Source organism: Microcoleus sp. MON1_C5, from assembly GCF_036701875.1.
GTDB lineage: Bacteria > Cyanobacteriota > Cyanobacteriia > Cyanobacteriales > Microcoleaceae > Microcoleus.
Genome location: NZ_JAUBRN010000008.1, coordinates 1 through 57,671, shown reverse-complemented (window position 1 = coordinate 57,671; position 57,671 = coordinate 1). Strand labels below are relative to the sequence as shown.

Sequence of the window (57,671 nt, the reverse complement as noted above, 5' to 3'; positions counted from 1 at the left end):
TCGGGCGTGTAGTAGCCGGCGGCTTTTTTGGCGACAATTTCGACTTGTGCGTCTGCGGGAATCCAATCTTCAGGAATGGGGATGCGATCGACCACCTGAATGCCAGAATTGATAATCGCATTGTATTTCATATCGCTCATAGAAACTAAACTGTCAATTCGAGAGATACCCAACCAGTGCAGCACGTCTGGCATTAGTTCTTGAAACCGCATATCTTGAACTCCCGCAACACATTCAGTGCGCGTAAAATAGGCATCAGCGCGATCGCCGCCTTCCTGCCGTTTTCTGGCATTGTACACCAAAAACTTAGTCACTTCCCCCAAAGCTCTCCCTTCCTTGCGGAAGTAAACTATTACCCCAGAACCGCCTGATTGTGCCGTTTGGATGCAAATTTCCATCCCGTGTACCAAATAAGGGCGACAAGTGCAGATATCGGAACTGAAGACATCAGAACCGTTGCATTCATCGTGTACCCGTACCGCCAACTGCTTATCCGGGTCAGAAATATTCGCGACATCGCCAATAATATAAACCGTAGTTCCGCCAATTGGCGGCAAGAAAACGTGCAAGTCCGGCCGCGTCACTAAATCCGAGAACATTCCGCCTGTTTGCTCAAACAGGACACGGCGGAGAACGCTTTCTTGGGCCCCAATCCGCCGAGCAATTCCCGGCAAATACCAAACCGGGTCGATCGCAATTTTAGTTACTGCTAAATTGCCACCTGCTTTGACTATTTTGCCATCAATTTGCACTCGCCCCTTAGCGATAGCATCTTGCAATTCCGGCATATTAATGTGAGCTTTAGTGACCGCAATTGTCGGTCGAATATCGTATCCCTGCTGGAGAAATGAAGTATAAACTTCGCTGACCAAACCCCCAAAGGGATCGAGAGAAACAATTAAATTGCGATCGCCCCAACTCGGGTGCGGCCCGATGTGTGCGGCCGGAGAGGTGTTGGTAAAATCGGGGCGGTGATCTGCTTGGAGTGCGCCGGAAGCAACTGCTAGCGCGCGATAAACAGAGTAGGAACCCGAATGAGTGCCGATAGCATTCCGGTGAGACGATTTGGTGAGGCTACCAATCACAGGCCCCCGTTTCAGCGGATCGATTTCTCCCCAGTAAATGGGATGAGGTTTTGCGCCGGATCTGTCGGGGTGGGATGTTAAAACTATATGCTTGGGTTTTGACACAGTTTTTTTTCTCTTGCTATAGATGCTGCTGTTGGTTGTAAGCCGAATCGCCATCTGAAACAGTGATCGATCATACCGACAGTACACACCTCCCTGGTTGAAACAATCGCGCTATCCACACACAACCCTTTCTCGGCTTGGGTTTCAGGATAACAGGAGGTTTTACTCGGATTTGATATAAGTCCAAAGTTTAATCTTTTCCAGTATAGCCAACACCAAAGACAGCACAACGGTCAAACGCCAATGTTGAAGTTTTAACAGATGCGAAAAAAAAAGATTTGAGATTCTCAGCAGCCAAGGTGCAGTCAATCTCAAATCTCAAATCTCAAATCTCAAATCGAATATTTTTGCTCGCAACGCCTTAATCTAGGCTTTGTGGGTGACAGAATTCCATTAAAATTGCCTCGCCTTCGTCGCGCGAGTCCAATTCCTGCGCTGCCCGCTTGAGATAGTTTTCTGACAGCAAGCGGCTGGAAATTTTGTGCGGTATAAACCAGCGATGACGCCATCGCAAACAAAGCGAAAAACCCACGGCTTCTGGGAAAGAATAAGTGGACTGTCGCCGAATTTCCAAACCAGCAACTTCTCCAGCTTTACTCAGAGTTTTGGGAGTGAATTGTATGATGTTGCGAGGGAAATAAGCGCTGTGCCATCGCCAGCCCAGCAGGCGCGCTGATTCGCAATCAGCATTCGGTACAGCCACCCAAATATAACCGTTTGGTGCCAGCAACTGCCTCATGCAGTTGAGTGTTTGCGTGGGCGAAGGTGTTGCCATCAAAACATGAGAACAGGTGATGACATCAAACTTTTCGTCCGTACCATGTTGTGCGATATATTCTTCCAAAGTGCCTGTAAAAACATCGAGTCCGCTATCACGGGCGGCCGCCGTAGCCGATACCCCAGGATCGACGCCTTTAACTTCAACTCCCAGCTTTTTTAAGACTTGCAGAAAAGAACCGCCACCGCATCCCACGTCCAACAACCGCTTGCCGACAGGGATAGGAATGTGCCGGTACTCGCCCCGTCGCTTTGCTTCTTCAACTACTTGTTCCTCATCCTCAACGCGAGTGTTGTAGCACAGATAATCTGGGGGATAATATGGAATCAATTCCTCCCATGTAGGTTGGGGGTTGAGAAATCCTAGCCCGCAATCGTCACAGCCAAAAAGCGACCATTTCAGTGGTTCTTTAGGGGCATCGGAAGTGCCAGCTTTGTTGCGGAAACGGATATTTTGTGAATTGCAAACAGGGCAATTTGTCAGTTCTTGCATGGTAACTTTTTCTAGTTGTTGGGCACTCTCATGAAGTATATGCACACAGACACATACAAGCAGGACTTACGCTCAGAAACCCGGTTTCTCCGAAAAATTGCGTGAAAAGTCACCAAATTTTCTGCTCAAAAACTTGGTGGTCAAGATTTCCGTCCTGATAAAAATTACGCACTGATATCAACAAAACCGGAGTTTTGAAGTTTGAGATCATCTCAAATCGAATATTCTCCAATCGAATATTCTTGCTCCAAACCTCTTAATCCCGGCTTTGAGGGTGACAGAATTCCATTAAAATTGCCTCGCCTTCGCCGCGCGAGTCCAATTGCTTCGCCATGCGCTCAACACGTTCGTCCGAAAGGAACAAGCGGCTAACTTTGTGCGGTACAAACCACCGATAGCGCTGCCACAAACAGATAGAGTAACGAAGGGCATCCGGCAAAGAGTAGGTGTAATTGCGCTGAATTGCCAAACCTGCCTTTTGGCCGGCTAGAGCTAATGTTTTTGGAGTGTAACCGATCAGATTGTAAGGATAATCGGTGCTGTGCCAGCGCCAGCCCAGTTGCCGCGCGTATGGGCTGTCTGCGTTCGGTACAGCGACCCAAATGTAACCGTTTGGAGCCAGCAATTGCCTCATGCAATCGAGTGTTTCAGCAGGCAAAGGCGTTGCTCCCAAAACGTGGGAACAGAGTATGACATCAAACTTTTCGTCAGTACCTTTTTCTGCAACGTATTCTTCTACAGTGCCGGTGAAAACATCGACACCGCATTCGCGGGCCGCTGCTGCTGCTGAGGAGCTAGGTTCAACTCCTGCTACCTCAACTCCGAGTTTTTTGAAGACTTGAAGAAAGGAACCTCCGCCGCATCCCACGTCTAACAACCGCTTGCCTACAGGGATAGGAATGTGTCGGAATTCATTAAGTTTTTTGGCTTGTTTTACTACATCTTCTTCGTCTGGTACGTATGTGTTGTAGCACTGCCAGCCCTCTGGGTAATAATCGCTCAGTTCATCCCATGTCGGGCGGGGATTTACGAATACTAAGCCACAATCTTCGCATCCGTAAACTGACCATTTAGGAGGCTCTTTTGGTTGGCGGGCTGTCCCCGCTGTGTACAGGAAGCTGATTTTTTGGGAGCTGCAAACTGGGCAATTTGTAAATTTTTGCATGGTTCAGTTTCACGATTTGTATAGTTGCTAATGGCAGTGGAACGACCACAATTTATTACCATTAGCTGGGCTGGTAGAGTGCACCACTGCAAACAGATCGAAAACTAGGTTTATTTGCAAATCAGTATTTGTAGATGCTCGGTTTGTTGGCGCTCGACCCCCGATCGATCGGCGCTGTACAATTTTATGTCTAAATGGTTAGACTAAGAAGGTAGCATTTGTTACCAATAATACAACCGACGCTTAACCGACAATGATTTTCGGTAGCGTTTTTGCGGTAGCGCTAAATTCTTAGGAAAATACTAACTCACAAAATTAATGTTGCCAAGTACATCTAATTATTTGCTCAAAAATGCTCGCGTGCCCGCGTCTCTTCTAGAGATGAAATCGATCGCCCCGTCAGCTTCTACTGTGGCGACAGCGGGGAGTGAGAACAATTTTTGTTTGGTGGATTTGGAAATTGCAGCAGGGGCGATCGCCCAAATTATCCCAGCAGGTACAAAACCTGTATCCCCCTGTGGAGATATCTCAGTTGTAGATTTGCAGGGCGGCTTAGTTTGGCCTTGTTTTGTGGATATGCACACCCATTTAGACAAAGGCCACATTTGGGAACGATCGCCCAATCCGGATGGAACTTTTGCCAGCGCGATCGAAGCGGTATGCGCTGATGCCGAAAAAAACTGGAATGCAGAGGATGTTTACCGGCGGATGCAGTTCGGCCTCAAGTGCAGCTACGCCCACGGAACCAAGGCTATCCGCACTCACATCGACAGCGCGGGCGAACAGGGAACCGTTAGTTTGGGAGTATTTGAAGCGCTGCAAGCCGAATGGGGCGATCGGCTGATCTTGCAAGCAGTTTCCCTGGTTTCCCTCGACTATTACCTGACACCCGCCGGCGAAAAATTAGCCGATCGCATTGCCCAAATTGGCGGCATTCTCGGCGGCGTCGCCTATATGAACCCCGACTTAGACAAACAACTCGATCGAGTTTTTGCGTTAGCCAAAGAACGAAATTTAAACCTCGACTTCCACACCGACGAAAACGACGATCCAGATTCAGTAACACTGCGGGAAGTCGCAAAAACCGCCATCCGCCATGAATTTGGGGGTCAAATAATCTGCGGACACTGCTGTAGTTTAGCCGTACAACCGTCTGATTTAGTAACAGAAACTCTGGAATTAGTCAAGGAAGCAAATATTGGCATTGTCAGCTTGCCGATGTGCAACCTTTACCTGCAAGACCGAGAATCTCAGCATACACCGCGCTGGCGGGGAGTGACACTGCTGCACGAACTCAAAGCAGCCGGAATTCCCGTTGCAGTTGCTAGCGATAATTGTCGCGATCCGTTTTACGGATTTGGCGACCATGATGTTTTGGAAGTTTTTAATATGGCAGTCCGCATCGCTCATTTAGATAGGCCTTATGGAGACTGGCCCTGTACTGTTACAAAGACTCCAGCCGATTTAATGGGATTGCCGAGTTTAGGACGAATTGCAGTGGGTTTACCTGCTGATTTGATTTTGTTTAAGGCGCGGAATTTCAGCGAATTGTTATCTAGAGCGCAGGGCGATCGCACAGTTTTGCGGCAGGGCATTAAAATTGATACAACTTTGCCCGATTACCGCGAACTCGATGATTTATTAGCAACTTAAATCTGACATCCTGCATCAATCTCAAGAACCGGCAAGATGCCTGTTCCACAAAAGATGAATTTTCTTTCTACTCGTTACTAGGCTCTGCCTGGTAACGTATATCTGGAGGCTCTGCCTCCAATTTCCCTGGCCGTAATGCGAGGCAGAGCCTCTAAATCTCGGTTCCCAGGCAGAGCCTAGGAACCAGTTAAACAGGCACTATAAATTATCAACAAACGTCCCTTCTCTTTTCTTCCTTCGCGTCCTTCGCGTCTTCGCGGTTCGTTCAAAAAAATATCTTTCACCAAGCATTTAGCATTGCTATCTTGTCAATTTGCCACTAATTTGATATAAATATAAAAGCTAATTTTATTGAGGAGGTTTTAAGTGAAAGCAGTTATTTTATTGTCGGGAGGGCTGGATTCCTCAACAGTTTTGTATCAAGCCAAAGCCGACGGCTGCGAGTGTTACGCTATTTCGTTTGACTACAAGCAAAGACATCGGCGGGAGTTGGAATCAGCAAGGGCGATCGCACTTTCGGCAGCGGTTAAGGCACATCAGATAGTAAACTTTGACTTAACACTGTGGGGCGGTTCCGCTTTGACGGATAATGAGATGGAATTACCGATCGATCGCAATCTTGCAGAAATGTCCCAAAACATCCCCAGTACCTACGTTCCTGCTAGAAATACGATCTTTCTCAGCTTTGCCCTCGCCTACGCAGAAACTCTCGAAGCCGATCGCATTTACATCGGTGTCAACGCTTTAGATTATTCTGGATATCCCGACTGCCGCCTCGATTACATCCAAGCCATGCAGGAAGTATTTCGGTTAGGAACAAAGCAGGGCCGAGAAGGAAATGCTATTAATATTATCACACCTTTAATCGAACTTAAAAAGACAGAAATTATTCAATTAGGCAACCAATTAGGAGTACCTTGGGATCAAACTTGGTCTTGCTACGCAGGCGGGGAAAATGCCTGCGGCGTTTGCGATTCTTGTCGGTTGCGACTGGTGGCTTTTGAGGAATTGGGGCTGAAAGATCCGGTGCCTTATGCTTAAACAGTATTCCGACTCGGCGGTTGAAAGCGTTCCTCCATAAACTCTCGTCCCTCTCTAAGAGACTAAAGAATAAACGGGGTTGCTAACTCAGATTTGGTATAAAAAGTTGCGCTATTTCGATCGCCCTTTTCATCAAAATCTTAATGAGACAATTTTGCCACACTACTCAACCCGCTATTCTTTCGCCCTTTCCCCACAATTTCCTCATCGGCTTCTGCAACTTCATCTAAAGCTCGATCGCCCGCAGCCCCTTCCAACAAGTGAATTTGAAGTTGCTCCAACCGCGGCCCGGATACAGAAACAACCGTAAGTTCCACATTTTCACAGCGCCAAACTTCCCCCACAGCCGGCATTCTTTGCAACTGATAGCTTAAAAAACCTCCGATTGTCTGATATTCGTCAGTTACTGGCAACTCCAAATTCAATATTTGATTCACATCATCTAAATTTAACTGCGCTTGCACTAAATAAGTGCGATCGTCCAATACTTGCAAAGCAATTTCTTTGCTGTCGGGTGACTCGGAGCTGCGACCGATAATTTCGGCTATCAAATCCCGCAATGTCACTAACCCGGAAATGCCACCAAATTCATCGACTACGATCGCAATTTCTTCCGACGAACTCTGCATCAAAGGCAGCAGTTCCCCCAGCAGCATCATCTCCGGCACAAACCTCACCGAACCCATCCAAGTTACAATTGGCGTGTCGGGAGATAGCAAACCTTCAGCTAGGGGTTTTGCCAGTTGTTTGAAGCCAATAATGCCGATAATGTCGTCTAAAGAATCTCCCGTTACAGGATAGCGGGAATGGTTAGAAATCGCCATTTCGTCGAGCAAAGTTTGAAAGGTGGCTGTCTTGGGAAGTGCGACAATGCTAGGCCTCGGCACCATTACTTCTTCTACCCAAACTTCGCCAAATTCAAACACGTTGTTGAGCAATTCTCGCTTTTCTGCTTCCAAGCCGCTGGATTCGCTGGAAGTAGCTATAATTAATTGCAGTTCTTCGGGAGTAACCGGCCGATGCCTTAGATCGTATTCGATGCCCGCAAACCGCAAAAGCGATCGAGTAGATTGATTGAGAAACGACACAAAGGGCTTGAACAAACGGGCAATCAATAAACTCGGAGGCCCTAAAGTTCTGGCTAGCTGTTCGGAATACAGCAACGCTACAGATTTGGGAAAGAGTTCGCCGAGTACGATTTGCAGGTAAGCTAGCAACAAAAAAGTTACTATTGATATGCTAAAAGAATGGGCGATCGCAGACTTGAGGTAAATTGGCAGCGGCAAATAGCCGATCGACATTCGGACTAGCACGGCGATCGTACTTTCCCCAATCCAGCCCAGAGCTAAACTAGAAAGAGTGATTCCCAACTGCATTGTCGAGAGCAATCGCTCAATACTTTGCTGCAAAGATTGCACAGTTAAAGCTGCAACGTCGCCAGCTTCCACTAACTGATTGATGCGCGATCGGCGTACCGTCACCATCGAAAACTCAGCCGCGACAAAAAAGGCATTAATCGCAATCAGCAACAGCACTGACAGCAACCGCGACAGCACCTCTGTCAAACTCATCGCGGGTAAATCAGATATCTCCTGCACTCTCGCCCCTAAAAGTGACACAATGCTCCCTAAAAAAACTTTCTAGATCAAACCTGAGAATCTGTCTGCAGGTTTGGTCTTCTTTTATTTTACTTCGCCACTGGAATGCCAGATATTTGCAACTGAAGTTTTTGACCTGGATAATCTGTCAGCGTCAGCGAAACTTCTTTAGCATTTTCCAGCAAAGCTGTGGGAATACTCACCGTACCGTAAAACACCTGCCCGTTGGGGGGCAGTTCCGACGGCAAATCCTCGGCAGTCGCGCTCAGGGCCCGACCGCGATCGTCAGTAACGTTCAAGAAACTGTAGAGAAACCTCACAGGTTGGGAGCCTTCATTTTTCATGCTCACGTCTAGCAGCATGGAATTGTTGCGCTGACTGGCCGCGCTCACTTCTAGGGTTATTCCCCCGTCGCGACTGTTCAGGGGAAACTTGGCGCTAGCATTTTGTGCAGCCGGTTTTTTTGCCGCGGCTGGTTTAGAGCTTGCCTTGTCTGTTTTAGTATTTGCTTGAGCCGTTGTTTTTTCGGGATCGCGACCTTCTACCCGTGCTTTGACGGTTGTGAGAATGTCTTTTTCTTTCAAAATGCTCACTTGGTCTTTGCTAGCCGTCTTTCCAGGCTTGCCGCTGCCAGCATTGTTGCTGGGACGAACATCGGGTTGAGTCGTTCCTTGCAAGGCTTCGCGACCTATAGTAAATCCCCAAACAGAACTCGTCACGCCTGCTCCAAACATCAGAGCCAGCAGAATTAGAGTCAGCACTACCGTCGAATTCACTGCCATTGCCTATAAGTTTATGCCGAGTCCTAGACACTGCTTTGTCCGGTCGATCGGCTCCAGCACATTGGCTAACAGGCGATCGGGGAATCAGCAGATCTAAAGATTTTGATTTTTGTTCTCTAGTTCTAGCACGGACTGGGAAATTATGTTATACTTCATTTTCAGTTAGGTCGAAGAAATCGACTTAACGGCAGTTGGCCGAGCGGTTTAGGCAGCGAACTCATAATTCGCCCCAGGCAGGTTCAACTCCTGCACTGCCGATTTAAAATCAATCACGACGATCCGCGCTCTGGCTAAAAACCAGGTTTCTTCCCAGATACCAGTCCTGGACGGATGGGCGGCTAGAAACCGGGTTTCTACGAAAATTTTGCGATCGGTAACGAAAAATATACCAAGAAACCTCATTTCTGAGGTCGCAAGTGCGATCGCCAACTAGAAATTTGGTCGCTCAACTCGCTCGTGAGATCGATCGCGATCTCAAGATCTCGCACTGCACTCGGAAAATTATTATTCTGATGCAAAGGTCAACGATATCAAGCCTTAATCAATTCCACATATCTGCTCGCTTCTGAGATGGCGGGCGCTGCGCGGGGACGATCGTACAGCACTCCAAAAATTATTATTCCGATGCAAATCAACGATATCAACCCTTAATTAACTCCACTCCGTCGCGCCCGTCGAGTTCTTGAACGTAAACCTTAACTTGTTCTTCCTTTGCAGTCGGCAACTTTTTACCCGTAAAATCCGGCTGAATCGGTACTTCTCGGTGGCCGCGATCGACTAATACCGCCAACCAAATTTTCTCCGGCCGCCCGTAATCGTTGACCGCATTCAAAGCCGCTCGACTCGTTCTGCCTTTATATATAACGTCATCTACCAACACCACGGTTTTGCCCGTCAAATCGAAAGGAATTTCTGTTTTAGCCGGTGTCCGCATCGCAACTCGATCCAAGTCATCTCGGTAAAAGGTAATATCTAAAGCGCCCACGGGTACTTTGACTTGTTCGAGAACTTCAATTTGATCTGCCAAAATTTGAGCTAAAGGCACTCCTCTACTATGAATGCCCAACAGCACTAACTCCGACGGATTCCCTGATTTTTCGACAATCTGGGAAGCGACGCGGGTGAGACTGCGCCTCACTTCATCAGGGGATAAAATTTCGATAATTTTAGTCATTGGTTGCTGCGAGCTAATTGTTGGCTGTTGGCGGATCGAACAATTTTAGATTTTAGATTTTAGATTTTAGATTGACTTTACAGATGAATTTGGGGGTTTGAACAAAGGTCAAAACTTTTTTTTGCTTCTGTCGGTGGCCGATCTGTGTCTTCTGCAGGACTTACCCCGAACGGATGAAAAGGATATGCTGCGATTGCTTGGCTGAGCGCGAACAATGACAGAAATACGTTATTTATGCCTCCTGGACTGTTCGGGTGAGGTCATCAGTTAGCAGCTCAAACATAATAAGGTATAAAAAAGCAATGATAGTCCCAACCAAATCAGAAAGCAATACCGAGTTAATTGCAATGCTTGACCAATTAGCGGCGCTGCGATCGGGTGAATCGGCTCGCCTAACAGCGGTTTGTGTTTGAGAACTCCGCGATAGGAATTGGTACCTCCTAGTTGTACTCCCAAGATGGCGGCGTAAACGCACTCGCTCCAACCGGAATTGGGGCTGGCATCTTTAACAGCATCTCTCTGACAAATTTGCCAAATGTAAATCGGTTTGCCAGATATAAGGGCTAAAGTAATCACTGTTAGGCGGCAAGGAATCCAAGTCAGCACGTCTTCTAGTTTGGCGCTAAACCATCCTAAATCAGTGTATGGTGCTTCTTTGTAGCCGATCGTAGAATCTAATGTGCTGGCTGCTTTGTAAGCGATCGCCAAGGGGACTATAGCACTCGCCCACATCGAGTTAGGATCGATCGGCCCAGCGGTAACACTTAATAATAGATGCGGCAGAGCGAACCCAAGTAAGGCATAAAATAGCGGTGCTGTCACACCATCGACTGCATTCTCTGTTACAGTTTCTAACAATGCTCGCAGAATTTCTGGCTCGGATAAGTTTTCGGTATCCCGGCCGACGTAAAGGCTCAACCTTTCTCGCGCCTTGACTAAATCTCCAACATTTAAAGGTGCTAGCACATCCTCTGCAGCCGCCCTCAAACTGCGACCTGCAAAACAGCTTGCCAGCAAAATGGTGTCTAGGGCAATACCTAAAAGAGGATGCACCCAACTACCAGCTTGGACGATGGACCAACTGACAGTATAACTGCCTACAATCAACCCGATCGCTAGTATTGTACCAGCACATCGTAGCAGCAGTTTGTGCTGCTCGCCAGGGGGACGAGCCGCTGCTTCAGGCATTTTGCCTGCGGGATTATTCCATATATTAAAGACAAGTCGAGTATAGCGGTCGATCGCCCAACCCATCGCCTGCACGGGATGCGGCCAACCCCAAGGATCGCCGATCGAATAATCCAACACCGCAGCTAAAATCAAAACAGGAAATTCATCCGGCATCATTATATATTGTGTCAAACTTGATAGTCCGTCCGAGCCAGAGCGCTCGCAATGGTAGCGCAGGTTTTAACTACTCCTACCCTTGCGGACTTTGATTCTTGAGCTGCAATTTTAACTGCTGAGATTACTTTCGTCGCGGAGCAAGTGTACGTTCTCCTCCCAATTAACACCGTCAAAGGGTAGGATCTGAAAGTGTTTGATGGCATCTGAGTCAAGACAGCGGACGTTGACATCGAAATGATCGGGATGCGATCGGGGGCGATAGAACGAGTGAATGCCGCAAATTCGGCAGAAAGTATGTTGAGCAGTTCCTGTATTAAATGTATAGGTGGTCAAAACATCTTCGCCACTGAGCAAGGTAAAACGTTCCGGCGGCACAATGAGGTGCAAAAATCCCTTCTTTTTACAGATAGAGCAGTTGCAATCAGATGCTTCGTGTTTGTCAACGGCTACACGGAAGCGGACAGCTCCGCAGTGACAGCCGCCAAAGTAGGTAACAAGTGTTGCGTCCATGTGTGATTGCTGGCGATCGAATGAATGAACTTACCATTTAAATGATAAAGCTAGTTTCTTCCCCAAGAGCCGCTTGCCAACTGCGGACATCATAGTATAAGTCTTCGAGGGAAATACTGTACAGCGCTTCGGCAAGTTTTTTGTGCAATCGGTTCCACAAACTGAATGTTACCCAGTCCTCTGCTTGCGTCGCATCGGGAAAATGTCGAGGTAAAGGTTCAATAGTTTCACCTACAGCCTCTAAGATTTGTCCTAAAGAGATTTGAGCTGGCTGGCGGGCTAATTGATATCCTCCTTGGGCACCCCGAACAGATTGGACTAAACCTGCTCGTCGCATTTCAATCAGCAATTTTTCTAGATACGGAGCAGGTAACTCCTGTCGCTTCGCTATCGATTTCACCGATGTCGGGCCGAAGCGAGGTTGCAAACTTAGATCCAGTAATGCTTTGACACTGTAGTGTCCGCGTGTGGTTAACTTCATGGGATTTTAAGAGCGGGGCAAATATTCAGCTAGCTGATAGCTGATAGCTTATGCTACCGACTTTAGAGATTGCTCGCACCGGCTGCAGCTACTCCTCAAGAAAGACTGCAGGTTGTTAAAAATATTTAGATAATAGTGGTTAACAATTGAGCCGATCGGTGTAATATGGTTTTACGACCAGCTATAAAGCTAAAGTTTCTTGGCCAAACAAAAAACCAACCGAGAAAAAATCCGTACACCAGTTGAATATTTCAGGACTCAGTAAATGGCTAAAAGGAAAAATATCGAACCCCTTGAAGGTGAAGGTCTGATCAAAAAGGTCAAAGACCTAGAGAACCTTACCAAGGAAGAAAAAGCTAGAGCCTGTGGCTACTACACCGTTACCAAAAACGGCGTAGAACGGGTCAACATGATGAAATTCCTGAATGCGCTGATTGATGCAGAAGGCATTCAGCTAGACGGGAAGCAAAACGGCAACGGACGCGGCGGACGCTCGGCCAGCTATCGGATTAGCGTTCAATCTAACGGCAACTTACTGATTGGAGCCGCCTACACCAAACAAATGGAACTCCAGCCGGGAGATGAATTTGAAATCTCTCTGGGACGCAAGCACATTCACTTGCGCCAAATTGATCGAGAAGAAGAAGAAGAATCCTAGGCTTTTACGACTTGCTTTGACTTCTTGCTTGAACTGGTGGGTTTGACTTCAAGCATTGACTGCAAGCAGAGAGTTGGCTCTGAAATCTTTCTGTGAGCCTAAAAAAGTATGGCTTCTATAGATGGCAATGGCTCGACAAAAGCCAGTGCCACCACTTTATATTTTCCGAGAATACCTATTCTCGCCCCTCGCTATATCCGTGTGGACAAGCGGGGGATTTTCCGCGTAGCTGTTGAAGAGAAGTTCTGCAGCCAATTGTGTACGGGATTTAACGGATGTAATTGATGAACCGAAGAGGTTTGAAGGAAGAATTAGGTTTGGTTGAGCTAGGAAACCCACTAAAGCAAGAAAATGGCAGAGGTATTCTCCGCTAACACTGCGTCATACCAGTTAAAAAAAAGAATGCAACTGTAGCGAAGCTCGAAAGCACGAGCTTCATGATTCATTCCCCATTATTTAACCTAAAATCTAAAATCTAAAATCTAAAATTGTATAAGTCTCGTGCTTGCTCCTGATTTGTGTCTGTGTGGGAGGGGTTTTGAGGGCAAGGAAACACCTCGATCGCCCCTAAGTGAAATTACAGGCAGGAACAGTTAAAGTGTTAGGGAGCAATTAGTCACCAGCCTATGCCGTTGCCCCGATTCGCGAGTAAAACTTCTCAACACCAAACAAAAATCTCCCTGCGTCGCCTTCTAGTGGCCTCTTTTGTGCTGCAAATCGTCGCCGCAGTCGAGATTGTCGGGTATCTGTCCTTTCGCCCTTTCGCAACGGAGACAAAGCAGTCGAAGAGCTCGCCGAGAAATTGATCGCCCAGACGGGGAAGAGAGTTGAAGAAAAGCTGATTTCTTTTCTCGAACCTACCCAGTGGGTAAATAAACTTAACGCTGAAGCGATCGAGCGCGGTGAATTAAACTTACAGTTAGAAAGGCCCTAGCCTCGGGGAGAGAAGTTCCTCTGGCAGCAAATCCGATGTTTTAAAAGCATTCAATGGATATCCTTCGGTGCTGAAAAATCAGGAGAATATCTCGGCATTGGCGGCAACCCCACGGATAACAGCTTGCAAATTGTCGCAGCTAACAAGTCTACCAACTCTCACAACATATACTAAGCTACAGACAGCCGAGGCACGCGCACCGCTAAATTAAAGGCAGAACCGGCCACCTACGATGCCCGCCTGCGCCCCTGGTACAAAGAAGCTGTCGCAGCGAACAAACAAAGCGATTTGGACGAGTATTTATCCTGGTTTTACTCGCGGGACTGTTTTTATTGCTGCCAGCCAACCGATTCGCGATCGAAATGGTAAATTGCTGGGAGTTAGTGCTGTAGACTTTTCGCTCTCGGGGCTTCAGCAATATCTCCATCGCATCAAGCTTAGCAAAACGCGACAAATTTTCGCGATCGAACGATCGGGCTTGCTGGTTGCCAGTTCAAGTCAAGAATCACCCTTTAGAAAGATGTCTGGAAAGCAGCAACGGCAGCGGGTGAATGTTTTAGACAGCCAAACTCCTGTCATTCGCACCGCAGCTAAATATTTGTACGAACACTTCGAGGGCTTTGGCGACATTAAGCAGCGGCAGCAACTGAAATTTAGGCGAGACGGGCAGGAATATTTTGTGGAAGTGCTGCCGTTTTCGGATAGTTATATCAAATCCGTTAGCATCGGAATAGTAAATTCGAGTTCACTGTTGACGGTTGACTGTTCACGGCGTCAACAGTCAACAGTCAACAGTCAACCGTCAACATCATTCCGGTGTAACCGGAAATGATATTACGGTTTGAACTGGCTGATTGCGAGCGCAGTTCCCGAATCCGATTTCATGGGGCAAATTAACAAAAATACGCGCACTACAATTTTACTTTGTTCGGCGGCGCTGCTGCTATCGACAATTGGTGGAGTGCTGACAGCTAGGTGGGTAACGCTGCCGCTGCTGCTGCTCAACGAAGCAGCTAAAGATATCGCCGCCAGAAAGTGCGTGCTGTTACTGTCAGTAGGCTTGATGAAGTCGGCGAATTAGCGCAGTCTTTCAACGAGATGGCAGCTCAACTGAAAAAGTTTTTTCCAGCTTTGGCACAAAGTGAATAAAAATTTGTCCAACTGGTAGAAAATTTGCCTGTTGGAGTCTCGACGATAACTCCGGGCGGCGCAGTTATTTTCATCAATTCGGCGCGAGAGCAAATATTGGGTAGGGGAGAAATGCCCGATGCTAGCGCCGAAGAGCTACCACAAGCTTATCAAACTTATATAAATTAGCGAACACTGTTCCCGGAAAACTTTATCCTATAAACTTGCTGTCGGGCGCGCAAGGCGCAGCTAATGACTGATGAACGATGACTGATAACTATTCTTGATATTTTGTAATTTGTTTGTGTTGAGAAAAAATTCTACAGTTATTGATATCAATCAACAACTGCTCTTCTTCAGGCTTGTCTGACATATTCACTAAATTATACTGAACATTGTCTCCATAAATAGTTAGAGCAATCTGGCTCAATTCTAAAAAATTAATGAGCCACTCACATTCAGTAGCCGAGTCATCTTGATAGTATTGAATTAATCTGGCACAACAAAGTTCTAAGTAGGTTCTAGAATGGGGTGAAATTAAAATAAATTTGAGAATTAGAATTGCTAGTGTTAAAGGATTTAGTTGAGTAGCGAAGAGTAGAAATAAGGCTGTTGGTTTCCCGGAATTTTCCACAGTCAAACATTTGATTAGATAATTGCAAGTTCTGAGCTGCAGGCCAGTGCTCAAAGTGTCTCCGTCATTTTCTGGATGAAAAGTCTCTAAAATATTAATTATTCTCACTTGGTAAATATCAGTACGCAAAAGTTGAGATTGGTAATTAAATAAATACTTAATTAGATAGTCCTTAAACTGCTTGTAAGTAATATTTTGAGTGTCTCTAATAAAAATATTTGCTAAGCTGCGATAGTTTAAGGAGCCGCGGTTGACCAAAATTATTTTGATTAAACGCAGGGCTTCATCTCCTAAAAGTGTGGGATTATGATAATTATTTAATTGGGATGTAGCAGACTGAGAGCGAGAGGTATACATTGCTAGGTCAAACTTGTATTTTTCTTTGAGCTGCTGGGACAATAGTCTGGCAGCTTGGCGTTCTTCGGGGGTGTTGTTAGCATCTAGATATTGAGCGGCTAGCAAATAAGGCTGATAGCGAGAAGTCCAGTGATTTTGTAGTGGCTGGTAGTCATCGTACTTTAATACAAATAACTTTAGCTCTTCATAGTCTTTGCTGCTGAGAAAGTTGGTCAGCCACACTCTCAGTATTTTGAGACAATTGTCGGGGTGGGGTTCCCTAAGGGTTCTATCGCTAATAATGTTAATTAAGTCGCGAGCCAGTTGGTATTGTTTCTGAGTGACCCAGTTATTTAATAAGATGTAAATGCAGCGTGTAAATAAGTAGTTAAATTCTAGTTGAGAGTCAAATTGAATTATTGTGTCTAAAGCTTGAATTAATGTGGGGTTAGCTGGAGGAATTAATTGGATAAATATGTTTTGAAATTGTTGCAAAACTACTTCTGAAGCCGAGTTTTTGATGTGATATATAAAAAATTTGTAAATGATATCTTGAGCTGCGGAAACCGTCAGCGCAGATTTTTGTAATTGAGCTGTTGGCTGAGGGGCGAGATCCTCTGGTAATAAATTGTTTGTCAGAGCAGGCAGAACTTTTGACTCTGTTGTTTCGGATTGAGAGGAAAAGTGCTGAGATGGCATAGCGTCCTCGCTCAGATGATCAATACACTATTATAGTTATCATCCTTGATTTGGAGCTAATAATTTAGTGTTTCACTTGGCTTTTGTCCAGCTACAGTTAACCCCCCCGATCGCCTTTTTGGTAAGCGGAAATCGAGGGGGTTAACTGTTATTTGTCAAGTATCTGAGAATATCAAGCAGGGTTCGCTTCGGCTCGTCTTTGTAGCAGGCGGGCAATTTCAGCTTTTTCTACAAGTCCTACGAGGACACCGTTTTCGCGAATGACGGGGAGTTCTTGTACTTTGAGTTGTTCCAGGAGGGTGACGACTTCGAGGAGAGATAATTCGGGTTTGACGGTTGTGGAAAATTCGATCGGCTTCAGGAGTTCTTTAACTAAAACTTGGGGCCAAGTTCCGGTAGGAATGGTTTTGAGGTCGTCTAGGTCGATCGCCCCTACCAATTGTCCGGCATCATCTGTTGCCAGGAACCTGCGCCAGGTTTGAGTGCTACCGATTACGTAGTTGTTGGCAAATTCTCTGAGGGACAAGTCTTGGGAGACGATCGGACTTTCGGGGGTCACAGCATCTGCGGCTGTCAGCCCTGCCAGTTTATTTTGGACTGTGGCATATTGGGCAGATTGACCGGCATTTTGCAGTAAGAACCAACCGATTACTAGATTCCAAATATTGCCGAATATGCCTGTAGCAATGGCAATCCAACCAATTATCTGACCGACGCGGCTAGCAAAAATTACACCTTTGTAAGGGTTGCCAGTAATTTTCCAGACGATCGCTTTGAGGATGTTGCCGCCGTCGAGGGGCAAACCGGGAATTAAGTTAAATAAGGCTAAAACTAAGTTGATCGAAGCTAAAAGTCCGACGATGGCGCCTGCGGGGCCTGTGAGACCAGCACCGATGCCGATCGCTGTTAACAAACCGGATAAAAATAAGCTCACCAACGGGCCTGCAATCGCTACCCAAAATGCTTCGGCTGGGGTTTTAGATTCTCTTTCTAAATTAGCCAGTCCGCCAAACAGAAATAGCGAAATCGATTTCACGCCAATTCCCTGTTTAATGGCTACCCAACTGTGTCCTAATTCGTGGGCTAAGACGGAAGCAAATAACAGTAACGCTGTGAATAATCCCAGCATCCAGGGCGCTACGGGACCCAATGTGGGAAACAGGGCAGCTAATGCGCCGCCGTACTGCCAGGTTACTAAACCCAGAACTAAAAACCAAGATGCGTTGACAAAGAAGGGAATCCCAAACAGGTTGCCGACGCGAAATGTACCGTTCATAATGGCTACCTCTGATTTTACGAATGAGAGGTTTTTCTCTCTGTCTCCTTATCGTAACGAAACGTAACGGCGATGTTAATGCTTCAATTAGGGTGTTATCCGTCTGTGGAGGTTCGGTTTGCGGAATAATCACCGCCGACTGCGGTTTGGCCGGCTAGGGGTTAAAAATCTTTATCTCAAAACGGAAGTTATCGCTATGAGACTTGAGGAGGATATTTGTTTTAGTTTTCTGTTTTAATTTTCAATGGGTTTTAACTCACATCTTGCACCTCTGTCATGAACAGGCAAGATGCCTGTTCCACAACAGATGAATTTTCTTTCTTGTGGGCCGTTGCTCCTAGCCCGCCGATAAAAGCCTTATTGAGAATGGTGCAACATCTCACTTTTAACCGAATGCAAGCTTTGAGAGGGGGAATTAATCCCCCGGCTGACTATTACAACTGTGGCAAGATATCAGTTTCAAGCAACTTTAGCTATAATGACTTACCCTAAGAATAGTTTTGGTGCTAATAATTATGCCAGAATCTTTTTTGCTCGGCCGGCTGCTGCTGCAATTCAACAGCGAAGCGGCTGATATTATTACAGACTTATCCGCTGTTGCTTTAACTCCCGATGGTCATTTGTGGCTGGGTTCCGATGAAACGACTTCGATCGAGCGCTTGTCGCCTGTCGCGCCTCATATTTTTGGAGAACATAAAAGATTTGCGATCGCAGATTTTATCGATTTTTCCGAACAAGCTGGTGAAATCGATATTGAAGGAATTGATTTCAACAGCGATTATCTTTGGTTTGTGGCTTCTCACAGCACCAAACGCAAGAAAGCTAAAGGCAAAGACCCGAATAAAGACATTCAAAATTTAGCAAAAATAGAGACGGAGGTCAACCGTTATTTGCTGGCACGAATTCCTGTAAAAAACGGGAATTTGTGCAAGTCAATTTCCCATCCTGAAAATCCCAAAAACCAACTGAAAGCGGGATACCTTCAGCCGACCAAAACGGGGAATTTGCTGACTGATGCGCTGAAAGATGACAGCCATCTCGGTCTATTTTTATCGGTGCCGATTCCTAGTAAAGAAAATGGTTTTGATATTGAAGGGTTGGCGGTGCGCGGCAATCGGATTTTTCTTGGTTTACGGGGACCTGTACTGCGGGGTTGGGCGATTATTTTAGAAATAGAAGTGCAAGAGTCTAAACAGGGGGTTTTAAAGCTAAAGGCTATTGGTGAAGCCGACAAGTTTTACAAGAAACATTTTGTTGATTTGAACGGTTTGGGGGTGCGAGAATTGTGCTGGAACGGGGAAGATTTGATTGTTTTAGCCGGGCCGACGATGACTTTATCGGGGGCGATGAGGGTTTTTCGGTTAAAGGGGATTTTAGGGCGATCGGGCGACAGTATTACTGGACAAGATGGGGGAGATTTGGAGGTATTGTTTGACTTGCCTTTTAAGGTTGGTACGGACAATGCTGAGGGGTTGAGCCTGTTTCCATATTTGGGGGAGCAGAATTCGCTGTTAGTGGTTTATGATTCGCCGGATGCGGGGAGAATGGTTGAGAAAAATGGTATTCTTGCGGATATTTTTAGGTTAGGTTTGTAGTGGCGCTGTCTTCGCTAAAAAGGTTTAAGATAACTGTCCATAAACTCTTGTAGGCTACTAGCAGTAGTAGGGTGCGTCAGAAGGGGAGATACTTGGGAGAATTAATCTGCCATGAAATGACGCACCATGCGATTAGGAAGGTGCGTCTGATGGGATTTTTGGGAGAATTAATTAGACCTTAACTGACGCACCCTACAAGTGGGGTTAATTGTCGATCGCATCCCTCCGCCGCTGGCTGTAGCGTTTCAATTCATCAATTAAGTGAGTATCGTTAGATGCTGTTCTCGCGCCCGCTTCCGCCGCCCAGCGCTTCAAATCTTCAATTTGCGATCGCGCGATCGCAGCTAAAGGTACAGTATCCTCGATCGACCTCAAAATATCCTCCGTCATCAAATCTCGGCGCTGTCCGTTTACAAAAGTTCCAAACGCCCGATACAACCCATCTATTACCACTTGTTCAATTTCTGCACCGCTAAAATTCTCAGCGCGTTTCGCCAAAACCCCCAAATCAAACTCGCGCAATCTAGTCGGCCGCAAACGCTGCAAATGCACTTTAAAAATATCTTGCCGTTCCGATTCAGAGGGCAAATTTAAAAAGAAAATTTCATCAAATCTGCCTTTTCTGAGCAACTCTGCGGGCAAAATCCTGACGTTATTTGCAGTTGCGACAATAAACACCGGACTGGTTTTTTCCTGCATCCAAGTAATCAAACTGCCGAATACCCGGCGCGAAGTTCCCGAATCGCCGTCGCTACCGCTGATAATGTTGCCGAAGGCTTTATCTATTTCATCGATCCACAAAACGCAAGGTGCGATCGCCTCTGCTAATTGTATCATTTGCCTGACGCGACTTTCGCTTTCCCCGACCACGCCGCCAAACAATCTCCCAGTATCCAATCGCAACAGTGGCAAACGCCATTCTGAGGCGATTGTTTTCGCAGATAAAGATTTGCCTGTGCCTTGAATTCCTACTAACAAAACTCCTTTCGGATTCGGTATGCCGTAGCGACGCGCTTCGTCAGTAAAAGCATCTTGCCGCATCTTTACCCATTGCTTCAAATTCTCCAATCCGCCCACACTTTTTAGGGATTCTCGGGAGTTGAAAAACTCCAAAATGCCCGTTTGGCGAATTGCTTGCTGTTTTTCCTCCAAAACTCCGTCAATATCTGACTCGTTAATTTGCTGTTTGGCGGCCAAAGCTTTAGCCAAAACCCGCCCGATTCTAGCGCGGCTCAAACCCTGACAAGCTTTAACCAACTGTTCCCTTGCTAAACCGCTAACTTGCAACTGTTGCGGCTTTTCCACAACGTGGGAAATTAAACTGTCGATTTCTTGCACGTTGGGCAAAGGAAAATCAATTACTGTTACTTCTTCTTTCAATTCTTCGGGCAATTCCAGCGTGTGAGAAGTAAGAACTATAGTTTTTTTGCTGCGCTTCAATTCCCGCGTTAAATTCCGCAATTCTCGCACTACCGGCGCGCTTTTTTCGCTGTATGGATATTTCAAAGTTGGGTGCAAATCCCGCAGTACAAATATGGTATATTCTTCAACAGCAGTTTTGCTGACGCGATCGAGCGCCGCCATTACCGAACCTTTCCCTGAACCGTTATCTTCCCAGCCGCGCACGAGATCCCAGAACAACACCCGGCGCGCGGGAGTTACTTGCAGCGCTACTTGGGCAATTACGGCTTCGACCGGTTCCTCCTCCGCGCCGACAATGTACAGCAGCGAATAGCGGGCGCGAATCATCAAATCTATTCGCTTTACCAGGGCGTCGAAGTGGTTATTTTTACTGCCCTTGACGACATCCACTTCTTGGGGTTGGGGGTAATTTTCTGTCATTTTATTTTATATTTTAGATGTTAATTCAACTTTATTAAATATTTTGTTAGCAGTGAGGAATTTAGTCCTTAAAATGATTTCACCAAACTAACGGTTTGTAGTAAGGACTTTACTCCTTAACCACCATTTAACGGGACTAAATTCCGTAATGCAAACGTTAAAATTATAACAGAATAGTACGCAATTGACTACTTAGCAACTTTTCGAGCTTGTTTCACCATTTCAATCAGAGTGTGGTGAGCATCTTCGGCGTCTTTTAAAGTGCGATCGAACTTAACTCTGACAGGCACTGTTTCGTCCTTGACTTTAGCGGTTAAATCCATGCCGTTCGCATCAATAGCGAGCATTTGAGCTTCTGTTGCCTCTGGTTGGTCGCCAAATGCTTGAGCGTATAGCACGACAGCACTAGCGTGGTCTTCGTTCATGTGAGTGCAGATGCGATCGCTAATCTCAGTAGAAAACGGTTCTGACATGGGAGATTCCTCAGATGCAATATCCATCGATTGTACTGCGATCGGTAAGACAAATTCGCAGTTGACAAATCACTTCGCAATTTGCTAAGATAATATGAAGATAATTTTAGAGGGAGTCTTATAGATTAGATGGGTAAATTTGTTTATGATTGAGGAACTGTATGCACGTTATTTCTGAATCTAGACTCAAAGAATTCTGGGAAAAGTATCCTGACGCTAAAACAAGCCTGCGATCTTGGTACAAAAAAACGACAATAGCCCAGTGGTCTAACCTAGCTGAAGTGAAAGCCGTTTTCTCATCAGCAGATATAGTTGGAAACTTTACTGTTTTTAACATCAGAGGTAATAACTACAGACTGATTACCTTTATAGATTATGAATATCGGCCTAAAAAAATTTTTATTCGCTCTGTACTTACTCATGAAGAATATGACGAAGATAAATGGAAAAAAGACTCGTGGTATGAATGATAATTTTATCATTTTAAAACTTACGCAATAATCCTAGGGATAGGGGCAATTCCCCGTGGTTGCCCCTACATTCACACCATACATATATTGAGGATATGCGTAATTCCTGTCTTTTTTTAATATAGGATACTCACATGAACAACTCTAGCGCTTATATCGAACTACTCAAAACATTTCCTCCCCGACCCATAACTGCTGAAGAGGAATTAACTGCAACTCAAAAAGCGATCGATTCTTTGTTGGACAAAGGCGAACTGACTCCAGACGAACGCGACTACCTCCATGTACTAGGAACTCTGGTTTATGAGTATGAGCAAACTTTAGAACCCATACCTGACATTTACGGAGTAGAACTATTAAAGGCTTTAATCGAAGAATTTGAACTCAGACAAAAAGACCTAGTTCCTATTTTTAAAACCGAGTCTATTGTCTCTGATATCCTCCGCGAAAAGCGCCAACTTACAACGGAACACATCCAAAGACTTGCAGAGTTTTTCGGCGTATCGCCCGCTGTTTTCTTTCCGCTGCATCCAGTTCAAACAACTGCTTAAAATTCAAGCGAGCGTTTTGGGCTGCCTGGTTTTAATAAAACTTTGCGTAATGCTATGAAAAATTTCTGTTGCATAGCTTTTCATAATTAATATTATTACCTCCACCCATCCCACGGACTAACCTCAATCACCCCAGAGGGTTTAAACACTACCTTAAATTGACTAAAATGCTTTGGTTTAGGAGCAACTTTACGAAACGAAGAAAGAGAAACTTCTTGAATAAAATCAGCCGCTGCTTGGTTCAGCGGCTGACAATCTATAATTACCCCTTCTTCATTCACGGCAACCCGATAAACTAATGAAGTTTTGAAGGTGGGAGTCGAGCGCCAACTCTTGTCAATTTGGTCGTAAACTTTCCGGTTCAACTGTGCAATTTCACCGGGGGAGAGAATTTCCGAAGGTGCTGCCTCTACCTCTGGTGCTGGAGAATTAACCTGAGTCGCACTCGGGACAGGTACAGGCCAAAGCTTAATAGTTTCATCTGCGCTACCGCTGGCTAAAACAGGATTTTGAGAGCTAAAAGCAACTGACCAAACAGGCTTAGAATGATCCGCAAAATTTGTCATCAGTTCGCCTGTTTTCAAGTTCCACAGCTTGATAGTTTTGTCGTAGCTGCCACTAGCTAAAGCCTGTCCATCCTGGCTAAAAGCAACTGACTGCACCGGGCCGGAATGCCCTGTTAATGTATGCAGAACTTTGCCATTTGTAAACTGCCACAGCTTAACAGTTTTATCCGCACTGCCACTCGCTAAAGTTTTGCCGTCAGGACTAAAAGCAACTGATTCCACCGACCCGGAATGCCCAGTCAGGGTGTAATTGCCGCCATCATCAAGCCACCAAATCTTAATAGTTCCATTCTCGCTGCCGCTTGCTAAAATTTTACTGTCCGGGCTAAAAGCGACAGATTGAATCCAGTCTGTATCTGGAAGTGTGCTGAGTAGTTTCCCATCGGAAAAATTCCACACTTTTACAGTTTTGTCGGTACTTCCAGAAGCGAGTAACCTTCCATCTGGACTGATACTTATTGCCTTGACATCATCGGCATGACCTTTCAAGGTATTGATGAGTATGCCAGTTTTGAGATTCCACAATTTAATCCGGTTATCCCAACTCCCGCTAGCCAAAACATTGCCATCAGGACTAATGGCTAGGGATTCAATTGCATCGGTATGTGCTTTTAAGGTGTAAAGCAATTCGCCGGTTTGCAGGTTCCAGATTTTGATAATGCCGCCATAACTACCGCTGGCTAAAGTTTTGCCGTCTGGACTGAGTGCGATCGCGTAAATCCACCCAGAATTATCTTTAAAACTGCGAGAATATTGAGTTAACAGCCCCGATTTAAACTGCGATACAGTTGTTTCCAATTCCGGAAGCGACCTAGACCAGCCGATGCCCGCCGCAGTTACAACCGCTGTTAGTGTCCAGGCTGCTGAAACTTTCCATTTAACTGCTTTTGATATCATAAATATGGCCTCCACCACTCACTTTATGTAAAATAAATTTCCAGATTTCAAGCCCAGAAATTGATTGAAGATTTTTCGGCTGCATTCTACCTTTGAGAAATACTATCCAATACTCTTGTTAGCACTGTTACTTTGCCTTCTGTTGGCTGATGTTTTTGTGGTCTAGATTGCCGCTCAATCAAAACTCGACCGAGAAATAAAACTATTGTGGCGGTTATAGCTGCAATTCCAACAGGCGTTAAATATGTCCAGTGACCGGCCATTTTATCCCAGATATGCCCGGTTACTAAGAACATAGCAAGGTAAGTGAGACTCTGCAATTTTTTCCAATTTTTCTTGAGCCTTTTCACACTCCAATCGTTAGAGGTGATAGCCAAAAGAGTAAAAATAATGAATGTTGCTACTCCCTGGAAGTAAACAAAATAAGTTTTGATATCAAAGATATCAAAGTTTCTTTGTTTGAAAAATATGAATCCGTGAGCTACAGCTAAAAAGAAAGAGATCAGACCAATGAAGCGGCGATATTTCAGCAGCCATTGGGGAAAGCCAGTTTTTTTGGTGAGAGGGAAAACAATTCTCAAATTTGTGGGAAGCAGTGTCAGAATATAGCCTGCTAAGGCCGCGAATCCCAGGAGACTCGCCTGAGAAAATGTATCTAAATCCATCGTTGAAAGTTGCATAACTTACTCTAATTGCTAAGGAAGTAAACTCCAAATATGCCGGACTCTTCCGTACTTAGTGTGCCAAATTATTAGTTTTCTGGTGTCCTACACCATAGCTGGCTAGGATTTCAAGGCAATCGCCCCGAGTTGAGCAAGTTGCCCGCAAGCGGATGTAAATAATCTCAAAGCGTTACCTAGCAAAGCCTGGAGGCTAAAGTTAAAGTAAAAAAGCACACTAAGGAGGAAATAGCAATATGCCGAGAGTAGCATTTTAAAATCGACCTGTCAATTAAGTTTGAAGTTTAGAAAAAGTCTTCGCCAAAATAGCTGGTTAAAAGTTTAGTTTTTAACTATAAAAAATGGTCAGCATTAGCTGACCTTGGGTTGAGGAGATTACCTGAACTTTTGGCTAGGTATCGCGCCCAACTACAAACTGGTTATACCCCCTTTCAATAACAGAGGACTGAAGTTCTCGCTACAAACTGCCCAGCCTAACTAAAAGATCGATCGTCAAACGGCAATTCATCAAACCGCGAATCAATATCAGCCTCAGAATTCGCAACAGGGGAATTAGCGCGAGATGCCGGCGGCTTAACAGAATTCACCTGGGCTACTGATAACTTGGCCGCAGGTTCCGATTTCTGTAGGTTAACTACCGGCAACTCGCCGCCATTTTCTCCATTTTTGCTCGTTTGATTCCACATCATCATTCCCAGCAAACCATCAACCAAACCGCCGCCGCTACCGTTCCCTGTTACCGCAACATCTGGCACAACTCGCACGTTGCGATCGCCTATAATTTGCATTAACTGCAAAGCCGTATAACCGGAACCTCCCAAAGCCACAACACCCGCGCGATAAGCTTCAGCTTGAGCATTTCCCTTCACCCGAATCGACTCAGCTTCGCCTTGAGCTTGTTTAACCTGAGAATTCGCTTTCAACTCAGAAATCTTCACGTCGGCGTTGCTTAATCAGGGTATGAAAAAAATCACTTGAAAATCCCGAAGTTTTGTGAATACTGGTTTCTATGACTTGCATATTTAGCCTTTCATACCCTAAATCAGCCACGCCAAAATCTTTATTTCAAAAGCTTACTCTACACTGAATATACCTTTTGTCAATTGGGGAAGTTCAGTGTAATTGGTGATTGGTAATTGTAGGTTGGGTAGAAGGAAGGGAAACCCCATTTACAATTACTATTAACACTCAAAGTCAAAAGTCAAAAGTTAACAGTCAATAGTTAATTGTTAACCATTGACTGTTAAACTGAATGCCTGTACCGAACTCGCTAGGAACTGCGTGAATGGCTGTTCAGTCTCTCGATTTAGAAGTTTTGGAGAGCTTACCTTCAAAAGGTTGAACTCCACTATTTGGATAGTTGTCATCGCTGGGGCTAAAAATCCGCACCGCTGCTTCCGAAACGTAACGCATCGCGTTTGCCAAAGATTTAGAAAGATTCATAGAATCTGCCTCTCTTAATCTGGGTTCTGATACTTATTAGATTACTCGGATTTTTGGGCTATGGATGACTTTAGCAATATTTATTTGAATTACTTATTGGTCTGCAACATTGAAGCAAGCTGAAGGTTTTAGGAATTACGCATTGTTGGACGATCGACCTTTTGCTGGTAGATTTTTCCTTGGTCAACTCAAGCTGTCGCGATCGCCCTCCCGACGCTGAGAAACCGGGTTGTCTAACTCTATTCAAAGGCTGCAAGGAAATATTTTCGCAAAAAACCGGGAACGCTTGAGTGTTTGTGCTTAATTCCTGAGTTTGTTAAATTAAATATTTATATTGGTTTTACCATAATATTAATGTACAAATTAACCGAAATCCGCTATGAAAGGGCATAATAAGCGAATTTCTCCGACAAATATATGTAATCTTTATCAAAGATTTACAAAAAGATATGGTGTTTGTCACTATAATTAAAAAAAAGAAGTTTGTCCGGGGTTTTTCTTATGAAAACTACCACAGAAAGCCTGCAGCTCACAGGTTTTGAAGAAATCTTAGAAGACCGGGAACTGACGGTTTCTTCAGCAGATTACAGCCTTTTGACCGATCTCTACCAGCTAACGATGGCCGCTTGTTATGTTGGGGAAGGGCTCGACGGGCGGGTCGCGAGTTTTGAGTTGTTCGCGCGCAGGCTGCCAGAGGGTTTTGGCTACGCGATCGCGATGGGTTTGGCCCAAGTTCTCGATTATTTGGAGAAATTTCGGTTTTCGCCGGCGCAAATTCAGGCTTTGCAGTCCACTGGGATTTTTGCCGGCGCCCCGGAGCGATTTTGGACTTTACTCGCCACAGCCCGCTTTACTGGCGATGTTTGGGCGGTGCCGGAGGGGACGGCGGTGTTTGCCAACGAGCCTCTGCTGCGAATTGAGGCTCCTCTGTGGCAGGCTCAGTTAGTGGAAACTTATTTATTGAATGCCATAAATTATCAAACTTTGATTGCGACGCGGGCAGCGCGGCTGCGCGATGTGGCGGGCCCGGAGGCTAAGTTGCTTGAATTCGGGACGCGCAGGGCTTTTGGGCCTCAAGCTGCTGTTTGGGCGGCTAGGGCTGCTCTGGCTGCGGGATTTGACGGAACTTCTAATGTTTTGGCTGCTTTGAAGTTGGGCCGCAAGCCTGTCGGTACGATGGCCCATGCTTTGGTAATGGCTGTCGCTGCCCTCGAAGGCAGCGAGAATCAGGCGTTTGCAGCTTTTCACCGCTATTTTCCGGGGGCGCCGCTGCTGATCGATACTTATGATACTGTGGCGGCGGCGCGGATGTTGGCCGATCGAGTAAACAGCGGTGAAATGCAGTTGGAAGGCGTGCGGCTGGATTCGGGCGATTTGGCGGTGCTGTCTCGGGAAGTTCGATCGATCCTTCCGGGCGTTCCAATTTTTGCTAGTGGCGATTTGGACGATCGAGAAATTGCGAAATTAAAAAGTAGCGGCGCTTGCATTGACGGTTACGGTTTGGGAACCAAGTTGGTCAGCGGTTCCCCTGTCAACGGTGTTTATAAGTTGGTGGAAATTGACGGAATTCCGGTGATGAAAGAGGCAAGCGGCAAGGTAACATATCCAGGAAGAAAGCAAATTTTTAGACATATTGAAAATGGGCAAATTCTCGGAGATTGTTTGGCATTGTCAGGAGAAAATATTAAAAATTGCGATTCTATACCATTAATGAAATTGGTTGTCAAGGACGGCAAACGAGTCCAGAACGAGGAAAGTTTGGACGATATCGCCAAACGAACTGCTGCTTCTGTCGCCAGTCTTCGACCCGAAACTCGCCAACTTGACAACCCAATTTCGTCGCAGGTGGAAATTTCTCCAGATTTGCAGAGTCTCACCCAAAAAACCCAAAAGACTCATTAGTCAGTAGTCAACAGTCAACAGTCAACAGTCAACAGTCAACAATTACCCATTACCCATTACTCATTACCGATTCCCTATGCAGAAGATTGCTCTTTTTGGAACCAGTGCCGATCCACCCACAGCAGGACACAAAACAATTCTGAGTTGGCTTTCCCAACATTTTGATTGGGTAGCAGTTTGGGCGTCGGACAATCCTTTTAAGTCGCACCAAACTTCTCTAGAACACCGATCGGCAATGCTGCTGTTAATGATTCAAGAAATTAATTCGCCCAGACACAATCTTTGCTTGCATCCAGAACTCAGCAGTCCGAGGACGCTAGAAACTGTGGAACAAGCAAGATTGCTGTGGCCGAATGCAGATTTGACGCTGGTAATAGGTTCGGACTTGGTGGGGCAACTGTCTCGCTGGTACAAATTTGAACAATTGTTAAAACAAGTGGACTTGCTGATAGTACCGCGACCCGGTTATCCCTCCGAACAATTAGATTTGTGGCAGTTGAGGCGGATGGGTGCAGACGTGGCGATCGCATCTTTGAGTGCTCCCAATGTTTCTTCTACTTCCTATCGGGAAACAGGAGACAGGGAAGCTCTGACTCCGACCATCGAAGATTACATCAATAGGGAGCATTTGTACGCATGGCACGAGGCACGAAAAAGGGCGAAGGTTGCTCATTAGCTGACTTTAAAGTAGGAGTAGATAATGTGATTTTCTCCGTCGATGCCGTGCAGAACCGCTTGTTGGTGCTGTTGGTAATGCGGCAAGACGAACCGTTTATCGATTCTTGGAGTCTTCCTGGTACTTTGGTGCGGGACGGAGAGTCTCTTGAAAATGCGGCTTACCGAATTTTGTCTGAGAAAATTCGGGTAAAAAATTTGTATCTGGAGCAATTGTATACTTTCGGAGAACCGGGGCGCGATCCTCGGGAACTTACCAGGGGCGATCGCTATCTTTCGGTGAGTTATTTTGCTTTGGTTCGCTTTGAGGAAGCTGAGTTAATTGCTGGGAGTGTAGTGGCGGGTGTGGGCCACCGCGTCGGCGGCATTGCTTGGTATCCCGTGCAACAAGTTCCACAGCTTGCCTTCGATCACAATCAAATTCTCGAATACGGATACCGGCGACTGCGTAACAAACTTGAATACAGTCCGGTAGCTTTTGAAGTTTTGCCGGAGCTTTTTACTTTGAGCGATTTGTATCAGCTTTATACAACTATTTTGGGGGAAAGTTTTTCGGATTATTCTAATTTTAGATCTCGATTGTTAAAATTGGGTTTTTTGTGCGATACCGGTGTTAAGGTTTCCCGCGGGGCGGGCCGGCCTGCTAGTTTGTACCGCTTTGATGCGGCCGCTTTTGCTCCTTTCAAAAATAAGCCGCTGGTGTTTATTTAGCTGTTCCTTGGATGACATTCGGGGAGCAATTTAGTAACATTAGAATAGAAGCTATTAAGGAGTGCAGGCTATGAAAGACCCTGATGAATGCGCTAATATTCACGAAGTTCGGGAGGAAATTGATATTATCGATCGAGAAGTGATCGAGGCTTTGAGCAAGAGATTTCAATACGTCATCGCTGCAGCAAGGTTCAAAACGAGTGAAGCTAGCGTTAAAGCGTTCGATCGCTTTCACGATATGTTACAGCAGCGGCGCGAGTGGGCTAAAGAGTCGGGTTTGAATCCTGATGTGGTTGAAAATATTTACCGGGATTTGGTAAATTATTATATTGAGGAAGAGTTGAAACATTACAAATCTAAGTAAGTTTTTGCTAGATTCAAATCTAGGACTATAGGAAAGTGAGTCCGCGCGGGCGGATTGTTAGCAATATTTATTAAGTGATTTGGTGATATGAAAATTGCGATCGCACAACTCAATCCTACAATTGGTGATATCTTTGGCAACTCCAACCTAATTCTGGAGGCTGCGAAAAAAGCTGAGGTTGAGGGCGCAAACTTATTGCTAACACCGGAACTTTCCCTGATCGGTTATCCGCCGCGCGATTTGTTAATCAATCCGAGTTTCATTGCAGATGCAGGTGCACAGTTGCTGCAACTGGCGCAAGCTTTGCCACCGGAGTTGGCAGTCATAGCAGGTACTGCCTTACCTAATGCTAATGCTGTTAAACTCGGCGGAAAATCATTGTTTAATAGCGCTGTTTTGTTGCAAAATGGCGCCGTCAAACAAGTTTTTCATAAACGCTTGTTGCCTACTTATGATGTATTTGATGAAGATAGATATTTTGAACGGGGAGAAAACAGCAATTACTTTTCTCTTGGCGAACTCAAAATCGGCGTGACAATTTGTGAAGATTTGTGGAACAATGAGGAGTTTTGGGGTAAACGCACTTACGCAGGCGATCCTATTTCCGATTTGGCAAAATTGGGTGTAGATTTAGTGCTGAATTTGTCGGCATCGCCTTATTCTGCGGGGAAGCGGGGAGTGCGATCGGCGATGTTGCAGCACAGCGTCATCCGCTGCGGGATACCGATTATTTACGCTAATCAGGTAGGGGGAAATGACGATATTATTTTTGACGGCAGCAGTTTTGCTGTGAATCGAAAGGGTGATTTAATTCAGGTATTAGCTTCTTTTGAAACGGATTTTGCGGTGCTGGAATATGACGCAGCTAAACAAGATTTAGTTGGCAGCGGCGGGATCGGGCAAGATGCCCGATCCACAACAGATTTAAGTTTTCATCCGGCAGAAGGAGATGCCGAAATATGGGCGGCTTTGGTTTTGGGAGTGCGAGATTATGTTCGCAAGTGCGGTTTTTCTAAGGTTGTACTCGGTTTGAGTGGGGGGATAGATTCGGCTTTGGTGGCGGCGATCGCCAGTTGCGCGATCGGGCCCGAAAATGTTCTAGGGGTGCTGATGCCTTCTCCTTATAGTTCAGATCATTCGGTTAATGATGCTTTGGAATTAGCCCGAAATCTGGGCATGGCGATCGAACTATTGCCGATCGGCGATTTGATGAAAACTTACGATCGCACTCTCGCCAATTTGTTTGTCAACACAACTTTCGGGATTGCTGAGGAAAATATTCAATCGCGGATTCGAGGCAATCTGTTGATGGCAATTTCTAATAAGTTCGGACATTTGCTGCTTTCGACGGGCAATAAGTCGGAAATGGCGGTGGGTTACTGCACTCTCTACGGCGATATGAATGGGGGATTGGCGGTGATTTCCGATGTGCCGAAAACTCGCGTTTATTCGCTTTGTCGGTGGCTGAATTCTGGGAGTGAGAAGGTAAAAAATCAGACCGAGTTGGAAAAGGAAATTATTCCGGTTAATATTATTAGTAAAGCGCCGAGTGCTGAACTGAAACCGGGACAAATTGACCAAGATTCTTTGCCGGATTACGATGTTTTGGATGACATCTTGCAGCGGTTGATAGAACATCACGAATCGGCCCAACAAATTGTCGCTGCAGGACACGATGAAGCCGTGGTTAAACGTGTAGTAAAATTAGTCAGACAAGCGGAGTTTAAACGGCGACAAGCAGCCCCGGGTTTGAAAATTAGCGATCGAGCTTTTGGTACCGGTTGGCGGATGCCGATCGCCAAATCTTCATTCTATTAAACGCATCATTAAACGCAAAATGGTTAACATCGACGGTAGTTTCGGCTTCGATTTTCTCCTGGGAGCTCTCAGCAACGATACGATTAGAGGATTTGCGGGTAATGATACTGTTCAAGGTTTGGGGGGAAACGACCGAATTTTTGGCGATCGGGACAATGATTTGCTAGCAGGAAATGAAGGCGCTGATACGCTGTCTGGCGGTCAGGGAAGCGATACACTCTATGGAGGACAAGACTCCGATTGGATTTTTGGCGATCGGGGTAACGATTTGCTAATAGGCGGCGAAGGCGGGGATATCTTGACAGGAGGCGCGGGGGAGGATTTATTTGTGATTGAAAGAACCGCCGCCGCATCTACTATTACTGAAGCCGATACAATTACTGATTTTGGCAACGGCAATGATAAAATTGTCTTGACAGAAGGCATGAAGTTTAGCGATTTAGAGCTTTCTGTTTCCGACAACCAAACTATTATGAAAGATAAAAATTCTGGCAAATATTTAGGAGTTGTTTCGGGAAATTCTAATCTGACTGAATCCAACTTTATTTCGCTGTTTGGCCAACTAGATAGGGGTCAGCTTTTGCCAATTTCGGTTAACACGACTATAGCCGATCGCGCGATCGGACTAGAAGTGGCGCAAACTCCCCAAGAACAAGCCACAGGTTTAATGTTTCGGACAGAATTACCGGAGGACAGAGGAATGTTTTTCCCGATTGAACCAGCGCGAAACGTGCGTTTTTGGATGAAAAACGTGTTGATTGAACTCGATATGGTTTTTCTGCGGGAAGGCGTAGTGCAGGCGATAATTCCTAACGTACCGCCGTGTTTGACCGAAACCTGCCCCAACTACGGCCCGGATGTTCCCGTTGACGGAGTGATCGAACTAAGAGGCGGAAGGGCAGCCCAATTGGGACTCAAAGTTGGCGATCGGATTCCCAATTTACCCTAAAAGGTATATGATTTTATCGCAGCATTCAACATTTGTGCATCCAATGAATCCTATTGAATTAAAAATAATCCCCAATCAAACTCAAGACGGTTTAGCTTACCAACATTTGCGCTTGCGTATTACAACTCAAGACGGTATCATCACGCCAAATGATTTACAAGGTTTGAAACTTCCTCAAGACGTTCAATTCAGCCAAGGAATTGTCATTGAAGGTAGAGGAGCAATTTGGCTGTACGGGTATTTAGTACACGAATGTCATCCTGCGGCTTGGGTTGGATGTTACGATCCGCGATTAGAAGGTGCCGTGGTAGTAGCGACGCACAAGCACGAGGTATCAGTTGGACAGGTATTAAAATTGAGTTTACCGAGCGATTAAGACTCTCCTAAGTTTGAGTTGATAATAAATAAAAATAAAACTTCCCGTGGTGGGGGCATCTTACCTGCGTTAGCGACACGCTAACACTACTGTTTCCACCACAAATCCCGGAGAGTCGTGATTAAATTAGAGCGTTTTGGATCAATCGTCCAGACTATTGTGCACCAGACTATCCAGCTATGAATACCGAGCGCTGTTGAATTGCTGTGGGAGAAATTGATATAAAGGGCAGGAGAGATAAATTCTCTAACCGTGCAGGTTCCACACCTGTGGATTAGGTAGTTGCACCTGGACTAGATATCTTTTCTACAACTCGCTATCACACCTACGAAACCTACACCGGCACATCGATCGCAACCCCTCACGTAGCGGGTGTAGCGGCTTTGGTTTTGAATGCCAATCCGATTCTTACTCCGGCCCAAGTTGAGTATATCTTGACGACAACAGCCAACCCAAATGGGATAATAGCCTAGAAAAAATAGGCAGCAACTATTCAGAAACATTAGTCGATCGCCATACAACCGCGCAAATCTGTTTTGTCCGAACCTCCGCGCGGATGGGATGTGGATGCAATCCAGCAATGGAGGGCAAATATGGATTGACTTCGCAGTTAGAAATTTGGCAGAAAGTCGGCGGTTCTAGTTGTCGAACTTGCCAAGGTCAAATTCAAAAGTTTAGCAAGCAAGTAGGATAGAACATGAGCTCGCAAGTAAGTCCTATACCAAGGGAGTTTCCAGGCTAGTATCCAACAGTTGCTGCATGAAGTTGGCAAAGTTATGTTGACAGCGATAAAAGCATAACTAGGTACAGTCTTTTTGCTGGCGCGCAGACATGACAAGCGTGGAGAGTTACAAAAATTAATCTGTTTTCTACTTTCGCCAATTGCGGCAAGTAACAGTTAATACCGCATATTCCAGGTTCATGAACTAGAGTAGCAGCTATATTGTGTGGTGTTAATCTGTAGGGTGCGGATCTGCGAGATATTGGAGAAAACTTGCAGATTGTTGATGGCAACGCACCTTACTTGCTGGACTTTTCAAAGCTTTTTACCTATGCCTGTTTCTCACAAATCATTTAGGATTGCTATAAATTGAGAGGGGTTTAATAATATTGAGGAATTGCTGCAAAATGGTGGACGAATGATTATGCCGCCAAACAGCAGTTAATTGAGTGGTTGTCGTTTGTTCCTGAATCTGACGATAGACCACTCCTTCGCGTTGAATATTCTGTACGTGAGATGGCAGAATGCTGATACCTGTTTCGCCTGCGACTAATCCCAAAATTGTGACCATAAACACGGCTGTTTGAGCAACTTTAGGAACAAACCCTGCTTGCGAACATACATGGTAAATTTCCTCAGATAAGCCAGCCACAATCTGATGAAGGGGCATTACAAATTCTTGATCCTTTAGGTCGGAAAGCGAAATTTTGGATTGGGCTGTAAGCGGATGGTTTTTGGGTAAAACGACGACAAGTGGTTCTTGCGTGAGAGACATCGTTTCTAAATCATTCGCTTCAGAAATATCGTGGTAGAGATAGAGAAAAATGATATCAGTCTGGCGATCGCGCAACCTCTGAATTAAGAAAGCACTGTGTTCTTCCTGCAAAATCAGTTGTACCTCTGGATATTGCTGTCGAAAAGTTCGCAGAATCTCTGGAAAGACACCATTCGCGATCGAACTGGGAAAACCCACCGTCAAATAACCCAATTCACCCTGATCGATGCGCTGGGTTTTATGTACCGCTTGTTCTAACTGTACCAAAGTTGCGCGAGCTTCTTCTAAAAACGCCTGTCCTGCTGGGGTTAGCTGAATCGGGTGACTTTTGCGATCGAATAGCTTCACACCCAGTTCAGCCTCTAAATCTTTAATTTGTTGACTTAGGGGCGGTTGGGCAATGTGCAATCGCTTTGCGGCGCGACTAAAGCTCAGTTCGTCTGCCACTGCAATGAAGTAACGAAGATGGCGAAGTTCCATAGGTTATACGATTTTAGATTTTAGATTTGAGAATAGAACGATTGGGAATGAATGATTACTATCCTGGTTTGGAGCACTGGCCTACAGTTACATTCTCTTTTGTAACGGGGATTAAATACTATATTTTTTAAGTATATTGTTATATAAAAAATAGTATTTGACATACAGCACTAACTTCTTTATCTTGAAAGTAATAGTTATAAAATTCGGCACGCAATACCCATTTAAGTATTGCTTAATGAGGATTATTCATGATTTCGCAAGTAATTCGACGAGTTGCAGTTGTGGGAGGAACCCACGGAAACGAGTTGACTGGGGTTTATCTGATTAAGAAGTTTCAACAATTCCCCGACTTACTGAAACGATCGAGCTTTGAGGTGGTTACTCTATTAGCTAATCCTCAAGCGGTAAAGTTCAATCGGCGTTATGTCGATCGCGATTTGAACCGTTGCTTTACCGAGGAAGATTTGTCTAACCCAGATTTGAGGGATTACGAGGACAGACGTGCTAAGGAAATCTCCGCCCAACTATGTCCTAAAGACCAACATGGAGCTGATGTCATCATCGACCTTCACAGCACAACGGCCAACATGGGGCTGACTATTTTACCATCTAGCAAACATCCATTCAATTTGCAATTATTAGCTTATTTGAGTGAGATCGAGCCCTCACTGCGAGTTTGTTTGGGAGAGCATTCTGGTCAGGATGCCCCAATGCTTCGATCGCTGTCTGCTTTCGGTTGCACCATAGAAGTTGGGCCCATCGCCCAGGGAGTCATTAACGCCCGTCAGCTTCAGCAAACCGAAATGCTGGTTCACGCCATTCTGGATTATCTCGACGCACAAAATCGGGGAAAACGGCTTCCTGCACCATCACATTTAACTGTATATCAGGCGATCGGCTCAGTAGACTATCCCAGAAACTCAGTAGGTGAACTGCAAGCTGCGATCCATCCCCAACTTCAGTTCAAAGACTATGAACCCTTGCATCCCGGTGAACCGATGTTTCTCACATTTACGGGAGAATCACTCCCCTATCAAGGAGAATCTACTGTTTTCCCTGTATTCATTAACGAAGCTGCCTATTACGAAAAAGGGATCGCAATGGTCTTGACGAAAAAACAACAGCTTCAGCTTGAAACTGCATAAGTAAGTGGGTACAAATCAACATAAAGTGGGGAGGGCGCGTGAGTGCAACAGTAAAGTATTTCATAGTATAGATCCTCAACTAATCCCGCCCTACAATTCCCACAATTTTTTTTTTTCGATTACCTACTTAACTTACTCATGATGACTTTTATGAACTTAGGGTTATGACTTTTATGAACTTAGGGTTATGACTTTTATGAACTCAAGCAAGGAATTTATGACTTGACTTGGAAGTTCGGCTCTGGCATGATGTTAAGTAATACATTTAAATCAAGTATTTTTTCCCCAAAACCCAAGTGAATCTCAAATTATCAGGAGCAAATTTATGGAAAGTACGCTGGGTATACTTGCAAGCGATCGCGAACAGCAGCTCACAGCAGCATTAACAACCTTTGGTAACAGCGGTCAGCTTAATTTTTTCACTGCATCCAATCCATTTAATGCCAGCGTCCCCACCAACGGCTTTGACACGGATAATTTGACAGCGATCGGCAGCAACGAACAACAACAAATAGCAAATTTTATAGTATCTCAAAATAGCGAGATTTTCAGTTACTCAGGCAGCGAGCGAGCCACTAGCAGTACATCTCCCGTTCAACAAAAATCGAATTCAGAAGCCATGACTGCCGGCACATATCTGCTAACCGGAATGAGAACGGCTAATCAGTTGGATTTATCAGATCCAGGCAACTCCTTAGCCACTGCACGCAATATTGGTGTTGCTGATAACAATCGCCTCACCTTCAATGATTTTGTCGGAGTTGACGATAACGATGATTATTACCGCTTTACTATTAACAACAATAGCGATTTAAGCTTGCGAATCGATGTTTTGAATGGAACCGGTATCGAGTTGATTCAAGATAATAATCGCAACGGTGAGGCTGATTATGATGAACTTCTTGGCCGCGATTATGCCTCAGCAGGTGCATCCGGCGAGATAAATTTCTTCAACCTGACTCCTGGAGATTACTATGTCGCAGTTTATAGTTTCTCTGGCTATAAGAATTACAACCTGAATCTTGCTGCAACGCCTGCTACTGGTTTTAGCAGCAATTACGGATACGGTTTAGTGGATGCAAATGCAGCAGTAGCCCGCACTTTTAACAGTCCAGTTAAGTTCCCCGAAGTTCCCAATGTGGGCGGGAATGATTGGGCAAGAGACATGGTAAATGCGCCGGAAGTTTGGCAGGGAGGAATTACCGGAAATGGGATTGTTGTAGCTGTCGTGGATAGCGGTGTTGACTACAACCATCTCGATTTAGATGCCAATATTTGGCAGAATGCCGATGAGATTCCCAATAACCAAATTGACGACGATCGCAATGGATATGTAGATGATATCCGGGGTTGGGATTTTGCGTGGAACGACAACAACCCAATGGATTGGAACGGTCACGGGACTCACGTAGCAGGCGCGATCGCGGCCGAACGCAATGGTTTTCACATCACAGGAGTTGCCCCCAATGCCAAGATTATGCCTGTCAAGGTGTGGGATCCGTATAACTGGAACATCAATAGTATTGCAGAGGGAATTCGCTATGCTGCTAATAATGGAGCCAATGTAATTAACCTCAGCTTGAGCGATTATCGGTTATCTTCCAAGGTAATTGAGGACGCAGTTCAGTATGCAAATAGCAAAGGCTCTGTTGTCGTCATGTCAGCAGGAAATGATTATTCCAGCCAACCCGATTATCCAGCTAAAAATGCCGATCGCTTCGGAATGGCTGTGGGAGGAATAGATAGAAATAGCAAGATGGCTGACTTTTCTAACCGTGCAGGTTCTAAACCTTTGGATTACATAGTTGCACCGGGAGTAGATGTTGTTTCTACAACTCCTTATAACACCTACAACAAGAAAACCGGCACGTCAATGGCAGCCCCTCACGTAGCGGGTGTAGCGGCTTTAGTTTTGAATGCAAATCCGAATCTAACTCCGGCTCAAGTCAAGCAAATTTTGACTTCAACAGCAAACGCAAATGAGATAATAGCCTAGGAAAAATAGGCAGCAACTATTAGACATCTCCAGAAATGCAAGTCTTGAACAGGCAGGATGCCTGTTCCACAATAATATAATTTTTGGAGAAGTCTATTCAGAAACATTAGTCGATCGCCCTACAAGCGCGCGAATCTGTTTTGTGAGAAAATACGGGCGATCGAACACTCGTCAATTTACCAAATTTGCACTTTTAATGTGAGGACTTATGACTATTGATCTCGTCTCAGTTAACTCAGCAGGCGATCGGGCGATCGGTGACTCCGATCTCCCCTCCATCTCCGCTGACGGGAGGTTTGTTGCCTTTGCATCTGATGCGTCCAACCTCGTGCCGGGGGACACTAACAATAGCAAGGACATCTTCGTGCGCGACATACTAACCAACACCACCATCGGCGTCTCTGTTGACTCAACAGGCAATCCGGGGAACAACTTTTTTTCCGGCCGTCCCTCCATCTCAGCCGACGGAAGGTTTGTGGCGTTTGAATCTGTTGCCTCCAACCTCGTGCCGGGAGATACTAACGGCTATATCCATGTTTTCGTGCGCGATTTGTCAACCAATACCACCACCCGCATTTCTGTAGACTCAGCAGGCAATCAGGGGAACCGTGGCTCCTTAGACCCCTCCATCTCAGCCAATGGGCGGTTTGTGGCGTTTACTTCTGTTGCCACCAACCTCGTGCCGGGGGACACTAACAACAGTCTCGACATCTTCGTGCGCGATTTGTCAACCAATACCACCACCGGCGTCTCTGTAGACTCAGCAGGCAATCAGGCGAACGGCAGCTCCTTAGACCCCTCCATCTCAGCCGACGGGCGGTTTGTGGCGTTTTCATCTAATGCAGCCAACCTCGTGCCAGGAGACACTAACAATAACTACGACATCTTCGTGCGCGACTTGTCAAACAACACCACTACCCTCGTCTCTGTCAGTTCTAACGGCGCTCGGGCTAACGGCTTTTCCTCCCTTAGCTCCATCTCCGCCAACGGGCGGTTTGTGGCGTTTTCATCTGATGCAGCCAACCTCGTGCCAGGAGACACTAACAATAACTACGATGTCTTCGTGCGAGACTTGTTAACCAATACCACCACCCGTGTCTCCGTCAGTTCCAGCGGCGAACAGGGGTTCGGCGATTCCATATCGCCCTCCATCTCAGCCGACGGCAGGTTTGTGGCGTTTTCATCTAGTGCTGCCAACCTCGTACCGGGGGACACTAACAACGGTGCTGACATCTTCGTGCGCGACTTGTCAACCAACACCACCACCCGCGTCTCTGTTGACTCGGCAGGAAATCAGGGGAACGACACCTCCTTCTCTACCTCCATCTCAGCCGACGGGGGGAGAGTAGCGTTTTCATCTGATGCCTCCAACCTCGTGCCGGGGGACACTAACAATAGGGAGGACATCTTTGTTGCTGACTTAACCAACACTCCAGGTGGCATCAATAACTCTCCAAGTGGCATCAACGGCACGAACGGCAACGACAACCTGACCGGCACAAACGGCAGCGATAACATCAACGGTTTTGACGGCGATGACACACTCACCGGTTTGCGAAGCAACGATATCCTTGTCGGGGGCGGCGGCAGCGACAACTTGTCTGGCGGCAAAGGTTTTGACACCCTCAACGGCGGTTTGGGAAACGATATTCTAGTCGGCGGGGCAGGCAACGATGTATTTGTTTTAGGTGCCGGATTGGCAGTTGATACAATCTCTGATTTCGCCAACTCTCAAGATACCGTGCAATTAATCAATGGCTTGACCTTCGGACAGCTATCAATTTCTGCTGGAACGGACGGCACATTAATTAGAGTAGCCAGCAGCGGTGAAGTTTTAGCTTCTTTGACAGGTGTTGCTCCAAACCTCATCGGCCCTGAAGATTTCGTCTCTGTTTAAGTATCTGTCGATTCTCAATTGCCTGCTGTAGAAACACAGCACTGCTTTGTCCTTTCACCGAATATCTCACCTTTACTCAAAGAACACGATCGGGACTTACGCACTCCGACAGAGAAACCGGGTTTTTTACCGAATCGGCGGGTCACAACGCAGTATTTTCGTAAAAAACCCGGTTTCTGAACCCCCATGCACAAGCCCTAGCAAAAAATGGTTTGACGCGCAATATACTGTTGTTAGCTTTTAGTTATTAATTATGGCAAATTATAAAACAGTTTTTTTGTTCAATAGTGTAACTTTAGTGCTAGTTGGGATAGTGACGGCGTGTCTGAATTTATTCGGTTCTTCGGTAAAAGGGTTATTTTTGCCCCCTTGTTCTGCCACGTATCCGGGGGCAGGTTTCTTTTTCTTGGCGTTCCAAATGTTATTTTATTGGTCGGTAATGGTGTGCGCTTTTACCTTTGGATTGCTGAGAATTATCCAACCCGATCGCCCAGAAAATCGATTTATTTTATATTCGGCACTGTTTGCAGGTTGCTTTCTGTTCAATGAAGTTTTTCGCACCCACGTTCATCTGGGACGTGCGGGTTTTCCGAAAGTGACAATTGTCATATTTTACGCCTGGGTGGCAATTGCATACGGATTAGCTTTTCGGAGACAAATTCGCTCGACTCCCTATGCTTTACTGCTGAGTGGCGTTGGTTTGTTATTTGTTGCCTTTTTTGCCGAAGCGCTGCCTTTAAAAAACGAGATTGTTTCGAGCTTGCTGGAGGGAATACCGAAGCTGTTGAGCGGAATTAATATTGCATTTTATTTTTGGTTTTTGTGTCAGGGTTTGATAGTGCGATCGCTCAATTTTTCTAACAAGACATCACATCCCGAATGAAGTAAGATGAAGATTTGCCGTTGGGTGGGGGCGGGTTTTTGAGATTGTCGGTTTTTGGCCAATATTGTTGGTAAAACCCGCCACTACATGATTGTATAATCGGTTAAAAGTGAGATATTGCACCATTTTCAATTAGCCTTTTATGAACAGGCAAGATGCCTGTTCCACAAGAAAATTTATATTTTGTGGAACAGGCATCTTGCCTGTTGCTGAAAATGGTGCAAGATATCAGTTAAAACAAAAAGTATCGCTGCGCCATTGGCAAAACTGTTGCCGGTTCGCAAGTTAACAATTCCCCATCCGCCCTGACTTCATAAGTTTCTGGATCGACTTCCATTTGTGGCAAATAATCGTTGAGTTTCATGTCTCTTTTGCTAATTTGTCGCGTCCCGGAAACTGCTACAGTGGGCTTTTGCAAACCGAGCTGTGCGGCAATATCTCGATCGCGCGCAGCTTGGGAAACGAACGTCAGACAAGTCGCCCCAATCGCCCCGCCAAAACTGCCAAACATCGGCCGCATATGCACCGGTTGCGGCGTCGGAATGCTGGCGTTAGCATCTCCCATCTGCCCGTAGGCGATCGCCCCTCCTTTAATTACCAGTTCCGGTTTCACCCCAAAAAAAGCCGGCCGCCACAAACACAAATCCGCCAATTTCCCCTCTTCCACCGAACCGACATACTGACTAATTCCGTGAGTAATTGCCGGATTAATTGTATATTTCGCAATGTACCGCTTCACGCGAAAATTATCGTTAATTTCCTCTGTTTCCCCCCCTTGGTAAGGGGGGGTTAGGGGGGGTAAATGTCCCCGCTGTACTTTCATTTTATGTGCCGTTTGCCAAGTCCGAATAATCACCTCTCCCACTCTTCCCATCGCCTGAGAATCAGAAGAAATCATACTAAACGCACCTAAATCGTGGAGAATATCCTCAGCAGCAATAGTTTCCCTTCTAATTCTCGATTCAGCAAAAGCCACATCTTCAGGAATGCCTCGATCCAAATGATGGCAAACCATCAACATATCTAAATGTTCTTCTAAAGTATTGACAGTGTAAGGGCGAGTCGGGTTAGTTGACGAGGGCAAAACATTAGCTTGTCCGCACACTTTAATAATATCCGGTGCGTGTCCGCCACCCGCACCTTCGGTGTGGTAGGTGTGAATAGCGCGATTTTTGAAAGCGGCAATTGTAGCTTCCACAAATCCCGCTTCATTGAGAGTATCCGTGTGAATTGCAACTTGCACGTCGTACTCGTCAGCTACACTCAAACAAGTGTCGATCGTTGCTGGTGTAGTCCCCCAATCTTCGTGGAGTTTCAAACCCATTGCACCGGCTAATATTTGTTCAATTAATCCTTGCGGTTGACTGCTATTTCCTTTACCTAAAAATCCTAGATTTACGGGGAAAGCGTCAGCAGCTTGCAGCATTCGGTACATATGCCAAGGCCCGGGAGTGCAAGTTGTGGCGTTTGTACCCGTTGCAGGGCCAGTGCCACCGCCGATCATTGTCGTGATGCCGGAGGCGATCGCTACTTCTATTTGCTGGGGGCAAATAAAGTGAATGTGACTGTCAATTCCCCCGGCGGTGAGAATCATTCCTTCACCCGCAATTACTTCAGTACCAGGCCCGATAATAATATCTACCCTATCTTGAACATAAGGATTTCCGGCTTTACCAATTTTGTAAATTTTGCCGTCTTTAATCCCAACATCTGCTTTAACAATTCCCCACCAGTCTAATATTAAAGCATTAGTAATCACCGTGTCAACAGCGCCGTCGGCATTAGAAATAGGCGACTGTCCCATGCCATCGCGAATGACTTTGCCGCCGCCAAACTTAACTTCATCGCCGTAGGTTGTGAAGTCTTTTTCAACTTCTATGAATAATTCTGTATCGGCTAATCGGACGCGATCGCCCACAGTCGGCCCGAAGGTTTCCGCGTAAGCGTGGCGATCCATTCTGTAACTCATATTAATTAGCTCCTTACTTGATTGAATTTTCCCACAAACTGGTTCACCTGTTCTTCTGTTTTAAAGAATCCTTCAGCAATTAAACCAAAGGAATCATTTTGTTCTATTTCTTGATAGTTAGGTAACAAATTAGCAAACTCTTCTGCATCAATGTTTAAATAGTTTGAAATTCTATCTATGTATACCTTAACTTTTAGACCATTCCTAGGCGTGCTTTCAGTTAACAAAAGATTTAAGATAAGTTTGCCATTTTGACTTCTTTCTCTCAATGCCAGACCTTTTGTTGTTGTATTTATCCAAAATATATCTGGTACAACTTCGTCATAAAGTAGTCTATACACTTTTCCCACTTCATTGCTATCTGCTATTTCAAGTAATTGTTCTATGGTCAAGTTGGGATTTTTTTTTGATATATTTACAGGTTTTATTTCAGCCTCGATAAACATTTTTCTTGCTAGTAACTCTCTACCGCTTGAGTCACGGAAATACTGGAATGTTGCGACATTGATTCTCACACCATAAGTTTCTGACAAGTATTTAATAATCCTTTCAGAAATACTATCTATCTGTGCAGCTACAATTATAATGTTGTGCTGATAATTCAAAATATCAGGGAATTCTGAGCTAAATTTATCACAGAAAGCATCTTCTAAGTTACTGCCATTTTTAGTCAGTAAATAAGCATTGGCAATTTCTGTAACTCTCTCCTTTGACAAATCCTTAACCCATGAGGCGTAATCCAAGGCTTGTGCTGTTACTTCTCTTGATGTTTTGTCCTTCTTTAACTCAACAATGACTAAATCTCCGTTCCTATCTATACATAAAAGGTCAAGTTTTCCACCATAATCAGTAATCACTTGCCGACCAATTACTAAGAGATCATCTGCTAGGATGGAAATATCATTATCTAGCCAGGTTTCCAAACGAAATTCTAAGTCTAACTTAGATTCGGTAATTTCATTCAATTTATCCTTTGATATTTCCCACAATCTAATTTGATCTGACATATCGAATTATACTCCTACTAATTATTCTTTTTAAGTTCGGCCAAAAAGTCTCGTCCCTCTAAAAATCTCATTCATCTAACATACCGTTAACTTTTCCATTAAAGCCGTAGACTTGACGACTACCAACAAACGGCACTAATTGAACTTCCCTTTCATCTCCCGGTTCAAACCTGACTGCTGTACCTGCGGGGATATCCAACCGCATTCCTTTTGCTTGTTCTCGATTAAATTCTAAGGCTTCGTTTGCCTCATAAAAGTGATAGTGTGAACCAATTTGAATGGGTCGATCGCCTTTATTTCCTACCAGCAACCGCAGGGTTGGGCGATCGGCATTTAATTCTATTTCGCCTGCTGAAATAATCATTTCTCCTGGAATCATCTTTTCCTCCTATGAGTCTCTGTGGTTGATTTTTTAACGGATCGGATCGTGCACTGTCACCAACTTAGTTCCGTCGGGGAAAGTCGCCTCAACCTGGACTTCATGCACCATTTCTGCTATCCCTTCCATCACATCTTCCCGCGTCAGGAGAGTTGTTCCATAACTCATTAAATCGGCGACGGTAAGGCCATCTCTGGCTCCTTCTAAAATGGCTGCAGAAATGTAGGCTAGTGCTTCTGGATAGTTTAATTTTAAACCTCTTTGTTTCCGGCGCTCTGCTACCAGGGCGGCGGTGAAAATCAGCAGCTTGTCTTTTTCTTGGGGGGTGAGTTGCATTTTTATTCTTGTAAGTGCGATCGCATTATGTGATTATAATATCGTTTACGGTTGTTTCTGAATGATTAAACCGCAAAGGGCGCAGAGGGCGCAGAGGAAGAGAAGAGAGAGATGAATAATCTAGTTAGGAGGGCAACTATACATTGAAACTCAAATATCATCCTATTTTATCCAAACTCTGGGCAAACAGCAAGGGCGTTGTGAAAAAGACAAGCGCAGCAACTGCCAAATGTTGACAAACCAGTCTCTAGCTGCGGTTGTGGATGTACCGCGATATCGGCACAGCAAACCGTTAGGAATACGAGTCACGCCGACGGTGGAATTACCAGGATAAATTGTTGCCTCAGATGGCAAATTTCGCACTTTTTCCACGAACTCTGTGGTGACGGGTTCGCCTACCCAAGCGAGGGTGGCGACTACGGGTTTTCCTCCGAGGCCGTGAGGGCTTTCGAGCATTTTTTCTCCACCTTTGAGCAATTGTCTGTCAATCCATAAAGGGCTGTTTTGTTGCCAGACTTCGGTGTGCGAGATCCATTCTCCAGACAAGAACTTTTCGCCCCTAGCACTGCGTCCAAATCTGGTAATTTCCCACAGTAAAATCCTCGCTGTTGGTGCTAATTCTACCCGCAAATTTTGCCGATAGATTGCGCCGTCAAAAACTATTGTTTCCTGTGGTAGCCATTCTAAATTAGCACCGGCTTCTAGTTTGATGTCGATATTTTGTTGTGATTCTAGTCCGCTACTACGATAGATTTTACTAGCAGCGGCGCTGGTAATCAAGGCTTGGGCGTTGGGTTGGAGGTGAAAATGGCTGGAAAGTCGATCGCCCCCGACAACTCCCCCAGCCGTGTGCAAGATGACGCTGTGGCAAATCTCTTTCCCTTCAGGATAAAACGGACGCTGCACCTTGAGGGGCGCTTGCATTTGATTCTGAATGATTTGAGTTGCACCGCTGCGGTTGGCATAGACTAAATTCAGGCGGCCGTGCCATCTATTTTCAACTTGATCTATATGTTGTTTGGTCAAATTTTCAGTCACTAATTTTTTAATTTAAAAACATTCCCAATCAAAAACATACCACGACTGCGGCGCTTCCCTGCAATTAGTTAAATAATGATAATCGTTCTCTGAAATATTTTTGGTTTCTGCACTTATTAGTATAAGAATTTACATTTATCAACCATCAGATCGGCGAAGATGCGCCTACCATGTAAAAATCAGTAACTAGAGGAGTGCAGAATATGCCTCAAGTTCTCTTCAAAGTTGACTTGACCAAACCGATGTCAGAACAGGAATTAGTCGGTCACAATCGCTGGCATCCAGATATTCCAGCAGTAGTTTCCGTCAATCCCGGCGATGTATTTCGCATCGAGTGCAAAGACTGGACAGACGGACAAATAAAAAATGACGACAGTCCCGACGACATTCGCGATGTAGACTTAACAGTAGTTCACGTTTTGAGCGGGCCAATTTACGTTAACGGCGCGCAGCCGGGGGATATTTTAGTAGTCGATATCCTCGACATCGGAGCTTTGCAAGGGGACGAATGGGGTTTTACGGGAATTTTTGCTAAAGAAAACGGCGGCGGTTTTTTGACTGAACATTTTCCAACTGCTGCTAAAGCAATTTGGGATTTTCAGGGAATTTATACCGCTTCCCGACACATACCAAAAGTCAGGTTTGCTGGGATTACTCATCCGGGTTTAATCGGCTGCGCTCCTTCTCAGGAATTGTTGAATAAATGGAACAAACGGGAAGCGGAATTAGTAGCAACAAATCCCGATAGAGTGCCGCCTTTAGCAGCACTGCCGAACCCCAACAATGCAGTTTTGGGGTCGCTGCAAGGGGCAGAATTCGAGCGAGTTGCTGCCGAAGCGGCGCGCACAGTTCCTCCCCGGGAACACGGCGGCAATTGCGATATTAAAAACCTGTCGCGGGGTTCGAGAATTTATTTCCCGGTTTATGTCGAAGGCGCGAAACTTTCGATGGGAGATATTCACTTTTCTCAAGGAGACGGGGAGATTTCATTCTGCGGGGCAATTGAAATGTCGGGGTACATCGACCTCCACGTTGATATTATCAAAGGTGGCATGGATAAATACGCGATGGTCAACCCGATTTTCAAACCCGGGCCGGTGGAACCCCGCTATTCTGAGTACCTCGTTTTTGAAGGGATTTCTGTTGATGAATTTACGGGTCAGCAGTATTATCTGGATGCCCACGTTGCTTATCGCCGAGCTTGTTTGAATGCGATCGAATATTTGAAAAAGTTTGGTTTTACCGGAGAACAAGCGTATTTGCTCTTAAGTTGTGCTCCGGTTGAGGGTCGCATCAGCGGCATTGTGGATATTCCCAATGCTTGCTGCACTATTGCTTTACCGACAGAAATTTTCCAGATGGATATTCTGCCGTCTTAATTACAGGATTTACGCACAGATTCGCTTTTGTAGGGTGCGCCGAAGCGCACCTTACCTCCACAAATAGTCTAAAAATTGCTTTCTTGCGTAAGTCCTCAATTAGTAGGGCGGGCGCTGCCCGCCGCCTAGTCCTTGCATCCAAAATTACCATCAAAAATTGATATGCCTCTTTACGATTTTAAGTGTGAAACTTGCGGCACTTTTGATAAGTGGCGCCCTCTTGCAGAAGCAGATACACCGGTGCTTTGCCCGAGTTGCGAAACTGTTGCTAAACGCATCTTTTCGCCGCCGATGATTCTAACTGGAAAGCTGCGGTTGAAAGGTCAAGAAAATCGGGAACCGCAGGTAGTTAAGCGTTCTGAGGAACCTAAACCGCAGCGGAATCGCGAACACCGAGGGGGACGACCTTGGATGATCGGTCACTGATCCAGTCCGACACTCAAGCAGGGGTTTGAACCCCTGCCTCAAAGCTGAAGTCCTCTTGCATAGGACGGAAAAATTAGTATTTCAGTCGGTTTCAACTCACATCTTGCACCATTGTCAAGAACAGGCAAGATGCCTGTTCCACAAGAAAATTTATCTCTTGTGGAACAGGCATCTTGCCTGTTCCTAAGCAAGTAATTGAGAATGGTGCAACATCTCAGTTTCAACCTACTTTTGCTATTAGACAGGGACTTAAGTCCCTGGCGAGCCAAGTAAGTATTTTGTACTTATTTATTTGTCAAGTTAACATCATCATAAACTGGATAATTTAAGTCATATTGAAGCTGCTACAGTATTAAAATGGAAAACGTTTAGGAATGAGAAAGGCGATCGCGCTTCGAGCTTACTACTTCACTGTACCGCACTCAACAAATGTCCGCCAAGCAGTGGGGAATTACTCAACTTTACAATATTTATTTTGAATAACCAACAAGTCAACTTTATAAACTTCCTGCTAAGCTCGATCGCCAAGTAATGCCAGCTTACGGATTTATTGACAGCGACGATTTTTTAGCAAAAGTGCTGGAATTAAACCTAGAAGTGGCAGAAAAAGACAAACGGGGAGAACCGGTAGTTGGGCCTTGTGTCCCAACTGACTAAAAATACTAATCGTTGTTACCATAAATTTTGTAAATTTGGGTATAGCAAAACCATTTGATTTGTAAACAATCGATTCAATGATCGCCAGCATTTCAGGTGGTTCTACATTCATGACTCAAATAGACTTGCTATATAATCACATAAATTGTTGATAGAGATCACAAACACTCTAGTATAAAAACAGAGATACTAGGGGAAGATTTAAGTTTTGAGTTAAAGATTTCCAAATTCAAAATTAAACACTCAAAACTGCTTTCCGCCTTCAGCATAAGTGCATTCTGCTGTTCTTCGCTCAATTACTCCTGATTTGTTTGGGAGCAACTTCCAATGTTATTATTTACCCATCCTCAGTGCCAAAATAGCAAAGTAGAGCAAGAAACCTCTGCTCAAAAAAAGTTGTTACAGCATTCATGTATTAATTTAACTGGGCTAAAGGGAGGAGGCAACCATTTGCGGATCAGCCAAAAAATTAGCTATGGCTATGCTTTAGCTATCGGCATAGCGATTTTGGGGACTGGTGCGGGAATGAAATTGGGAGACTACTTTCGCAAGCAAGCTTTAGTTGAGGTGAATGTTGCCCAACAGCAGCAGCAAATGCTGCAAAATTTGCAAAATACCGTATTTGAAGCCCGATCGCACGCGGCGAGATTGCCAGCCGTTTTGGGAAACACGGTGTGGCTGAAATACGAACAGGAGCGGTTTTTCGGGCAAATCAATCAGGCGAAAATCCTGATTTCAGAAATTGAATCTTTCGCACGAGAAAATCCCAATACACTAGCAACAGAAGAGGCAGCATTGCAGGCTCACTTGAAGAAATCTGCCCTCGTCATTAATTACTACGGTCAGCTAATTAAATTGCAGTTAAAAGAAGCGGAAGTTTGGAATTTGCAGCCCAACAGCATCGAATCCGCACAGCTACAAATGTTGAGAACTAGCAGCGGTCAAGAGGCGATCGTACTAGATAACCTTGCTCAAAGTTTAACTGACCTAATTTCTACAGTAGAAATTCACAAACAGCAAGGAACCCAAGCATTAGAACAAGCTGAAAATTTGCGAAACCGAATTATTCTCGGGAGTATGCTAATTTCAGCACTCATCGCCGTCGCGCTGGCGGACAAAACCAGCCGCGCGATCGCCCAACCCCTCGAAACCGTTACTAATGTGGCTCAGCAAGTCGCTCGCGAATCGAATTTTAACCTGCAAGTACCAGTCACAACAGACGACGAAATCGGAGTTTTAGCGATCTCTTTCAATCAATTGATTCAGCGAGTTAGCGAGTATACAAAAGAACTCAAACAAACTCAAGCCCAATTAATTCAGACGGAAAAAATGTCATCTCTCGGTCAAATGGTTGCAGGGATAGCCCACGAAATCAACAATCCCGTCAACTTCATCGGCGGCAACATTGACTATGCCAACCAATACATCGAAGATTTGGCAGGTTTGGTAACTCTCTATCAAGAATATTATCCAAACCCACCAGATGCCATTCTAGAGCGCATCGAAGACATTGAACTCGAATTTCTCAGAGAAGATTTGCCAAAAACCCTCTCTTCGATGAAAATGGGAGCCGATCGCATTCGCGAAATTGTCGTATCCATGCGGAATTTTTCGCGATCGGACGACGGAAAAATGAAATCAGCCGACATTCACGAAGGAATAGATAGCACGCTCGTCATTCTCAATCACCGACTCAAACAAGGTATTCAAGTTATTAAACAATACGGTAAGTTGCCTGCGCTTGAGTGCTATCCCGCGCAACTGAATCAAGTATTTATGAATATTATTAGTAATGCAATAGATGCGCTGGAGGAGGTGAAAAAAGAAGACAAAGGCTATTCGCCAACGATTTGGGTTAGCACGGAAATTACAGCCGACAATACTGTCACCGTCAAGATTCGGGATAACGGGCCCGGAATTGCAGCAGCCTGTGCCCAACAGATATTTGACCCATTTTTTACTACAAAGTCGATCGGCAAAGGTACTGGATTAGGATTGGCTATTTCCTATCAAATCCTTGCCAAACATCAAGGCAAAATTGAGGTAAATTCTCAAATAGGACAGGGCACGGAATTTGTGATTACTTTGCCAGTTGCTGCGTAATATCACGCGGGGCGATCGGGATGAAGATAAAAAATCGGTTCCCACCGTCGCCCCATTTCCAAAACCAGCCGACTTGCTCAACCAATTGAAGGCCCGACGTAACAAGTCCGGGGCGAACTTGGCAGATATAGAGGCGGTTTGAGAAATACTAGAAAACCATTAGCGCGAAAATTGAGCGAAAAACACAACGATTGGTGACAATAAATCTGAAACCGTTGAATCATATTGTTTTCGGTTGCACCGGAATGATACCGAGGACACGGCACTGCCATGTCCTCTATATCATGTCGCTCGTGCAACCGGAAACGATATCAACAGTCAACAATCATTCCGGTGCAACCAGAATTGATATCACAAATGATGGAAATGGATGGGGGCGGAGGGACTTGAACCCACACGACCGTTTCGGGTCAACGGATTTTAAGTCCGTAGCGTCTACCATTCCGCCACGCCCCCTTTTTGTCAAGCTGCTGTGGTTTTGAGCCACTAAGAGCAACAGCCTTTTATTCTACAGCCAAAAACCCAATTTACGCAACCCCTAATCAAAAAATTTCCAAAAGTCGCGCTGGATCTCCCCAAGCGGTACAATAGTTAACCAGCTAACGGAGCGTGTCAACTGACTTACCCGTGTTATTATTCCCCTAAAGCAAATCTATGTATATTACCTTACTGCTTTACGCCGTCTTGGCCGGAGCCTACCTCCTGGTAGTACCCGCAGCCACCTACGCTTACCTGAACAGCCGCTGGTACATCGCTACCTCTTTTGAGCGCGGCTTCATGTACTTCTTGATGTTCTTCTTCTTCCCGGGTATGTTTCTCCTAGCTCCGTTTTTGAATTTTCGGCCCAAACGGCGGCAGATAGAAGCCTAAATGCGACGTATTGACGTAATTGGAATCAGTATCGGCTTTTTTGTAGCAGGTGGGTTGGTCTACTTGCTACTGCAATTCGCCGGACTTGACAGCATGAATGCAGGGATTTGGAGCCAGTTATTTTTGGTCGCCGGCTTGATTGGCTGGCTGGTGACTTATTTATTTCGAGCACTGACTCAAAATATGACCTACAGCCAGCAATTGCAAGACTACAAAGAAGCTGTCTTGCAGAAGCAGCTCGATGAACTCACTCCTGAAGAATTAGCCAAACTTCAAGCCGAAATTGAGCAGGAAAAAGATAATTAGTCAATAGTCGTTAGTTCTCAGTTATTAGTTATTAGTGAGCTATTAGTGATTAGTTATTAGCAATAAACTCTGAACTAATGACTGGGGAATAACAACTCATGAATAGTAAGATTGACGGCTAACTAATGACTGATGACTGATATCACCTTCCCTAAAATAAGCGCAATAGGTTTGTAGTGAGGACTTCAGTTCGAGGGAGTTTTATGAGGAAGGAATTCCTCACTACAAACAAATTTGATTGCGAGCGATCGAGGGGAAATCCTATGTATGATGACTGATAACCAATGACTGATGACTAATAACTAATGACTATTTCTAATTGTTTTGAAACGTTACGCAAGAACCACGAATGTGGATTGATTCCTTTTATTACTGCTGGCGACCCAGACTTGGAGACAACAGCTAAAGCACTGCAAATTTTGGATGATAACGGTGCAGATGCGATCGAGCTTGGCGTTCCCTATTCTGACCCCCTAGCTGACGGACCGGTGATTCAAGCCGCTGCTACAAGGGCTTTACAGCGGGGGACGCGGTTAGATTCGGTGCTGGAAATGGTAGCGAAAGTTAGTCCGAATTTGCGATCGCCCATCATTCTCTTCACATACTACAACCCGATTTTGTACCGAGGTATAGAAACCTTCTTGCAGCAAATCAAAAGTGCTGGAGTTCAGGGATTGGTTGTACCAGACTTGCCCTTAGAAGAAGCCGACAGTCTCATCCAACCTGCCAACAAATTAGGGATTGAACTAACATTATTAGTTGCTCCCACAAGTCCCAAAAGTCGTATAGAAGCGATCGCTCGTCAGTCTCAAGGATTTATTTACTTAGTCAGCGTGACGGGGGTTACGGGAGTGCGCGAAGGCTTAGAAACGAGAGCAAAAGAGTTGCTGCAAGAACTCCGCACCGTCACCGACAAACCCATCGGCGTCGGGTTTGGTATATCGAAACCCGAACACGCTCGCCAAGTGAAAGAATGGGGTGCAGATGCTGCGATTGTTGGCAGTGCTTTTGTGAAACGCTTGGCTGAAGGCACTCCAGAACAGGGTTTAGAGGCGATAGGCGAATTCTGCAAGAGTTTAAAAACAGCGATTCAAAATGCTTAGTAAGTGTGCACATACTTTCAGCCATTAGACAGATGTGTGCGATCGCGATGTGTCGCCACAATTGCGATTAAAGACCTTGTTGTACTTGAGATCATACACCACCTTCCTTCTAGTTCCTGACTAGAAGGTTTTTTTTGAGCCGAAAATGCAAAACATTTCAATATATACTGCCGGCACGGAGAACCAAACAGCCCTATAGGGAAAGGACATTGCCGTGTCGGGCGCGGGGTGCTGAGATTTTTAATAATTGGTAGAAGATTGAGGATTGTCCATTCGTTCTTCCTTCTTCCTTGTACTATAACTTGAGAAATCTAACTTGAGATAGATGAAAAGCTGCTGTTTCTCTTCGTAAACTAAAAAAGTGTTTAAGTGCCTAATTTTGTAATGCTAACCATCTACAGAACCACCAGGCATTTGAGCCTATCACAATAGAAAGGAGCATTTTTATGAAGAGACTAACTGCATTTGTGAAAAAAATTCGAGCTGTACAAATTTTAACAGTGTTTCTGGCTGGCATTTTAGTATTAGTGAGTACGGCCTGCAGCCGCCCGGATGTGACGGCAGGAAAAACTGATGTAATCGCAGGACAAGGTGATGCGAGGATAGGAAAAACTGCCGACCAAATTAGAGAAGAAGTGCCTTCAGGGGCTGTAACTTCCGAATTCAAAGGCGGCATGAACGACTACAGCGATGTCGATCCCAGAAACAAAAAGGTAACAACAGAAGAAGCAAAAGCTCAGCTTCTCAAAGAGCAAGCGCAGCACCGCATTGACACCAAATCTAGCAGCAATGTAGGCGAAAACGTGCGGCGGGTAGCGGACGACGCGCCTGACAAACTGGGTCAAATTGGGAACAAGGTGAAGGAAGATGCTAGCACCGCCCAGAGCAAAGCTGATAACTTTGGCGACAAAACCAAACAAGGCTTTGCCAATCTTAAAGAAAACACTCGCGAAGGCTTGAAGGGAGCAAAAGATATTGTTAAAGAAGCCACTGCGGGAGCCAAAGAAAGAGCAGCAGAGGGTACTGAGTCGCTGAGATATGGTACCAGCGGCGGCCAAGAAAATATCAATGATGCAGCGCGAGATGCCAGATAGAACGCTGAAGATGCCTCGGAGAATATTTGCTAGAAAGTGAATCGAGATATTGACATAACTCAACGAGTGGCAGAAACAGCGGCAGACGCGATCGACTAATTTCAAATAACGCTGTTTCCTTCTCGGGAAGCTAGATTCCGACAGGGGTTTTAACCTCTGTCGGAATCTACGTAAAGTCATGTGAAGACTACTGCCTATTACTATTTGATTTGGTTTTAACCCCTGGGAGGGCTATTAGACCGGAAGTAGAGTGGAGGGGGAGTTTCACCACAATGCAACGATTCTGTCCTTTTCTAGGGGGGACTAGAGTGCCACTGCTTTCACGACGGATTCTTTATAATTTCTATAGATTGTATTTGGACTTTTTAAGGTATTAACTTTTTGAGCCGCTTCGCGGAAATTTGGGCGATCGAGCTATATTAAATTCAATTAATTACCCATTGTATTTTTCCAGACAGGAAACTGCGGTGTTTATACGGTATTTCGCGTTCATTGAATTGCATTTGAGATTAACAGGAGAAACTTATACGTAAGTAAAAAGCTTTAATCGCGATCGCCAAAGTATAAAATATTGTTCATTAACAGACAATTAGAATTTTCGATCGGGCGATCAAAAATTATGCGGTTTATGCCCTAAGATAGATACACTAAGTTTTGTCAAGCTAATGTCGGAGTTGAGGTCAGCCGATATGGACGCAACAGTAGATGTAGTAGATTTCACTGCGGTAATACCGGGATATCGCCCGATCGCGCAATTGTACACAGATTGTCGATCGGCTATCGATCTGTTCGTGTCCGAGAAAGACCAACCACCCGCCGCTAAAATTCTCAAACCTACGTCGTTGTGGCTGAGGATTTCCGGGACGCGGTGCTGCCAAAATCCCAAAAAGTTGCATTAGCGACCGTTAATTGGATGGGTAGAAATAGTCCTCAACCGCACAGACATTCTCGACGAACTCGAACGCAGCCAGGTTATTTACAAATACATTAAACCTTCCAATCTTCCAATTAATCTTAACTGTTATCTGCCACATGGAGGTGTATAAATTTTAGCAAAAAGAGGCCACGGATTCGGGATATATTCGCGCCGTAATCCGTAGCCAATCGACAGGGGAAATGGAGGCAAACCTTATCTTGGGAATTGTGTTTTGATGCTAGTAACGATGATGCACGACTTTTATGATGCGCTGGCAGATTTGGCAATCTATGCAGATGCCGCACCGGCGGAGCGCCAACAAATCCTTAAGCGGGTTGGGGCTAGTCAGAAAAAACTAAAAGAATTCGCGCACCATACGCCGATCAATTACCAACACAAGTTCGATCTGGTTGAGGCAGAATTGCTGGGCGTTTTGGGACAGACAGCCGAAGCAATGGAACTGTACGATCGAGCTATTACCGGAGCTAAAGCTAACGAATATGTCAATGAAGAAGCTCTGGCCGGCGAACTCGCTGCTAAGTTTTACCTGTCATTGGGAAGAGAAAAAATTGCCCGACTCTACATGATAGATGCCTATGATTGCTATGTCCGCTGGGGAGATAGATCAAAAATTGATGACTTAGAAAAACGTTATCCTCAATTATTAAAACCGATTTTAGAACCCGCCAAACTTCCTGCAAACCCATTAGCAAATTTTCCAACACCTGCGGGGCCAAATCAATCGCTTCATCCATCCATTCATCCATCCATTCATCCGTCTGTTTCGGCGAGCGTCTCAGATTTCGGGAATTTTTCAACACTGCTAAAAGCTTGTCAAGCGCTCTCTAGTGAAAGAGAACTCGATCGACTGATTGCCAAACTGATGCAACTGGCGATGAAAAATACAGGAGCTGACAAAGGAGCGCTGATTTTGCCAAACGGCAATCAATGGGAAATCGCGGCTACCAGCGCGCTCGACAATTCGGGAGTCGAGTGGGCGATCGACTTATCATCCGCAACACTCGATGAAAACAGAGATATCTTGCCCCTCAAAATTGTTGACTGCGTTAAAAATTTATTGAAACCTGTGATTGTTCGGGATCTCGCTCAACAACGTGATTGGGATTCCGACTCCTACATCCTCAAATACCAACCGCAGAGCCTGTTGTGTTGGCCGATTCTCGATCGAGGCAACTTAGTCGGCATTTTGTATCTGGAAAACCGCTTAACCGCAAGAGTTTTTACCCGCGATCGCCTGCAACTTCTCAATCTCCTGTGTTCTCAGGCAGCCATCTGTTTGCAAAATGCTCTGCTATATAAAAAATATCAGGATTACAACCAACAATTAGAGCGATCGCTAGTAAAAATTAGCCGAACCGAAGCTCAGCTTGCCGATCAGAAAAAAATGCTCCAAGCGATTCTTGATGTCGCTCCGATTTGGATTTGGATGGTGAATCCCAGTGGTAAAGTACAGTTTTTGAACAAGACATTTTCTCAAGATGTGGGCGTGCCTCTGAGCGATTTCCTAGCTGTCGATCATTATAAAGATATACTGGGGGAGAATGCAGCGGGCTGTCTGGTTTCCGATGCCGCCTGCCTTGCTCAAGATTTGCCGCATTACTCCAGCGAAATTCTCAGACTTGTGGATGGCAAACTACACTATTTAGAAATCACGAAAGTGCAGTTAAAAAATTCCCAGGGCGAGACGATCGGGATTATTGGTTTGGGTGTTGATGCCACTGAGCGCAAGCGAGCCGCCGAACTTTTGCAAGAGCAAAATCAACAGCTAGAACGAACTTTAAAAAATTTACAACAAGCACAACTGCAAATCGTGCAAAATGAGAAAATGTCGGCATTGGGTAATTTAGTCGCCGGAGTCGCCCACGAAATTAACAATCCGATTGGGTTTATTTCGGGCAATTTAAGCGAAGGTAAAAGAAGTTTGGAAGATGTTATAGAACACTTAGAATTGTATCGCTCCGCTGCATCGCAATCCGAAATAGCAGACCACGCCGAAGAGATAGACCTCGATTATCTTTTGGAAGATTTACCGAAGATGATTGATTCAATGCAACTCGGGTGCGAGCGCATTTGCAGCATCAGCAACAGTTTGCGTACCTTCTCCCGAGGCGACAAAGACTACAAAGTTCCTTTTAATATTCACGAAGGCATTGATAGCGCTATTTTAATTTTGAAACACCGCCTCAAAGCAAACGAACACCGCCCGCAGATCGAAGTGATAACTAAATACGGCAATCTCCCTAAAATCGAATGTTTTCCCGGTCAATTGAATCAAGTTTTTATGAACCTCCTTGCCAATGCGATCGATGCCTTAGAAGAGTCAAATATAGGCCGCACTTTTAGTGAAATTACCGCCAATCCCAACCGCATCACGATTTGCACGGATATAGTCTGCGAGGGGTACATTAAAATTAACATTGCTGATAACGGCACCGGAATCAAAGAGGAAGTTAAACAGCAGATATTCGACCATTTGTTCACGACGAAAGGTGTCGGCAAAGGAACTGGATTGGGGTTGGCAATTGTCCACCAGATTGCGGTAGAAAAACATGGCGGCAGCATCGAGGTGAATGGCGAGCCAGGAATTGGCACTGAGTTTGCGATCGTTTTGCCTGTGAAGGGATAAATTTGAATTAAAATTCAATGTTTTTTGGGCGATCGCGTAATAAGATATACTGACTTTGATTGGGGTATTTTTTGGAAAGTCTTGGCATAACTTTTTTAAAGTAGCATCATTTTTTTGATCGAGCAGTCTGGTTTACAAGCTGTTGCTACTGTACTTAATGAACCTGGAATATGCTGTATTTTAGACCCCCTATAAGTGAGCGCGTCACCCATTTTTAGTTGCGAGGTGTCTATTCTACAAAAAAATTAATCACCAAGGCTTCGCCCTACAAAAATTGTAATTGCTCAACTAGGGGAAAAAATGGAGCCATCAATAGAGAGAGCTTGTTGAATAGATTGATAAGCAGTTAAACC

At 45.2% G+C, this 57,671-nt stretch carries 54 protein-coding genes, 2 tRNA genes and 1 pseudogene (1 of these 57 running past the window's edge); 33 read left to right on the top strand and 24 right to left on the bottom strand.

Translation table 11 applies throughout. The annotated features are described in order from the left end of the window. The 3 genes from QUA71_RS06005 to QUA71_RS05995 form a co-directional block, all read right to left on the bottom strand. Window positions 1-1,190, bottom strand: the 5' portion of a protein-coding gene (locus QUA71_RS06005; protein WP_333283284.1) for a GTP cyclohydrolase II. Its footprint begins 58 nt before the window's first position; only the first 1,190 of its 1,248 coding nucleotides appear in the window; its start codon is at window positions 1,188-1,190; the stop codon falls past the left edge of the window. A gap of 361 nt (window positions 1,191-1,551) precedes the next feature. Further along, entirely contained in the window at window positions 1,552-2,460 is a 909-nt protein-coding gene (locus QUA71_RS06000) for a class I SAM-dependent methyltransferase (protein ID WP_333283282.1), read from the bottom strand. Window positions 2,461-2,716: 256 nt separating this feature from the next. Then, on the bottom strand, window positions 2,717-3,625 hold the full coding sequence (locus QUA71_RS05995) for a class I SAM-dependent methyltransferase (RefSeq protein ID WP_333283280.1): 909 nt from the start codon (window positions 3,623-3,625) through the stop codon (window positions 2,717-2,719). Window positions 3,626-3,943: 318 nt separating this feature from the next. On the opposite strand from QUA71_RS05995, the gene QUA71_RS05990 reads away from it, so the two are divergent. After that, window positions 3,944-5,278, top strand: coding sequence for a cytosine deaminase (locus tag QUA71_RS05990; protein ID WP_333283278.1), 1,335 nt, complete (start codon window positions 3,944-3,946; stop codon window positions 5,276-5,278). A 366-nt stretch (window positions 5,279-5,644) separates the two neighbouring features. Then, window positions 5,645-6,319 (top strand): 7-cyano-7-deazaguanine synthase QueC, encoded by a 675-nt coding sequence (gene queC / locus QUA71_RS05985; RefSeq protein ID WP_333283276.1) that lies wholly within the window; start codon window positions 5,645-5,647, stop codon window positions 6,317-6,319. 140 nt (window positions 6,320-6,459) lie between these two features. Here queC and QUA71_RS05980 read toward each other — a convergent pair whose 3' ends face one another. Together QUA71_RS05980 and QUA71_RS05975 are read right to left on the bottom strand one after the other, a co-directional pair. Beyond that, window positions 6,460-7,938: a hemolysin family protein gene (locus tag QUA71_RS05980; protein WP_333283274.1), complete on the bottom strand. Its 1,479-nt coding sequence runs from the start codon at window positions 7,936-7,938 to the stop codon at window positions 6,460-6,462. Between the two features lie 68 nt (window positions 7,939-8,006). After that, on the bottom strand, window positions 8,007-8,699 hold the full coding sequence (locus QUA71_RS05975; protein WP_333283272.1) for a hypothetical protein: 693 nt from the start codon (window positions 8,697-8,699) through the stop codon (window positions 8,007-8,009). A 185-nt stretch (window positions 8,700-8,884) separates the two neighbouring features. Between QUA71_RS05975 and QUA71_RS05970 the strand changes: the two genes are divergently transcribed. Further along, window positions 8,885-8,957: transfer RNA gene (locus QUA71_RS05970), tRNA-Ile, on the top strand. A gap of 382 nt (window positions 8,958-9,339) precedes the next feature. Here the strand turns inward: QUA71_RS05970 and pyrR are convergent. The 4 genes from pyrR to QUA71_RS05950 form a co-directional block, all read right to left on the bottom strand. Further along, on the bottom strand, window positions 9,340-9,873 hold the full coding sequence (gene pyrR, locus QUA71_RS05965; protein WP_333218207.1) for a bifunctional pyr operon transcriptional regulator/uracil phosphoribosyltransferase PyrR: 534 nt from the start codon (window positions 9,871-9,873) through the stop codon (window positions 9,340-9,342). A 267-nt stretch (window positions 9,874-10,140) separates the two neighbouring features. Beyond that, window positions 10,141-11,220 carry an adenosylcobinamide-phosphate synthase CbiB gene (gene cbiB, locus QUA71_RS05960; protein ID WP_333283402.1) on the bottom strand — a complete coding sequence of 360 codons (1,080 nt, stop codon included), beginning with the start codon at window positions 11,218-11,220 and terminating at the stop codon, window positions 10,141-10,143. A gap of 108 nt (window positions 11,221-11,328) precedes the next feature. After that, complete coding sequence (locus QUA71_RS05955) at window positions 11,329-11,730, bottom strand: GFA family protein (protein WP_190656036.1); 402 nt, start codon at window positions 11,728-11,730, stop codon at window positions 11,329-11,331. Between the two features lie 37 nt (window positions 11,731-11,767). After that, entirely contained in the window at window positions 11,768-12,211 is a 444-nt protein-coding gene (locus QUA71_RS05950) for an Rrf2 family transcriptional regulator (protein ID WP_190656033.1), read from the bottom strand. Window positions 12,212-12,476: 265 nt separating this feature from the next. Between QUA71_RS05950 and QUA71_RS05945 the strand changes: the two genes are divergently transcribed. From QUA71_RS05945 to QUA71_RS29200, 4 genes are all read left to right on the top strand, one after another. Then, complete coding sequence (locus QUA71_RS05945; protein ID WP_333283270.1) at window positions 12,477-12,869, top strand: AbrB family transcriptional regulator; 393 nt, start codon at window positions 12,477-12,479, stop codon at window positions 12,867-12,869. A gap of 1,166 nt (window positions 12,870-14,035) precedes the next feature. Further along, a complete protein-coding gene (locus QUA71_RS05940) occupies window positions 14,036-14,635 on the top strand; it encodes a cache domain-containing protein (protein ID WP_333283268.1) in 600 nt (199 codons plus the stop codon). 9 nt (window positions 14,636-14,644) lie between these two features. Continuing rightward, window positions 14,645-14,884: a hypothetical protein gene (locus QUA71_RS05935; protein ID WP_333283266.1), complete on the top strand. Its 240-nt coding sequence runs from the start codon at window positions 14,645-14,647 to the stop codon at window positions 14,882-14,884. Further along, a complete protein-coding gene (locus QUA71_RS29200; protein WP_190656026.1) occupies window positions 14,839-14,952 on the top strand; it encodes a HAMP domain-containing protein in 114 nt (37 codons plus the stop codon). The genes QUA71_RS05935 and QUA71_RS29200 overlap by 46 nt, the downstream gene beginning before the upstream one ends. Before the next feature lie 256 nt (window positions 14,953-15,208). Here the strand turns inward: QUA71_RS29200 and QUA71_RS05930 are convergent, their stop codons facing one another. Both QUA71_RS05930 and QUA71_RS05925 read right to left on the bottom strand, forming a co-directional pair. Beyond that, the gene (locus tag QUA71_RS05930; RefSeq protein ID WP_333283264.1) at window positions 15,209-16,600 is read right to left on the bottom strand and encodes a hypothetical protein; all 1,392 of its coding nucleotides are present in this window, start codon (window positions 16,598-16,600) and stop codon (window positions 15,209-15,211) included. A 172-nt stretch (window positions 16,601-16,772) separates the two neighbouring features. After that, entirely contained in the window at window positions 16,773-17,876 is a 1,104-nt protein-coding gene (locus tag QUA71_RS05925) for a site-2 protease family protein (RefSeq protein WP_333283263.1), read from the bottom strand. A gap of 515 nt (window positions 17,877-18,391) precedes the next feature. On the opposite strand from QUA71_RS05925, the gene QUA71_RS05920 reads away from it, so the two are divergent. Beyond that, window positions 18,392-19,471, top strand: a complete 1,080-nt coding sequence (locus QUA71_RS05920) for a DUF3616 domain-containing protein (RefSeq protein ID WP_333283262.1) — start codon at window positions 18,392-18,394, stop codon at window positions 19,469-19,471. A gap of 204 nt (window positions 19,472-19,675) precedes the next feature. On the opposite strand, the gene QUA71_RS05915 is transcribed toward QUA71_RS05920, so the two are convergent. Both QUA71_RS05915 and QUA71_RS05910 read right to left on the bottom strand, forming a co-directional pair. Further along, window positions 19,676-21,313: an AAA family ATPase gene (locus tag QUA71_RS05915; protein ID WP_333283260.1), complete on the bottom strand. Its 1,638-nt coding sequence runs from the start codon at window positions 21,311-21,313 to the stop codon at window positions 19,676-19,678. A 188-nt stretch (window positions 21,314-21,501) separates the two neighbouring features. Continuing rightward, window positions 21,502-21,813, bottom strand: coding sequence for a DUF2470 domain-containing protein (locus tag QUA71_RS05910; protein ID WP_445243754.1), 312 nt, complete (start codon window positions 21,811-21,813; stop codon window positions 21,502-21,504). Between the two features lie 134 nt (window positions 21,814-21,947). On the opposite strand from QUA71_RS05910, the gene QUA71_RS05905 reads away from it, so the two are divergent. Both QUA71_RS05905 and QUA71_RS05900 read left to right on the top strand, forming a co-directional pair. Next, window positions 21,948-22,256, top strand: a complete 309-nt coding sequence (locus QUA71_RS05905; RefSeq protein WP_333283259.1) for a type II toxin-antitoxin system HigB family toxin — start codon at window positions 21,948-21,950, stop codon at window positions 22,254-22,256. A gap of 134 nt (window positions 22,257-22,390) precedes the next feature. Continuing rightward, on the top strand, window positions 22,391-22,807 hold the full coding sequence (locus tag QUA71_RS05900) for a transcriptional regulator (protein WP_333283257.1): 417 nt from the start codon (window positions 22,391-22,393) through the stop codon (window positions 22,805-22,807). Window positions 22,808-22,902: 95 nt separating this feature from the next. Here QUA71_RS05900 and QUA71_RS05895 read toward each other — a convergent pair whose 3' ends face one another. The 4 genes from QUA71_RS05895 to QUA71_RS05880 form a co-directional block, all read right to left on the bottom strand. Beyond that, window positions 22,903-24,270 (bottom strand): WD40 repeat domain-containing protein, encoded by a 1,368-nt coding sequence (locus tag QUA71_RS05895; protein WP_333283255.1) that lies wholly within the window; start codon window positions 24,268-24,270, stop codon window positions 22,903-22,905. An 86-nt stretch (window positions 24,271-24,356) separates the two neighbouring features. Then, window positions 24,357-24,950 carry a ferric reductase-like transmembrane domain-containing protein gene (locus QUA71_RS05890; RefSeq protein WP_333283253.1) on the bottom strand — a complete coding sequence of 198 codons (594 nt, stop codon included), beginning with the start codon at window positions 24,948-24,950 and terminating at the stop codon, window positions 24,357-24,359. Between the two features lie 473 nt (window positions 24,951-25,423). After that, a complete protein-coding gene (locus QUA71_RS05885) occupies window positions 25,424-25,888 on the bottom strand; it encodes a hypothetical protein (RefSeq protein WP_039887846.1) in 465 nt (154 codons plus the stop codon). A 355-nt stretch (window positions 25,889-26,243) separates the two neighbouring features. Then, window positions 26,244-26,393: a hypothetical protein gene (locus QUA71_RS05880; RefSeq protein WP_006635335.1), complete on the bottom strand. Its 150-nt coding sequence runs from the start codon at window positions 26,391-26,393 to the stop codon at window positions 26,244-26,246. Window positions 26,394-26,894: 501 nt separating this feature from the next. On the opposite strand from QUA71_RS05880, the gene QUA71_RS05875 reads away from it, so the two are divergent. The 8 genes and pseudogenes from QUA71_RS05875 to QUA71_RS05840 all read left to right on the top strand — a co-directional run. After that, window positions 26,895-28,295 carry a nicotinate phosphoribosyltransferase gene (locus QUA71_RS05875; protein ID WP_333283250.1) on the top strand — a complete coding sequence of 467 codons (1,401 nt, stop codon included), beginning with the start codon at window positions 26,895-26,897 and terminating at the stop codon, window positions 28,293-28,295. A gap of 76 nt (window positions 28,296-28,371) precedes the next feature. Further along, window positions 28,372-28,971: a nicotinate-nucleotide adenylyltransferase gene (locus tag QUA71_RS05870; RefSeq protein ID WP_333217882.1), complete on the top strand. Its 600-nt coding sequence runs from the start codon at window positions 28,372-28,374 to the stop codon at window positions 28,969-28,971. After that, window positions 28,932-29,681 carry an NrtR DNA-binding winged helix domain-containing protein gene (locus QUA71_RS05865; RefSeq protein ID WP_333283248.1) on the top strand — a complete coding sequence of 250 codons (750 nt, stop codon included), beginning with the start codon at window positions 28,932-28,934 and terminating at the stop codon, window positions 29,679-29,681. Before QUA71_RS05870 ends, QUA71_RS05865 begins: the two co-directional genes overlap by 40 nt. A 70-nt stretch (window positions 29,682-29,751) precedes the next feature. Further along, entirely contained in the window at window positions 29,752-30,045 is a 294-nt protein-coding gene (locus QUA71_RS05860; RefSeq protein WP_190658973.1) for an isochorismate lyase, read from the top strand. Between the two features lie 87 nt (window positions 30,046-30,132). Beyond that, on the top strand, window positions 30,133-31,863 hold the full coding sequence (locus QUA71_RS05855; RefSeq protein WP_333283246.1) for an NAD+ synthase: 1,731 nt from the start codon (window positions 30,133-30,135) through the stop codon (window positions 31,861-31,863). 19 nt (window positions 31,864-31,882) lie between these two features. Next, window positions 31,883-32,812: a DUF192 domain-containing protein gene (locus tag QUA71_RS05850; protein ID WP_333283244.1), complete on the top strand. Its 930-nt coding sequence runs from the start codon at window positions 31,883-31,885 to the stop codon at window positions 32,810-32,812. Window positions 32,813-32,855: 43 nt separating this feature from the next. Beyond that, the gene (crn3, locus tag QUA71_RS05845; RefSeq protein WP_006635328.1) at window positions 32,856-33,188 is read left to right on the top strand and encodes a CRISPR-associated ring nuclease Crn3/Csx3; all 333 of its coding nucleotides are present in this window, start codon (window positions 32,856-32,858) and stop codon (window positions 33,186-33,188) included. A 290-nt stretch (window positions 33,189-33,478) separates the two neighbouring features. Then, window positions 33,479-33,661: pseudogene (locus QUA71_RS05840) on the top strand (S8 family serine peptidase); the annotation flags it as partial. 597 nt (window positions 33,662-34,258) lie between these two features. Here QUA71_RS05840 and QUA71_RS05835 read toward each other — a convergent pair. Next, window positions 34,259-35,164: a LysR substrate-binding domain-containing protein gene (locus tag QUA71_RS05835; RefSeq protein WP_190658967.1), complete on the bottom strand. Its 906-nt coding sequence runs from the start codon at window positions 35,162-35,164 to the stop codon at window positions 34,259-34,261. 251 nt (window positions 35,165-35,415) lie between these two features. Here QUA71_RS05835 and QUA71_RS05830 point away from each other — a divergent pair, with 251 nt between their 5' ends. The 4 genes from QUA71_RS05830 (at window position 35,416) to QUA71_RS05815 (ending at window position 41,088) form a co-directional block, all read left to right on the top strand. After that, window positions 35,416-36,312, top strand: coding sequence for an aspartoacylase (locus tag QUA71_RS05830; RefSeq protein WP_333283241.1), 897 nt, complete (start codon window positions 35,416-35,418; stop codon window positions 36,310-36,312). A gap of 325 nt (window positions 36,313-36,637) precedes the next feature. Further along, entirely contained in the window at window positions 36,638-38,308 is a 1,671-nt protein-coding gene (locus QUA71_RS05825) for a S8 family peptidase (RefSeq protein WP_333283239.1), read from the top strand. 208 nt (window positions 38,309-38,516) lie between these two features. Then, entirely contained in the window at window positions 38,517-40,205 is a 1,689-nt protein-coding gene (locus QUA71_RS05820) for a calcium-binding protein (protein ID WP_333283237.1), read from the top strand. Between the two features lie 418 nt (window positions 40,206-40,623). Continuing rightward, on the top strand, window positions 40,624-41,088 hold the full coding sequence (locus tag QUA71_RS05815) for a hypothetical protein (RefSeq protein ID WP_333283235.1): 465 nt from the start codon (window positions 40,624-40,626) through the stop codon (window positions 41,086-41,088). Between the two features lie 232 nt (window positions 41,089-41,320). On the opposite strand, the gene ureC is transcribed toward QUA71_RS05815, so the two are convergent. From ureC to QUA71_RS05790, 5 genes are all read right to left on the bottom strand, one after another. Then, window positions 41,321-43,057, bottom strand: coding sequence for an urease subunit alpha (gene ureC / locus QUA71_RS05810; protein ID WP_333283233.1), 1,737 nt, complete (start codon window positions 43,055-43,057; stop codon window positions 41,321-41,323). A 5-nt stretch (window positions 43,058-43,062) separates the two neighbouring features. Then, complete coding sequence (locus tag QUA71_RS05805; RefSeq protein ID WP_333283231.1) at window positions 43,063-44,064, bottom strand: DUF91 domain-containing protein; 1,002 nt, start codon at window positions 44,062-44,064, stop codon at window positions 43,063-43,065. Window positions 44,065-44,131: 67 nt separating this feature from the next. Continuing rightward, window positions 44,132-44,443 (bottom strand): urease subunit beta, encoded by a 312-nt coding sequence (locus tag QUA71_RS05800; protein ID WP_333283229.1) that lies wholly within the window; start codon window positions 44,441-44,443, stop codon window positions 44,132-44,134. A gap of 33 nt (window positions 44,444-44,476) precedes the next feature. After that, window positions 44,477-44,779 (bottom strand): urease subunit gamma, encoded by a 303-nt coding sequence (gene ureA / locus QUA71_RS05795; protein ID WP_006635319.1) that lies wholly within the window; start codon window positions 44,777-44,779, stop codon window positions 44,477-44,479. 162 nt (window positions 44,780-44,941) lie between these two features. Next, entirely contained in the window at window positions 44,942-45,817 is an 876-nt protein-coding gene (locus tag QUA71_RS05790; RefSeq protein WP_333283227.1) for an urease accessory protein UreD, read from the bottom strand. Window positions 45,818-46,020: 203 nt separating this feature from the next. On the opposite strand from QUA71_RS05790, the gene fmdA reads away from it, so the two are divergent. From fmdA to QUA71_RS05765, 5 genes are all read left to right on the top strand, one after another. After that, window positions 46,021-47,196 (top strand): formamidase, encoded by a 1,176-nt coding sequence (gene fmdA / locus QUA71_RS05785; protein ID WP_333283225.1) that lies wholly within the window; start codon window positions 46,021-46,023, stop codon window positions 47,194-47,196. A gap of 162 nt (window positions 47,197-47,358) precedes the next feature. Beyond that, window positions 47,359-47,622 (top strand): FmdB family zinc ribbon protein, encoded by a 264-nt coding sequence (locus QUA71_RS05780; RefSeq protein WP_006635315.1) that lies wholly within the window; start codon window positions 47,359-47,361, stop codon window positions 47,620-47,622. Window positions 47,623-48,153: 531 nt separating this feature from the next. Continuing rightward, entirely contained in the window at window positions 48,154-48,279 is a 126-nt protein-coding gene (locus QUA71_RS05775) for a hypothetical protein (protein ID WP_333283223.1), read from the top strand. Window positions 48,280-48,606: 327 nt separating this feature from the next. After that, the gene (locus QUA71_RS05770; RefSeq protein WP_333283221.1) at window positions 48,607-50,382 is read left to right on the top strand and encodes an ATP-binding protein; all 1,776 of its coding nucleotides are present in this window, start codon (window positions 48,607-48,609) and stop codon (window positions 50,380-50,382) included. After that, the gene (locus QUA71_RS05765) at window positions 50,372-50,524 is read left to right on the top strand and encodes a hypothetical protein (RefSeq protein WP_333283220.1); all 153 of its coding nucleotides are present in this window, start codon (window positions 50,372-50,374) and stop codon (window positions 50,522-50,524) included. The genes QUA71_RS05770 and QUA71_RS05765 overlap by 11 nt, the downstream gene beginning before the upstream one ends. A 229-nt stretch (window positions 50,525-50,753) precedes the next feature. Here the strand turns inward: QUA71_RS05765 and QUA71_RS05760 are convergent. Continuing rightward, window positions 50,754-50,838 (bottom strand) — tRNA-Leu (locus QUA71_RS05760). Window positions 50,839-51,036: 198 nt separating this feature from the next. Here QUA71_RS05760 and ndhL point away from each other — a divergent pair. The 6 genes from ndhL to QUA71_RS05730 all read left to right on the top strand — a co-directional run bounded on the left by ndhL (window position 51,037) and on the right by QUA71_RS05730 (window position 57,318). After that, window positions 51,037-51,252: an NAD(P)H-quinone oxidoreductase subunit L gene (ndhL, locus tag QUA71_RS05755; protein WP_006635828.1), complete on the top strand. Its 216-nt coding sequence runs from the start codon at window positions 51,037-51,039 to the stop codon at window positions 51,250-51,252. Next, window positions 51,253-51,558 carry a DUF3007 family protein gene (locus tag QUA71_RS05750; protein ID WP_006635827.1) on the top strand — a complete coding sequence of 102 codons (306 nt, stop codon included), beginning with the start codon at window positions 51,253-51,255 and terminating at the stop codon, window positions 51,556-51,558. 305 nt (window positions 51,559-51,863) lie between these two features. Next, window positions 51,864-52,661 (top strand): tryptophan synthase subunit alpha, encoded by a 798-nt coding sequence (gene trpA, locus QUA71_RS05745; RefSeq protein WP_333283218.1) that lies wholly within the window; start codon window positions 51,864-51,866, stop codon window positions 52,659-52,661. A gap of 446 nt (window positions 52,662-53,107) precedes the next feature. Continuing rightward, on the top strand, window positions 53,108-53,755 hold the full coding sequence (locus tag QUA71_RS05740; RefSeq protein ID WP_190736232.1) for a DUF6658 family protein: 648 nt from the start codon (window positions 53,108-53,110) through the stop codon (window positions 53,753-53,755). Window positions 53,756-54,444: 689 nt separating this feature from the next. Continuing rightward, complete coding sequence (locus QUA71_RS05735) at window positions 54,445-54,654, top strand: hypothetical protein (protein WP_333283215.1); 210 nt, start codon at window positions 54,445-54,447, stop codon at window positions 54,652-54,654. A 252-nt stretch (window positions 54,655-54,906) separates the two neighbouring features. Continuing rightward, window positions 54,907-57,318 (top strand): ATP-binding protein, encoded by a 2,412-nt coding sequence (locus QUA71_RS05730; RefSeq protein WP_333283400.1) that lies wholly within the window; start codon window positions 54,907-54,909, stop codon window positions 57,316-57,318. Window positions 57,319-57,671 lie beyond the last annotated feature (353 nt).

Excerpts from the sequence above, each read along its gene's own strand:
- QUA71_RS06000 (WP_333283282.1), bottom strand. The coding sequence starts at position 2,460 with ATGCAAGAACTGACAAATTGCCCTGTTTGCAATTCACAAAATATCCGT.
- QUA71_RS05995 (WP_333283280.1), bottom strand. The coding sequence starts at position 3,625 with ATGCAAAAATTTACAAATTGCCCAGTTTGCAGCTCCCAAAAAATCAGC.
- QUA71_RS05990 (WP_333283278.1), top strand. The coding sequence starts at position 3,944 with ATGTTGCCAAGTACATCTAATTATTTGCTCAAAAATGCTCGCGTGCCC.
- QUA71_RS05975 (WP_333283272.1), bottom strand. The coding sequence starts at position 8,699 with ATGGCAGTGAATTCGACGGTAGTGCTGACTCTAATTCTGCTGGCTCTG.
- pyrR (WP_333218207.1), bottom strand. The coding sequence starts at position 9,873 with ATGACTAAAATTATCGAAATTTTATCCCCTGATGAAGTGAGGCGCAGT.
- cbiB (WP_333283402.1), bottom strand. The coding sequence starts at position 11,220 with ATGATGCCGGATGAATTTCCTGTTTTGATTTTAGCTGCGGTGTTGGAT.
- QUA71_RS05955 (WP_190656036.1), bottom strand. The coding sequence starts at position 11,730 with ATGGACGCAACACTTGTTACCTACTTTGGCGGCTGTCACTGCGGAGCT.
- QUA71_RS05950 (WP_190656033.1), bottom strand. The coding sequence starts at position 12,211 with ATGAAGTTAACCACACGCGGACACTACAGTGTCAAAGCATTACTGGAT.
- QUA71_RS05945 (WP_333283270.1), top strand. The coding sequence starts at position 12,477 with ATGGCTAAAAGGAAAAATATCGAACCCCTTGAAGGTGAAGGTCTGATC.
- QUA71_RS05940 (WP_333283268.1), top strand. The coding sequence starts at position 14,036 with ATGCCCGCCTGCGCCCCTGGTACAAAGAAGCTGTCGCAGCGAACAAAC.
- QUA71_RS05930 (WP_333283264.1), bottom strand. The coding sequence starts at position 16,600 with ATGCCATCTCAGCACTTTTCCTCTCAATCCGAAACAACAGAGTCAAAA.
- QUA71_RS05925 (WP_333283263.1), bottom strand. The coding sequence starts at position 17,876 with ATGAACGGTACATTTCGCGTCGGCAACCTGTTTGGGATTCCCTTCTTT.
- QUA71_RS05920 (WP_333283262.1), top strand. The coding sequence starts at position 18,392 with ATGCCAGAATCTTTTTTGCTCGGCCGGCTGCTGCTGCAATTCAACAGC.
- QUA71_RS05915 (WP_333283260.1), bottom strand. The coding sequence starts at position 21,313 with ATGACAGAAAATTACCCCCAACCCCAAGAAGTGGATGTCGTCAAGGGC.
- QUA71_RS05910 (WP_445243754.1), bottom strand. The coding sequence starts at position 21,813 with ATGGATATTGCATCTGAGGAATCTCCCATGTCAGAACCGTTTTCTACT.
- QUA71_RS05905 (WP_333283259.1), top strand. The coding sequence starts at position 21,948 with ATGCACGTTATTTCTGAATCTAGACTCAAAGAATTCTGGGAAAAGTAT.
- QUA71_RS05900 (WP_333283257.1), top strand. The coding sequence starts at position 22,391 with ATGAACAACTCTAGCGCTTATATCGAACTACTCAAAACATTTCCTCCC.
- QUA71_RS05895 (WP_333283255.1), bottom strand. The coding sequence starts at position 24,270 with ATGATATCAAAAGCAGTTAAATGGAAAGTTTCAGCAGCCTGGACACTA.
- QUA71_RS05890 (WP_333283253.1), bottom strand. The coding sequence starts at position 24,950 with ATGCAACTTTCAACGATGGATTTAGATACATTTTCTCAGGCGAGTCTC.
- QUA71_RS05880 (WP_006635335.1), bottom strand. The coding sequence starts at position 26,393 with ATGAATCTTTCTAAATCTTTGGCAAACGCGATGCGTTACGTTTCGGAA.
- QUA71_RS05875 (WP_333283250.1), top strand. The coding sequence starts at position 26,895 with ATGAAAACTACCACAGAAAGCCTGCAGCTCACAGGTTTTGAAGAAATC.
- QUA71_RS05870 (WP_333217882.1), top strand. The coding sequence starts at position 28,372 with ATGCAGAAGATTGCTCTTTTTGGAACCAGTGCCGATCCACCCACAGCA.
- QUA71_RS05865 (WP_333283248.1), top strand. The coding sequence starts at position 28,932 with ATGGCACGAGGCACGAAAAAGGGCGAAGGTTGCTCATTAGCTGACTTT.
- QUA71_RS05860 (WP_190658973.1), top strand. The coding sequence starts at position 29,752 with ATGAAAGACCCTGATGAATGCGCTAATATTCACGAAGTTCGGGAGGAA.
- QUA71_RS05855 (WP_333283246.1), top strand. The coding sequence starts at position 30,133 with ATGAAAATTGCGATCGCACAACTCAATCCTACAATTGGTGATATCTTT.
- QUA71_RS05850 (WP_333283244.1), top strand. The coding sequence starts at position 31,883 with ATGGTTAACATCGACGGTAGTTTCGGCTTCGATTTTCTCCTGGGAGCT.
- crn3 (WP_006635328.1), top strand. The coding sequence starts at position 32,856 with ATGAATCCTATTGAATTAAAAATAATCCCCAATCAAACTCAAGACGGT.
- QUA71_RS05835 (WP_190658967.1), bottom strand. The coding sequence starts at position 35,164 with ATGGAACTTCGCCATCTTCGTTACTTCATTGCAGTGGCAGACGAACTG.
- QUA71_RS05830 (WP_333283241.1), top strand. The coding sequence starts at position 35,416 with ATGATTTCGCAAGTAATTCGACGAGTTGCAGTTGTGGGAGGAACCCAC.
- QUA71_RS05825 (WP_333283239.1), top strand. The coding sequence starts at position 36,638 with ATGGAAAGTACGCTGGGTATACTTGCAAGCGATCGCGAACAGCAGCTC.
- QUA71_RS05820 (WP_333283237.1), top strand. The coding sequence starts at position 38,517 with ATGACTATTGATCTCGTCTCAGTTAACTCAGCAGGCGATCGGGCGATC.
- QUA71_RS05815 (WP_333283235.1), top strand. The coding sequence starts at position 40,624 with ATGTTATTTTATTGGTCGGTAATGGTGTGCGCTTTTACCTTTGGATTG.
- ureC (WP_333283233.1), bottom strand. The coding sequence starts at position 43,057 with ATGAGTTACAGAATGGATCGCCACGCTTACGCGGAAACCTTCGGGCCG.
- QUA71_RS05805 (WP_333283231.1), bottom strand. The coding sequence starts at position 44,064 with ATGTCAGATCAAATTAGATTGTGGGAAATATCAAAGGATAAATTGAAT.
- QUA71_RS05800 (WP_333283229.1), bottom strand. The coding sequence starts at position 44,443 with ATGATTCCAGGAGAAATGATTATTTCAGCAGGCGAAATAGAATTAAAT.
- ureA (WP_006635319.1), bottom strand. The coding sequence starts at position 44,779 with ATGCAACTCACCCCCCAAGAAAAAGACAAGCTGCTGATTTTCACCGCC.
- fmdA (WP_333283225.1), top strand. The coding sequence starts at position 46,021 with ATGCCTCAAGTTCTCTTCAAAGTTGACTTGACCAAACCGATGTCAGAA.
- QUA71_RS05780 (WP_006635315.1), top strand. The coding sequence starts at position 47,359 with ATGCCTCTTTACGATTTTAAGTGTGAAACTTGCGGCACTTTTGATAAG.
- QUA71_RS05775 (WP_333283223.1), top strand. The coding sequence starts at position 48,154 with ATGCCAGCTTACGGATTTATTGACAGCGACGATTTTTTAGCAAAAGTG.
- QUA71_RS05770 (WP_333283221.1), top strand. The coding sequence starts at position 48,607 with ATGTTATTATTTACCCATCCTCAGTGCCAAAATAGCAAAGTAGAGCAA.
- ndhL (WP_006635828.1), top strand. The coding sequence starts at position 51,037 with ATGTATATTACCTTACTGCTTTACGCCGTCTTGGCCGGAGCCTACCTC.
- QUA71_RS05750 (WP_006635827.1), top strand. The coding sequence starts at position 51,253 with ATGCGACGTATTGACGTAATTGGAATCAGTATCGGCTTTTTTGTAGCA.
- trpA (WP_333283218.1), top strand. The coding sequence starts at position 51,864 with ATGACTATTTCTAATTGTTTTGAAACGTTACGCAAGAACCACGAATGT.
- QUA71_RS05740 (WP_190736232.1), top strand. The coding sequence starts at position 53,108 with ATGAAGAGACTAACTGCATTTGTGAAAAAAATTCGAGCTGTACAAATT.
- QUA71_RS05735 (WP_333283215.1), top strand. The coding sequence starts at position 54,445 with ATGGACGCAACAGTAGATGTAGTAGATTTCACTGCGGTAATACCGGGA.
- QUA71_RS05730 (WP_333283400.1), top strand. The coding sequence starts at position 54,907 with ATGCTAGTAACGATGATGCACGACTTTTATGATGCGCTGGCAGATTTG.